56 protein-coding genes (1 of these 56 only partly in view) are annotated in these 56,692 nt (G+C 68.2%); 28 read left to right on the forward strand and 28 right to left on the reverse strand.

Going from position 1 to position 56,692, the window contains the following annotated elements:
• The first annotated feature begins 144 nt into the window (after positions 1-144).
• The 8 genes from AC6I9V_RS12295 to AC6I9V_RS12330 all read left to right on the forward strand — a co-directional run bounded on the left by AC6I9V_RS12295 (position 145) and on the right by AC6I9V_RS12330 (position 5,589).
• Positions 145-1,170, forward strand: a complete 1,026-nt coding sequence (locus AC6I9V_RS12295) for a P1 family peptidase (RefSeq protein WP_497899621.1) — start codon at positions 145-147, stop codon at positions 1,168-1,170.
• Between the two features lie 181 nt (positions 1,171-1,351).
• A complete protein-coding gene (infA, locus tag AC6I9V_RS12300) occupies positions 1,352-1,573 on the forward strand; it encodes a translation initiation factor IF-1 (protein WP_009358723.1) in 222 nt (73 codons plus the stop codon).
• Between the two features lie 69 nt (positions 1,574-1,642).
• Entirely contained in the window at positions 1,643-1,756 is a 114-nt protein-coding gene (gene rpmJ / locus AC6I9V_RS12305) for a 50S ribosomal protein L36 (protein WP_009358722.1), read from the forward strand.
• Positions 1,757-1,939: 183 nt separating this feature from the next.
• Positions 1,940-2,317 carry a 30S ribosomal protein S13 gene (rpsM, locus tag AC6I9V_RS12310; protein WP_011775569.1) on the forward strand — a complete coding sequence of 126 codons (378 nt, stop codon included), beginning with the start codon at positions 1,940-1,942 and terminating at the stop codon, positions 2,315-2,317.
• Positions 2,318-2,362: 45 nt separating this feature from the next.
• A complete protein-coding gene (gene rpsK, locus AC6I9V_RS12315; protein WP_018773682.1) occupies positions 2,363-2,764 on the forward strand; it encodes a 30S ribosomal protein S11 in 402 nt (133 codons plus the stop codon).
• A gap of 126 nt (positions 2,765-2,890) precedes the next feature.
• On the forward strand, positions 2,891-3,901 hold the full coding sequence (locus AC6I9V_RS12320; protein WP_024366109.1) for a DNA-directed RNA polymerase subunit alpha: 1,011 nt from the start codon (positions 2,891-2,893) through the stop codon (positions 3,899-3,901).
• A gap of 75 nt (positions 3,902-3,976) precedes the next feature.
• Positions 3,977-4,666, forward strand: coding sequence for a 50S ribosomal protein L17, sunset domain variant (rplQ, locus tag AC6I9V_RS12325; protein ID WP_497899622.1), 690 nt, complete (start codon positions 3,977-3,979; stop codon positions 4,664-4,666).
• Between the two features lie 32 nt (positions 4,667-4,698).
• The gene (locus AC6I9V_RS12330; protein ID WP_497899623.1) at positions 4,699-5,589 is read left to right on the forward strand and encodes a tRNA pseudouridine synthase A; all 891 of its coding nucleotides are present in this window, start codon (positions 4,699-4,701) and stop codon (positions 5,587-5,589) included.
• Positions 5,590-5,708: 119 nt separating this feature from the next.
• Here the strand turns inward: AC6I9V_RS12330 and AC6I9V_RS12335 are convergent, their stop codons facing one another.
• Positions 5,709-7,391: a sensor histidine kinase gene (locus tag AC6I9V_RS12335; RefSeq protein ID WP_497899624.1), complete on the reverse strand. Its 1,683-nt coding sequence runs from the start codon at positions 7,389-7,391 to the stop codon at positions 5,709-5,711.
• Positions 7,392-7,624: 233 nt separating this feature from the next.
• On the opposite strand from AC6I9V_RS12335, the gene AC6I9V_RS12340 reads away from it, so the two are divergent.
• On the forward strand, positions 7,625-8,389 hold the full coding sequence (locus AC6I9V_RS12340; protein WP_497899625.1) for a response regulator transcription factor: 765 nt from the start codon (positions 7,625-7,627) through the stop codon (positions 8,387-8,389).
• On the opposite strand, the gene AC6I9V_RS12345 is transcribed toward AC6I9V_RS12340, so the two are convergent.
• The 19 genes from AC6I9V_RS12345 to AC6I9V_RS12435 all read right to left on the reverse strand — a co-directional run bounded on the left by AC6I9V_RS12345 (position 8,386) and on the right by AC6I9V_RS12435 (position 24,622).
• Entirely contained in the window at positions 8,386-8,844 is a 459-nt protein-coding gene (locus tag AC6I9V_RS12345; protein WP_349413007.1) for an Hpt domain-containing protein, read from the reverse strand. The genes AC6I9V_RS12340 and AC6I9V_RS12345 overlap by 4 nt on opposite strands.
• A gap of 96 nt (positions 8,845-8,940) precedes the next feature.
• The gene (locus AC6I9V_RS12350) at positions 8,941-9,822 is read right to left on the reverse strand and encodes a type II secretion system F family protein (RefSeq protein ID WP_349413006.1); all 882 of its coding nucleotides are present in this window, start codon (positions 9,820-9,822) and stop codon (positions 8,941-8,943) included.
• 7 nt (positions 9,823-9,829) lie between these two features.
• Positions 9,830-10,762: a type II secretion system F family protein gene (locus AC6I9V_RS12355; RefSeq protein WP_349413005.1), complete on the reverse strand. Its 933-nt coding sequence runs from the start codon at positions 10,760-10,762 to the stop codon at positions 9,830-9,832.
• Between the two features lie 7 nt (positions 10,763-10,769).
• Entirely contained in the window at positions 10,770-12,299 is a 1,530-nt protein-coding gene (locus tag AC6I9V_RS12360) for an ATPase, T2SS/T4P/T4SS family (RefSeq protein ID WP_497899626.1), read from the reverse strand.
• A complete protein-coding gene (locus AC6I9V_RS12365) occupies positions 12,300-13,493 on the reverse strand; it encodes a CpaE/TadZ family protein (protein ID WP_497899627.1) in 1,194 nt (397 codons plus the stop codon).
• A complete protein-coding gene (gene cpaB / locus AC6I9V_RS12370; protein WP_349413002.1) occupies positions 13,490-14,266 on the reverse strand; it encodes a Flp pilus assembly protein CpaB in 777 nt (258 codons plus the stop codon). Before cpaB (AC6I9V_RS12370) ends, AC6I9V_RS12365 begins: the two co-directional genes overlap by 4 nt.
• A gap of 43 nt (positions 14,267-14,309) precedes the next feature.
• Complete coding sequence (locus tag AC6I9V_RS12375) at positions 14,310-15,347, reverse strand: pilus assembly protein TadG-related protein (RefSeq protein ID WP_497899628.1); 1,038 nt, start codon at positions 15,345-15,347, stop codon at positions 14,310-14,312.
• Positions 15,335-15,709, reverse strand: a complete 375-nt coding sequence (locus tag AC6I9V_RS12380) for a TadE/TadG family type IV pilus assembly protein (RefSeq protein WP_349413000.1) — start codon at positions 15,707-15,709, stop codon at positions 15,335-15,337. Before AC6I9V_RS12380 ends, AC6I9V_RS12375 begins: the two co-directional genes overlap by 13 nt.
• 101 nt (positions 15,710-15,810) lie before the next feature.
• A complete protein-coding gene (locus tag AC6I9V_RS12385) occupies positions 15,811-16,041 on the reverse strand; it encodes a Flp family type IVb pilin (RefSeq protein WP_138768593.1) in 231 nt (76 codons plus the stop codon).
• A gap of 60 nt (positions 16,042-16,101) precedes the next feature.
• A complete protein-coding gene (locus AC6I9V_RS12390; RefSeq protein ID WP_497899629.1) occupies positions 16,102-16,341 on the reverse strand; it encodes a Flp family type IVb pilin in 240 nt (79 codons plus the stop codon).
• Positions 16,342-16,597: 256 nt separating this feature from the next.
• Complete coding sequence (locus AC6I9V_RS12395) at positions 16,598-17,482, reverse strand: type II secretion system F family protein (protein WP_497899630.1); 885 nt, start codon at positions 17,480-17,482, stop codon at positions 16,598-16,600.
• A 17-nt stretch (positions 17,483-17,499) separates the two neighbouring features.
• Entirely contained in the window at positions 17,500-18,447 is a 948-nt protein-coding gene (locus tag AC6I9V_RS12400) for a type II secretion system F family protein (RefSeq protein WP_497899631.1), read from the reverse strand.
• Between the two features lie 2 nt (positions 18,448-18,449).
• Positions 18,450-19,922 carry a TadA family conjugal transfer-associated ATPase gene (locus AC6I9V_RS12405; protein WP_497899632.1) on the reverse strand — a complete coding sequence of 491 codons (1,473 nt, stop codon included), beginning with the start codon at positions 19,920-19,922 and terminating at the stop codon, positions 18,450-18,452.
• On the reverse strand, positions 19,919-21,121 hold the full coding sequence (locus AC6I9V_RS12410) for a CpaE/TadZ family protein (RefSeq protein WP_497899633.1): 1,203 nt from the start codon (positions 21,119-21,121) through the stop codon (positions 19,919-19,921). Before AC6I9V_RS12410 ends, AC6I9V_RS12405 begins: the two co-directional genes overlap by 4 nt.
• On the reverse strand, positions 21,118-21,810 hold the full coding sequence (cpaB, locus tag AC6I9V_RS12415) for a Flp pilus assembly protein CpaB (protein ID WP_497899634.1): 693 nt from the start codon (positions 21,808-21,810) through the stop codon (positions 21,118-21,120). The genes AC6I9V_RS12410 and cpaB (AC6I9V_RS12415) overlap by 4 nt, the downstream gene beginning before the upstream one ends.
• Before the next feature lie 119 nt (positions 21,811-21,929).
• Positions 21,930-22,976, reverse strand: coding sequence for a pilus assembly protein TadG-related protein (locus AC6I9V_RS12420; RefSeq protein ID WP_497899635.1), 1,047 nt, complete (start codon positions 22,974-22,976; stop codon positions 21,930-21,932).
• Positions 22,964-23,371, reverse strand: coding sequence for a TadE/TadG family type IV pilus assembly protein (locus AC6I9V_RS12425; protein ID WP_497899636.1), 408 nt, complete (start codon positions 23,369-23,371; stop codon positions 22,964-22,966). The genes AC6I9V_RS12420 and AC6I9V_RS12425 overlap by 13 nt, the downstream gene beginning before the upstream one ends.
• Before the next feature lie 102 nt (positions 23,372-23,473).
• On the reverse strand, positions 23,474-23,686 hold the full coding sequence (locus tag AC6I9V_RS12430) for a Flp family type IVb pilin (protein ID WP_497899637.1): 213 nt from the start codon (positions 23,684-23,686) through the stop codon (positions 23,474-23,476).
• A gap of 270 nt (positions 23,687-23,956) precedes the next feature.
• A complete protein-coding gene (locus tag AC6I9V_RS12435; protein WP_497899638.1) occupies positions 23,957-24,622 on the reverse strand; it encodes a prepilin peptidase in 666 nt (221 codons plus the stop codon).
• Positions 24,623-24,929: 307 nt separating this feature from the next.
• Between AC6I9V_RS12435 and rplM the strand changes: the two genes are divergently transcribed.
• The 3 genes from rplM (at position 24,930) to glmM (ending at position 27,482) form a co-directional block, all read left to right on the forward strand.
• Positions 24,930-25,373 (forward strand): 50S ribosomal protein L13, encoded by a 444-nt coding sequence (gene rplM / locus AC6I9V_RS12440; RefSeq protein ID WP_015937805.1) that lies wholly within the window; start codon positions 24,930-24,932, stop codon positions 25,371-25,373.
• Positions 25,374-25,411: 38 nt separating this feature from the next.
• A complete protein-coding gene (rpsI, locus tag AC6I9V_RS12445; protein ID WP_056737844.1) occupies positions 25,412-25,918 on the forward strand; it encodes a 30S ribosomal protein S9 in 507 nt (168 codons plus the stop codon).
• A gap of 202 nt (positions 25,919-26,120) precedes the next feature.
• The gene (gene glmM, locus AC6I9V_RS12450) at positions 26,121-27,482 is read left to right on the forward strand and encodes a phosphoglucosamine mutase (RefSeq protein WP_497899639.1); all 1,362 of its coding nucleotides are present in this window, start codon (positions 26,121-26,123) and stop codon (positions 27,480-27,482) included.
• A gap of 68 nt (positions 27,483-27,550) precedes the next feature.
• Here the strand turns inward: glmM and mscL are convergent, their stop codons facing one another.
• From mscL to coaA, 3 genes are all read right to left on the reverse strand, one after another.
• Positions 27,551-27,952: a large conductance mechanosensitive channel protein MscL gene (gene mscL, locus AC6I9V_RS12455; protein WP_497899640.1), complete on the reverse strand. Its 402-nt coding sequence runs from the start codon at positions 27,950-27,952 to the stop codon at positions 27,551-27,553.
• A gap of 69 nt (positions 27,953-28,021) precedes the next feature.
• Positions 28,022-28,936 (reverse strand): M15 family metallopeptidase, encoded by a 915-nt coding sequence (locus tag AC6I9V_RS12460; RefSeq protein WP_497899641.1) that lies wholly within the window; start codon positions 28,934-28,936, stop codon positions 28,022-28,024.
• A 5-nt stretch (positions 28,937-28,941) separates the two neighbouring features.
• A complete protein-coding gene (gene coaA, locus AC6I9V_RS12465) occupies positions 28,942-29,907 on the reverse strand; it encodes a type I pantothenate kinase (RefSeq protein WP_138768608.1) in 966 nt (321 codons plus the stop codon).
• Between the two features lie 132 nt (positions 29,908-30,039).
• Here coaA and glmS point away from each other — a divergent pair, with 132 nt between their 5' ends.
• The 8 genes from glmS to AC6I9V_RS12505 all read left to right on the forward strand — a co-directional run bounded on the left by glmS (position 30,040) and on the right by AC6I9V_RS12505 (position 42,620).
• A complete protein-coding gene (glmS, locus tag AC6I9V_RS12470; RefSeq protein WP_497899642.1) occupies positions 30,040-31,932 on the forward strand; it encodes a glutamine--fructose-6-phosphate transaminase (isomerizing) in 1,893 nt (630 codons plus the stop codon).
• A 4-nt stretch (positions 31,933-31,936) separates the two neighbouring features.
• The gene (locus AC6I9V_RS12475) at positions 31,937-32,284 is read left to right on the forward strand and encodes a holo-ACP synthase (RefSeq protein WP_146336899.1); all 348 of its coding nucleotides are present in this window, start codon (positions 31,937-31,939) and stop codon (positions 32,282-32,284) included.
• An 8-nt stretch (positions 32,285-32,292) separates the two neighbouring features.
• Positions 32,293-33,816, forward strand: coding sequence for an NAD(P)H-hydrate epimerase (locus AC6I9V_RS12480; RefSeq protein WP_497899643.1), 1,524 nt, complete (start codon positions 32,293-32,295; stop codon positions 33,814-33,816).
• A 91-nt stretch (positions 33,817-33,907) separates the two neighbouring features.
• On the forward strand, positions 33,908-36,148 hold the full coding sequence (gene glgX / locus AC6I9V_RS12485; protein WP_497899644.1) for a glycogen debranching protein GlgX: 2,241 nt from the start codon (positions 33,908-33,910) through the stop codon (positions 36,146-36,148).
• Positions 36,145-38,469, forward strand: a complete 2,325-nt coding sequence (treY, locus tag AC6I9V_RS12490; RefSeq protein WP_497899645.1) for a malto-oligosyltrehalose synthase — start codon at positions 36,145-36,147, stop codon at positions 38,467-38,469. The genes glgX and treY overlap by 4 nt, the downstream gene beginning before the upstream one ends.
• Positions 38,470-38,506: 37 nt before the next feature.
• Complete coding sequence (gene treZ, locus AC6I9V_RS12495) at positions 38,507-40,276, forward strand: malto-oligosyltrehalose trehalohydrolase (protein WP_497899646.1); 1,770 nt, start codon at positions 38,507-38,509, stop codon at positions 40,274-40,276.
• Between the two features lie 15 nt (positions 40,277-40,291).
• Positions 40,292-41,329, forward strand: coding sequence for an L-glyceraldehyde 3-phosphate reductase (mgrA, locus tag AC6I9V_RS12500; protein WP_497899647.1), 1,038 nt, complete (start codon positions 40,292-40,294; stop codon positions 41,327-41,329).
• A gap of 205 nt (positions 41,330-41,534) precedes the next feature.
• Positions 41,535-42,620 carry an inositol-3-phosphate synthase gene (locus AC6I9V_RS12505; protein WP_349412979.1) on the forward strand — a complete coding sequence of 362 codons (1,086 nt, stop codon included), beginning with the start codon at positions 41,535-41,537 and terminating at the stop codon, positions 42,618-42,620.
• Between the two features lie 88 nt (positions 42,621-42,708).
• On the opposite strand, the gene AC6I9V_RS12510 is transcribed toward AC6I9V_RS12505, so the two are convergent.
• From AC6I9V_RS12510 to mshA, 3 genes are all read right to left on the reverse strand, one after another.
• Positions 42,709-43,626 (reverse strand): DUF559 domain-containing protein, encoded by a 918-nt coding sequence (locus AC6I9V_RS12510; RefSeq protein ID WP_497899648.1) that lies wholly within the window; start codon positions 43,624-43,626, stop codon positions 42,709-42,711.
• 120 nt (positions 43,627-43,746) lie between these two features.
• Entirely contained in the window at positions 43,747-45,465 is a 1,719-nt protein-coding gene (locus AC6I9V_RS12515) for a formate--tetrahydrofolate ligase (protein ID WP_497899649.1), read from the reverse strand.
• Positions 45,466-45,538: 73 nt separating this feature from the next.
• Entirely contained in the window at positions 45,539-46,804 is a 1,266-nt protein-coding gene (gene mshA, locus AC6I9V_RS12520) for a D-inositol-3-phosphate glycosyltransferase (protein ID WP_497899650.1), read from the reverse strand.
• A gap of 98 nt (positions 46,805-46,902) precedes the next feature.
• Between mshA and AC6I9V_RS12525 the strand changes: the two genes are divergently transcribed.
• A complete protein-coding gene (locus AC6I9V_RS12525) occupies positions 46,903-47,439 on the forward strand; it encodes a GNAT family N-acetyltransferase (protein ID WP_497899651.1) in 537 nt (178 codons plus the stop codon).
• A gap of 17 nt (positions 47,440-47,456) precedes the next feature.
• Here AC6I9V_RS12525 and AC6I9V_RS12530 read toward each other — a convergent pair whose 3' ends face one another.
• On the reverse strand, positions 47,457-48,899 hold the full coding sequence (locus AC6I9V_RS12530; RefSeq protein WP_497899652.1) for a family 4 glycosyl hydrolase: 1,443 nt from the start codon (positions 48,897-48,899) through the stop codon (positions 47,457-47,459).
• Positions 48,900-48,981: 82 nt separating this feature from the next.
• On the opposite strand from AC6I9V_RS12530, the gene AC6I9V_RS12535 reads away from it, so the two are divergent.
• The 6 genes from AC6I9V_RS12535 (at position 48,982) to tsaD (ending at position 54,663) form a co-directional block, all read left to right on the forward strand.
• Positions 48,982-50,073, forward strand: coding sequence for a PfkB family carbohydrate kinase (locus AC6I9V_RS12535; protein WP_497899653.1), 1,092 nt, complete (start codon positions 48,982-48,984; stop codon positions 50,071-50,073).
• Between the two features lie 451 nt (positions 50,074-50,524).
• Entirely contained in the window at positions 50,525-51,748 is a 1,224-nt protein-coding gene (alr, locus tag AC6I9V_RS12540) for an alanine racemase (protein ID WP_497899654.1), read from the forward strand.
• Positions 51,745-52,356 (forward strand): tRNA (adenosine(37)-N6)-threonylcarbamoyltransferase complex ATPase subunit type 1 TsaE, encoded by a 612-nt coding sequence (gene tsaE / locus AC6I9V_RS12545; RefSeq protein WP_497899655.1) that lies wholly within the window; start codon positions 51,745-51,747, stop codon positions 52,354-52,356. The genes alr and tsaE overlap by 4 nt, the downstream gene beginning before the upstream one ends.
• A 2-nt stretch (positions 52,357-52,358) precedes the next feature.
• Positions 52,359-53,030, forward strand: a complete 672-nt coding sequence (gene tsaB / locus AC6I9V_RS12550; RefSeq protein ID WP_497899656.1) for a tRNA (adenosine(37)-N6)-threonylcarbamoyltransferase complex dimerization subunit type 1 TsaB — start codon at positions 52,359-52,361, stop codon at positions 53,028-53,030.
• A gap of 71 nt (positions 53,031-53,101) precedes the next feature.
• Positions 53,102-53,554, forward strand: a complete 453-nt coding sequence (rimI, locus tag AC6I9V_RS12555; RefSeq protein WP_497899657.1) for a ribosomal protein S18-alanine N-acetyltransferase — start codon at positions 53,102-53,104, stop codon at positions 53,552-53,554.
• Positions 53,551-54,663 carry a tRNA (adenosine(37)-N6)-threonylcarbamoyltransferase complex transferase subunit TsaD gene (gene tsaD, locus AC6I9V_RS12560; protein ID WP_497899658.1) on the forward strand — a complete coding sequence of 371 codons (1,113 nt, stop codon included), beginning with the start codon at positions 53,551-53,553 and terminating at the stop codon, positions 54,661-54,663. The genes rimI and tsaD overlap by 4 nt, the downstream gene beginning before the upstream one ends.
• 38 nt (positions 54,664-54,701) lie before the next feature.
• Here the strand turns inward: tsaD and AC6I9V_RS12565 are convergent, their stop codons facing one another.
• Positions 54,702-55,853, reverse strand: coding sequence for a glutamate--cysteine ligase (locus AC6I9V_RS12565; protein ID WP_497899659.1), 1,152 nt, complete (start codon positions 55,851-55,853; stop codon positions 54,702-54,704).
• Between the two features lie 167 nt (positions 55,854-56,020).
• Between AC6I9V_RS12565 and AC6I9V_RS12570 the strand changes: the two genes are divergently transcribed.
• A protein-coding gene (locus AC6I9V_RS12570) for a glycoside hydrolase family 3 N-terminal domain-containing protein (RefSeq protein ID WP_497899660.1) crosses the window boundary here: on the forward strand, positions 56,021-56,692 show its 5' portion. 972 nt of this gene lie beyond the right edge of the window; the window shows 672 of its 1,644 coding nt (coding positions 1-672); it begins with the start codon at positions 56,021-56,023; its stop codon lies off the right edge, out of view.

The following is a 56,692-nucleotide window of genomic DNA, read 5'->3' on the forward strand; positions in this document are numbered from 1 at the left end:
GCACAAGGCCCTCTCAGAGCTTTGTTCTGCCAGGCTTCCTTGCCCGTTTACCTCATGTTGGTTGCAGTATTCCATAACGTTCGTTTGCGCGCGGGGAGGTCGCGGTGGACGGTTTTTCGGGCAGTGGGGGCGCACAATGAAGCCATGACTGCGATCACCGACGTCTCCGGCATCCGTGTGGGCCACGCGTCCCGGACCGGGGAGGGCTGGCTGAGCGGCGTGACTGTGGTGCTCCCGCCGCCGGGCACCGTTGGCTCGGTCGACGTCCGGGGCGGCGGCCCGGGTACGCACGAGACCGACGCGCTGGACCCCACGACGCTCAGCGCCAACGTCGACGCCGTGGTCCTCACCGGCGGCAGTGCCTTCGGGCTGGCGGCCGCCCACGGCGCCCAGCGCTGGTGTGAGGAGCAGGGCAGGGGCTTCGCCGTGCCCGGCGGGGTGGTGCCGATCGTTCCCGCCGCGGCCATCTTCGACCTGGGCCGCGGCGGAGACTTCGCCTCCCGCCCGGACGCGGCCATGGGCTACGCGGCAACCGCCGACGCCGCCGGCCGCCAGGACGGACACGACGTCGAACGCGGCAACATAGGCGCCGGCACGGGAGCGGCCATAGGCCGGGGCACGTACAAAGGGGGAGTGGGCACGGCCTCCCTCACCCTGGACAACGGCGTCGTCGTAGGGGCAATCGCCGTAGTCAACGCGCTGGGACTGCCCTTCAGCACATCGCCGGTACGGGTGGAACCCGAGGGTGACACGGAACCGGAGCAGGCGGCACATCTGGAACCCGGAAGCGTGCGTCTAAGCGAGGAACGAGCGAGCACGCGGAGGGTTTCGGATGCGCCGCCCCTCAATACGACCCTCGTCGTCGTCGCGACCAACGCCGTCCTGGACAAGGCCGAATGCAAGCGCACTGCCTCGGCAGCCCACGCCGGGCTTGCCAGGGCCCTAAATCCCAGCCACACCCTCGCCGACGGTGACACGGTCTTTTGCCTCGCGACCGGGGCGCTGCCGCTGGACCGCAGCAGCGAGGCGGCGCGGCAGGTGAGCCTGATTACGCTGCAGAGCGCGGCGGCCGACGTTGTCCGGCTGGCCATCCTGGACGGGATCGCGGCCGCGGCGGAGGTGGAGACGCCTGCGGGGCGTTTTCGTGCATACCGGGACGGAGTGCGCTAGCATGGCTGGATTTAACATTCGGCCCGCAATGCCGTAGTGTTGACTGTTGGTTGTCTGCCCTGTTGTGCCCTTTTGTGGCCTGGTGGCTGCAGGCAAGCATGCAAAACAAGCAATTAAAAACGTCCGCAGTGGTCGCCGGTGCAAGCCGGAGGGGCTGTGGCAACAACAGTTAGCGGAGGGTATGGCCAAGAAGGACGGGGTCATTGAGATCGAGGGCGTTGTGACCGAGGCGCTGCCTAACGCGATGTTTCGCGTTGAGCTCACCAATAAGCACATCGTTCTGGCACACATCTCTGGAAAGATGCGCCAGCACTACATCAGGATCCTCCCTGAGGACCGGGTAGTGGTGGAGCTGAGCCCTTACGACCTGACACGTGGTCGTATCGTCTACCGCTACAAGTAAACACTGGGCGGCCAGGGCAACAGCCAAAGGCCGGTCCAGCTGACCAACTGCAACACGCAAAGGAACGCCATGAAGGTCAAGCCGAGCGTCAAGCAGATCTGCGAAAAGTGCAAAGTGATCCGCCGTAATGGCCGGGTCATGGTGATCTGCGAGAACCCGCGCCACAAGCAGCGCCAGGGCTAATTTCCTTCACAGGAAATCCTGGGTTGCTAACCCACGCAAGTAAATAAAAGGCAGCACAAGCTGATCTGGGACACTGAGCTAGAACGAGTCCGGACAGCTAACCCCCGGTCGGAGGCTGGGGCCGTACGGATTGTGCGGGTGTACTGCCTACGACCTCCGGTTTATTCAAGGAGCACTGCCACTATGGCTCGTCTCGCTGGCGTAGACATTCCCCGCGAAAAGCGGCTGGAAATTGCGCTTACTTACATCTACGGCGTGGGCAAGACCCGTGCACACGAAACCCTGGCTGCCACCGGCATCAGCGCTGACGTCCGGGTCAAGGACCTGACTGACGCTGAACTGGTTCAGCTGCGTGACTACATTGAAGGCAACTACAAGGTTGAGGGTGACCTTCGCCGCGAGGTAGCCGCCGACATCCGCCGCAAGGTTGAGATCGGCAGCTACGAAGGCCTGCGTCACCGCAAGGGCCTGCCCGTACGCGGTCAGCGTACGAAGACCAACGCCCGTACCCGCAAGGGTCCGAAGCGTACCGTCGCCGGCAAGAAGAAGGCCGGACGCTAAAAATAGCGTTCTCCCTTCCCCCAATAACTTTCTGTAGGAGAAATAATGCCCCCGAAGACTCGTGGCGCGGTTCGCAAGCCGCGTAAGAAGGACAAGAAGAATATCGCGCTGGGCCAGGCGCACATCAAGAGCACCTTTAACAACACCATCGTTTCCATCACGGACCCGAACGGTGCTGTCATCTCCTGGGCTTCGTCCGGTGAGGTTGGCTTCAAGGGCTCCCGCAAGTCCACCCCCTTCGCCGCCCAGATGGCCGCCGAAGCCGCCGCAAAGCGTGCGCAGGAGCACGGCATGCGCAAGGTTGACGTTTTCGTCAAGGGACCGGGCTCCGGACGCGAGACCGCCATCCGTTCGCTGCAGGCCGCTGGCCTCGAGGTTGGGTCCATCCAGGACGTAACCCCCAGCGCGCACAACGGCTGCCGCCCGCCGAAGCGCCGCCGCGTCTAATTCTTAGCCGGAGCTTGCCCGGACCCTCACCGGTCCGGGCAAGCCCAGCCGCGTTAAGTCATTAGACCGATCTTTCCACCACCTGTGTTGCGTCATATAGCGGATGCTCGCCGAAAGGAAACCTAAGTGCTCATTGCACAGCGCCCCACCCTCTCCGAAGAGGTCGTCTCCGACAACCGTTCCCGTTTCATCATTGAACCGCTGGAACCGGGCTTCGGCTACACCCTCGGAAACTCCCTCCGCCGTACCCTGCTCTCCTCCATCCCCGGTGCCTCTGTCACGAGCATCCGGATCGATGGCGTGCTGCACGAGTTCACCACGGTTCCGGGTGTCAAGGAAGATGTCACCGAGATCATCCTGAACATCAAGAACCTGTCGGTCTCCTCCGAGCACGACGAGCCGGTTGTTGCTTACCTGCGCAAGCAGGGCCCGGGAGTCGTCACCGCCGCGGACATCGCTCCGCCGGCCGGCGTCGAATTCCACAACCCGGATCTGCACATCGCCACGCTGAACTCGAAGGGCAAGTTCGAACTCGAACTGACCATCGAGCGCGGCCGCGGCTACGTTTCGGCAGCTCAGAACAAGTCCGGCGACTCCGAGATCGGCCGCATCCCGGTCGACTCGATCTACTCGCCGGTGCTGAAGGTTACTTTCCGCGTGGAAGCTACCCGTGTTGAGCAGCGCACTGACTTCGACAAGCTGATTGTCGACGTCGAGACCAAGCAGGCCATCGCCCCGCGCGATGCGGTTGCTTCGGCAGGCACCACCCTGGTGGAACTGTTCGGTCTGGCCCGCGAGCTGAACACCGCAGCTGAAGGTATCGAGATTGGCCCGTCGCCGACGGACGCTGCCCTGGCAGCGGACATGGCCCTGCCGATCGAGGATCTGGACCTCACCGTCCGTTCCTACAACTGCCTCAAGCGTGAGGGCATCCACACCGTGGGTGAACTCGTTGCCCGCTCCGAGGCTGACCTGATGGACATCCGTAACTTCGGTGCGAAGTCCATCGACGAGGTCAAGGCAAAGCTTGTTGAACTGGGTCTGTCCCTCAAGGACTCCCCTCCCGGTTTCGACCTTGCAGCCCGCGCCGCAGCCATCGAAGAGGACGACGCCGCTTTCAGCGACGACGAGCTCTAAAACAGATCTTGGCCAGCAGGCTGGACGCACCGCAGCGTGCACAGCCCGCCGGCTTCCATATGAGGAGAAATAGTTATGCCTACCCCCACTAAGGGTCCGCGCCTCGGAGGCGGCCCGGCTCACGAGCGTCTTATGCTCGCGAACCTGGCAGCCGCACTGTTCGAGCACAAGCGGATCACCACCACGGTGACCAAGGCCAAGCGACTGAAGCCCTACGCCGAGCGCCTGGTGACCTTCGCCAAGCGCGGCGACCTGGCTTCCCGCCGTCGTGTGCTCGGCCTGATCAGCAACAAGGGCGTCGTCCACGAGCTGTTCACCGACATTGCGCAGGCAGTGGAGAACCGCGACGGCGGCTACACCCGCATCACCAAGATCGGCAACCGCAAGGGCGACAACGCTCCCATGGCTGTCATCGAACTGGTTCTTGAGCCGGTTTCCGCCAAGCAGGCCGTGGTAGCCGAGGCTACCCAGGCTGCAGCCAAGGCTGCTCCGGCCACCGAGGAAGCCCCCGCCGAGGCTGAGGTTGCCGAGACCGAAGCTGCCGAAGCCAAGTACGCCGGCTCCAAGCCTGCTACCGCTGACAACGTCGCCCCCGAGGGCTTCGAGGTCAAGGGCAACGAGGACTCCATGAAGTTCCACGTTCCGGGATCCCGCTGGTACGACGCGACGGTCGCTGAAGTCTGGTTCGACTCCGCCGAGTCGGCCGAGGCTGCCGGCTTCGCTCCGGCCGGTGGCGAGGCTGCACAGGCTGTTGAAGCTGAGTAGTTCGGCCTTCGCGCCGCAGTAGACTTGGGTCTATGAACGAGCTCAAACCCGCTGCCCCCGTGATGGGGGGCGGCGGGTTTTTGCGTATCCGGCTGGACCTGTCCTACGACGGCGGACCGTTCAGCGGCTGGGCGCTGCAGCCCGGGCTCCGGACCGTCCAGGGAATCCTGGAGGAGGCCCTGGCCCTGCTGATCCGCCGGCCGGTCCGGGTCACAGTGGCGGGTCGGACCGACGCCGGCGTGCACGCCCGCGGACAGGTCGTACATCTCGACCTGAGCGAGGCGGAGTGGCGCGGGCTCAACCGCGGCGCCGAACTGGACCCCTCGGCCGCCCTGCTGCGCCGGCTCCGCGGTGCCCTGAGCCGCGGGCTGGGCGAACTCAGCGGCGCGATCGAGGTGCATCATGCCGCGGTGGCACCGGCCGGCTTCGACGCCCGGTTCTCCGCACTCTGGCGGCGGTACAGCTACCGGATAGCCGACGGCCCGGAACGCTGGGACCCGCTGGGCCGGTACTCGACGCTCTGGCACAAGGAACGCCTCGACACGGCGCTGCTCAACGAGGGCGCCTCCCGGCTGCTGGGCCTGCAGGACTTCCGCTCCTACTGCAAGCCCCGTGAGGGCTCAACCACCATTCGGGAACTGCAGCGCTTCGAGTTCACCCGCGGCGCCGACGGGGTTATTGTCGCCACCGTCCAGGCCGACGCCTTCTGCCACAACATGGTCCGCTCCCTGGTGGGTTCGGCGCTCTACGTGGGGTCCGGGGCCGAACAGCCCGGCTGGCTGTACGAACGGCTGATCGCCCGGCAACGGGACGCCCGGTCCGTTCTCGCCGCCCCGCACCCGCTGGTGCTGGAAGAAGTGGCCTACCCCTCGCCGAGCGGTCTGCTGGCCCGGGCCGAACTGACGCGCGCCCGCCGCGAGTAGTCCGGCCGCGCAGTTCCCCCACCTTTGCCTGCATTAGGCCTGGCTGGGGCGGCGGGTCGGCGCAACACGCCGGGTGACGGCGTCGAAGGTGGGGAAATTCCGACCCGCGACACAGCCGGCTAGAAGGCAGCCGGGTGGCCATCCGCCGGGAGGTCCACGGTAAAGGTGCTGCCGCGGCCCGGGAGGGTGCTGCAGGAGATGGACCCGCCGTGTCCCTCCACGATCGCTTTGGTGATGGACAGGCCGAGTCCGGCCCCGGGGATAGCCCCGTCACGGACCGCCGGGCTCCGGAAGAAGCGGGTGAAGACCCGGGCGGCGTCGGCGGCGGTCATGCCGATGCCGTTGTCTTCCACCTGCAGCAGCACCCGGCCGCCGTCGGCGCGGGCCGAGACCGTCACCGCGCCGCCGTCGGGGGAGTACTTGATGGCGTTCGAGACCAGGTTGTCCAGCGCCTGGCCGATGCGCAGCGGGTCCACGTTTGCCCATAGCGGCGCGGGGACGTCCATCGCCAGTGAGACCTGCGAGGACTGGGCGTGGGCCTGCGCGGAGCCGAGGCTTGCCTCCACAAGCCCGGCCAGGTCGGTCTTCCGCGGGTGGACCTGGACCGCGGAGCTGGCGGACATCAGCAGGTCCGAGACCAGCGCCAGCAGCCGCTCGGCGTTGCGCTGGGCCACCTCGATCCGGCGCAGCACCGGCAGCGGAAGCTCCTCGCCCAGCACCAGGTCCAGATTGCCGATGATCGACGTCAGCGGGGTCCGGAACTCGTGCGAGACGGTCGCGACCACGTCCTCCTTGGCCGCCAGGGCGTTCACGAGCCCGGTCACCTCGTTGTAGACGACGACGGCGCCGCGGAAGTCGCCGTCGTCGTTCTTCAGCGGCCCGGCCCCGGTGGACACCACCCGGCTTCCGGGAGCCGCCCCGAAGCAGACTAGATGGTCAGCGAAGGATTCGCCGGCCAGGGCCCGGCGGAGCGGCCGCCGTCCGGGGGGCAGCGGCGTTGACTGGTCCCGGCCGGTCAGCAGGAGGTGTTCTTCCCATTCCGGATCGGCGGGTCCGGCATGCCCCGGCGGCGCCGCGGACGCTTCCAGCCGGGCCTGCCAGCTGTTGGTGAGCAGCCGCCGGCCGTCCGCCCCGACCGCCACGATGCCGACGTCGACGGTGTCCAGGATGGTGTTCAGGAGCCGCTCGCGCTCCCGGCTTTCCGTCAGAAGGGCCTCCAGTTCCGCCTCCTTGGCCTCGACCTTGCGCTGCTGGCGGCGCAACTGCGCCCTGGCGAACTGCATGGCCAGCGAGACGGCCAGCGTCATCAGGGCCAGGAGCGCCACCGTGGCGATGCGCCCGGGAGCGTTGTCGGCACCGCCGACGATGAACCAAGGCAGGCCCGCCAGCAGTGGACCGAGGAAACTGAGGGACACAATTGCCGCCGGGGCGAGCCTGGAAGCGGAGATCCAGACGACCGGAAGCACAGAAAGCACTCCCAGGCCCGGGAGTTCCTCGGCCGCGGCGACCCGGCTCAGCCCGATGGCGGCCAGATCCAGGACCGGGATAGCCAGCGAGGTGAGCGGCCCGAACCGTTGCCACGGCACCAGGAGGCAGGCCAGGAATAGCGCGGCGTGCAGGGCCAGGGCGGCCTGTCCCCAGGCACTGGAGGTGTGGAGGTTCCAGGCGGCCGGCGCCGCCGCGAGACCGGCGGCAAACACCAGGGTCAAGGGCAGTTGGCTCGCCACCACCCGGGCGCGCGGGGGCAAGGCGCCAAAGTGGCGGTCGACGCCCACGCCGCTAACCAGCCGCCGTTCACTCAAAGACCAGTGTCCCTTCCTCGCAACTGGAGTTTACATTGCTGTCACACTAACTTGACATTAAACAGATGAATGTTGCCCGTGTTACTGCGCCGGTGCCCCAAATCGGCGCCCGGGGTGGGTATTGTGGCAGGACATGCGTACGCCGTAGCCCTGCGGCTCGGCGTGGCAACCGGGGCATGGGGCCCCGGTTTGTAGCGGCTTTAGAGCTGACCGGCATCGGATGTGAGGGTGGCATGACTGACCTTGGGGTGGCCGTTGTTGTTGAGGACGACGCGGATGTGCGCAACCTCGTGGAGGCGGTGCTCCGGCAGGCCGGTTTTGAGGTGCACTCGGCCGCCGAGGGGCGGGAAGGCGTTGAGGTAGTCCGGCACCGGGAGGCGAATGTTGTCACCCTTGACGTGGGACTGCCGGACATCGACGGCTACGAGGTGCTGCGCCGGATCCGGCAGTTCAGCGATGCGTACATCGTGATGCTGACCGCAAGGACGGATGAGCTCGACACGCTGACGGCGCTCCATACCGGCGCCGACGACTTCCTGACCAAACCGTTCCGGCCCCGTGAATTGCGTGCCCGGGTGGCCGCGATGATGCGGCGGCCGCGGCACGACGGCCACGGAGTGCTGACCCTGGCGCCCGCACGGCCGGCCGAGGCCGCCGAGGCTCCGGATAACGTCCTGCGGCACAACGGGCTGGCCCTGAACCCGGAGATGCGTTCGGTGACGGTCGACGGGGAGCCGCTCGCCCTCACCCGCAGCGAGTTCGACCTCCTGCAGGCCCTCCTGCGGGGCGCCGGCGCCGTGAAATCCAAGACCGAGCTGGTGCGCGTGGTGCGCGGGGAGTACTACCGCGCCGATGCCTACATCAGCGAGTCCGACGAACGGGCCGTTGAGGTGCATATCGGCAACCTGCGCCGAAAACTCCGGGAGGACGCGCTGCAGCCGCGCTGGCTGCAGACGGTGCGCGGCGTGGGCTACCGGCTGGCGCCCGCCCGCGCCTAGCGCTCCCAGAGGATGTAGCTGAATTGCAGCTCATCCACGGTTTCGCTGCCGCGGGCGGCGACATCATCCAGGCGCGAGGCGGCCTCTGCCAGCCTGCCGGACCGGATGGCTTCCTCCAGGTCGGCCGCGAGTTCTGCCAGGCGCAGGCCCCCCACCATCGAGGAGGACGTCTTGAGGCTCAGCACGGCGTCAAGCGCGGCCGCCTGGTCGCGGCGGTCCAGGGCCGTGGCCAGGGCGTCATAGCGCTGGTCCCACATCTGCGCGTAGTCCCGGGCAAAGCCTCTGGCGACGGCGGCGCTGTTCAGCTGCTCGCCCAGGTCCTGCAAAGCTGCCGGGTCCACCAGCGGCGCCGCGCCGGAGCACGGTGCCGTCAGAGGGGCTCCGCCGACGGGAGCTTCGGCGGCGGGCAGGGGCCCCGTTTTTCCGTCGTCGGGGCAGGCAGCTAAAAGAGACATGGCACTACGGTACTAGGTGTCCAGACCGGTGCCAGAGGCGGCGAGGTATCCTGCGGAAACCCTGCGGCTATCCTTGACCCGCCCCGGCGGCGTGCTTCAGTGGCCACTGAAAGTCTCGATGGCGTTGATCACGGCGGGCCCCAGAATGGCGATAAAGAGCACCGGAAAAATGAAGAACAGCAACGGGAACAGGATGGTGACCGGGAGCTTCATGGCCTTCTCCTCGGCCCGCTGACGGCGCTTGACGCGCATCACCTTTGCCTGGATCCGGAGCACCCTGCTGATGGCGATGCCGTACGTGTCGGCCTGCACCACGGCCTGGACGAAGCTGCGCAGCTCCGGGATGCTCGTCCGCTCCGCGAGGGCCTGGTACGACTCCCGCCGGCTGCGTCCCACCTGCATGTCCTGCAGGGTGCGGACGAGTTCCTCCGCGAGCGGGCCCTTCCCGTTTTCCCCCGCCCGGGCCATGGCACCCTCGAACCCGAGGCCGGCCTCGACCGAAATCAGCATCTGGTCCAGGGTGTTGGCCAGTTCCAGCTGCATGATCTTCTGGCGCTCCTGGCCCTTGCTGTACAGCAGGAGGTCCGGGATGAAGTAGCCCAGCAGCATTACAAAGAGCCCGACCAGCTTGAGGACCGGCGTTGGCGTGCTGGCGAGCCACAGGCCCAAGAGGGCTCCCACCATCCCAAGCAGCGGTTTGGCTGCCAGCACGCGGCCCAGGGGAAGGGAGGCCGGGCGGCCGGCCAGGGCGAGCAGCCGGTCAAGTTTGCGGACGTAGGCCGTGGGCGTCAGGAAGTGGCCAAAACGTTCCAGCAGCGCCGCACTGGGCGGCCCGGCGGATTCGGCCGGCCCGGAGCCCAGCGAGAGTATGTCCCGGATGGCGCGCTGGGATTTCCGGTCCACGGCAAGCAACGACCACACGGTGTAGGCCAGCGGACCGCAGATCAGCAGGAGGCCGGCAAGGATCAAGGGACTCAACGGAACCTCAGAACTTCAAATCGATGATCTTGCGCATCCACAGACCACCAATGGTCATCAGGATCACGGAGGCAGCCATCATGGCCCAGCCCAGCGGGTTGGTGAACATGACGTTCATGTAGCCGGGGTTGACCAGCATCAGCATGAGCACAATACCGATCGGCATGGCCATCAGGATGTAGGCGGAGAACTTACCTTCGGCCGCGAGGGACTTGATGTGGCCCTTGATCTCGGCGCGCTCACGGATGGTCTCATTGACCTGGTCCAGCACCTCGGCGAGGTTGCCACCCACCTCCCGGTTGATCTGGATGGCCTGCGCGATCCAGACAAAGTCCTCATTGCGCATCCGCTCAGCTGTGTCGTTCAGCGAGGCCAACAGATCGCGGCCAAGGCTGGTCTCGGTGATGACGCGGCGCATTTCCTCCGCAGTGGGGCTCTGCGATTCGCTGCCGGCAGCGTCGATCGCCCGCAGGATGCTGTGCCCGGCCCGCAGGCCGCCGGACAGCAGCTGCAGGGTGTCGCCCAGCTGGTCATCGAATTTCGCGCGGCGCTTGCCAGCCAGGAAGGTGACAACCAGATGCCCGGCCACGGGGGCGAGCGCGACCAGCAGGATGGCCAGCAGGAGACCGCCGACGACGAAGCCGGCCAGTGCACCCACGAAGGCGCCGACCAGCAGGAGGATGTAGAAATCGCCCTGGCCCATGCGCAGCCCCGCCTGCTCGAGGGCCTCCCGGTTGAACAGCCGGATCTTCCGCTGCGCGAAGAAGCCGTCCGCCAGGTTGACGGCGGAACCGGCGAAGCGGCTGAGCGAGGAATCCGTGACGGCCTGGACCGGGCGCCGTCGGTCCAGCGGAACGCGGGCGGTCCCCGGCGAGAGGACCGCCGTGGCCAGCAGGAGGACGGCAGTGACAAGGAAGACGACGCCGGCAGTCAGTGTCATGGCCGGTTCACGCCTTTCCGGCCGGGGCCAGCGGAGCCGCGAAGACGCCGGGGGAGACGTGGATGCCCATGTCCTCGAACCGGTCGATGAAGCGCGGCCGGATTCCGGTGGCCACCGGTTTGCCCAGGAACCGGCCGTGCGCGTCCACCCCGGCGGAGTAGTCGAAGATGAAGGCGTCCTGGAGGGTGACGATGTCGCCCTCCATGCCCTGCACCTCGGTCACATGGGTGATGCGGCGGGTGCCGTCCCGCAGGCGGGAGATCTGCACGATTAGGTTCACGGCGGACGCGATCTGCTCACGGATGGCGCGCAGGGGCAGGTCCATGCCGGCCATCAGGACGAGGGTCTCGAGGCGGGCGACGGCGTCGCGCGGTGAGTTGGAGTGGACCGTCGAGAGGGAGCCGTCGTGGCCGGTGTTCATGGCCTGGAGCATGTCCAGGGACTCGCCGCCGCGGACCTCGCCGACGACGATCCGGTCCGGCCGCATACGTAGCGAGTTGCGCAGCAGGTCGCGGATGGTGACTTCGCCCTTGCCTTCGGTGTTGGGCGGCCGGCTTTCCAGGCGCACCACGTGCTCCTGCTGGATCTGCAGTTCCACCGCGTCCTCGATGGTGACGATGCGCTCGTCGTGCGGCAGGAAGGAGGAGAGCACATTGAGCAGGGTGGTCTTGCCGGTGCCGGTGCCGCCGGAGACGATGATGTTCAGCTTGGCCCGGACGCAGGCATTCAGCAGCTCCGCCATCTCCGGGGTCAGCGTGCCGAAGTCGATCAGGTTGCGGACCGTGAGGGGGACTTTGCTGAACTTTCGGATGGTCAGCGACGAACCGCCGACCGCCAGCGGGGGGATGACGGCGTTGACGCGGGAGCCGTCCTCGAGCCGGGCGTCCACCAGCGGCGAGGACTCGTCGATCCGGCGGCCCACCTTCGAGACGATCCGTTCGATCACCTTGCGCAGGTGGTCCTCGGAGCTGAAGCGCGAATCGGTGAGGGTCAGCTGGCCTTTCCGCTCGACGTAGATCTGGTCCATCCGGTTGACCATGATCTCGGTGACGGCGGGGTCGTCGAGCAGCCGCTGGAGCGGGCCGTAGCCGAGCACGTCGTCGGCGACGTCGCGGACCAGGCGGGTGCGCTCCTCGGTGGAGAGCGGCACCTGCTCGGCGTCGATGATGCGGGTCAGCTCATCCCGGGCGGTGGCGCGCAGCTCGTCCTCCCTGACCGCCGAATCGCTGAACCGTGTGCCCATCCGCTCGAACAAGGCGGTGGCGGCGCGTTCCTTGAGCGCGGCAAAGGCATCCACGGGCTGCTGGCCCTTGGCCCGGACGGTGTCCGGGTGTTCCGCGAACGCCGGCGCGGCGGCAGCGGCGAGGCGCGAGGGCTCAGGGCGGGTCGGCTCGGGGCCCTCTTTTTCGGGGCGGGCAGCCCCGCCCCGCGGGCCGGCGGGCGGCGCTGCGGAAAGTGTGACCGGTGACGACGACGACGGTGCCGGGTGCGTGTGGGGGCCGGCCTCCGCCGCGGAGAGGCGCTCGGAGAGCTTCACCTAGACCACCACCCGTCGGTGCAGCTTCTTCTGGGCGGTCGCGCGCCAGGCCGGGTCGAAGCGCGTCACCAGCTGGCGGAGGCCCTTAACCGCGGGGTCCTTGCGGCCGTCCTGGAGGACCGGAACCCCGCGGTTGGTGGAGTACGCCACGGCCTTGGACCGCGGAATGCTGACATCCACCGGGGCGCCGATGGTGGCCTCGACGTCCTGGACGCTGAGCCCGGACTTCGAATCGGCCATGTTCAAAACCACATGGCGGGTCTCCGGCAGCAGGTCCAGCCGGCGTAGGATATCCAGGCCGGAACGGAGCCCGCGGATGCTGGGCACGTCCATGGCGCTGACCCAGACGACGTCGGTGCACTGCTCCATCGCGGCCAGGCCTACCTCGGGCAGGCCGGGGGCGGTATCGATCACGACGTACTGGAACTGCTCCGCGAGCTGTTCGATCAGCCGGCTGACCTGCTGGGGCGTGATGTCGTCGGCCTCCACCGGGGTCCGGGGTGCGCAGAGGGCGTAGATGCTGCTGGGGTGGACCGTGAGGAAGGCTTTGAGGACCAGCGAGTCCTGGCTGGCCGACGCGGAGACGGCGTCGGTCACGGTGTGCTCCGGGTTCAGGTACAGGCCGGAGGCGACGTCGCCGAACTGCAGGTCCAGGTCCACGATGACGACGCCCATCGGGGCGACCCGCCCCAGCCCGATGGCGATGTTGGTGGCGATGGTGGTCTTGCCGACCCCGCCCTTGGGCGAGAAGACGCCGATCACCAGCCCGCGGGGCCTGCTGTCCGGCTGCTGAACGGCGGTGGTGCGGTTGCGGCTGGCGAACGACTGGCAGGCGCGTTCCAGCAGCACCCGGATTTGCGCCGGATCGGACCCGGGACTGAGGATGTCGCGGATGCCGGCACGCATGGCCAGAAGGATGAAATCGGGGTCGGGTTCACCGACCAGGATGACGCTGAGCTCGGGCAGCTGGACATCAAAGACCGTGGCGAGCCGCAGGGCATCCTCGATGGGCACGTCCGGGCCAAGGATGAGCACCTCGGGACGTTCCTGGTTGAGGTTGGCGAACAGCTCACCGGGGTCCGCCGGGTTGACGAAGGCGAAGGTCTGGACACCGCCCGGCAGTCCGCCCGCGACGGCTTGCCGGACCCGCGTGTCAAAGTCGGCGTTCGGAGTGATAAGGACGAATCGGCTCACTTGTAGACCTCCGGCTTGGTCATGATGCCAGGGCGCCCACTGTCCGTGGCGTCAAGGGGTTCGCGGCTCAACCAGATACTGGCGCCTTCGCTGAAATTCGACGCGTAGACAATCTTTGTCGCCTCGACGTCGTTGACGGCCACAGTCACGATCATCGAGCCGACCGGCAGTGAGGTGTCAGCCGTCGGCGCCGCCGGACCGCTTGGTGATGGCTGGGGGGTAGGCGTGGTGACGGGGGCGCGCTGCACCGCTGTGACGAGGGCCTTGTGGACCGACAGCTGGGTGGTCTCTTTCTCGCTCTTGCCCTCGATTCCGCCGCTCTTCAGGTTGATGAAGACGCCGACGTGGTCCCCGGCGGCGATGCGGCCGCCAACGACGCGCTGCGGTTCGAGCTGGAAGGAGACCTCCTGCAGGCCCTTGGGAATGTCCACGGTACCGCTGGTCTTGAGCGCAGCCGGTTCGATCAGCCGCTCGGCGACGAGCTGCTCGCCGGGCAACAGGTCGACGGCGGTGACCTTGCCGGCGAGCCCTTCAAGGTTCTTCAGAGCCGTTTTGGAGACGGCCTTGCCGGGGAGCTCCTGGCTGGTGACAAAGGCGGCAAGGGTGGCGACCGGGGTGCCGGCGGGAATGGCCTTTTGCACCACCATCACGGTGACCGGCTCCAAGTCCTTCACGGCCCGGCTGTCGGCGCCCTGGGCGTAGCTGACAACGAGGATGGCACCAACGATGGCCAGCACAACGGCGGCCAGTCCTGCCAATAAGCGTGACTTCAAAAACTGCTCCTGAACCGATTAGGGGATTGCGGGGTACAAGGTGCTACTGGGTGAGGCGGACGATCGTGGCTCCGTTGGCGTCGACGGGACCAAGAGTGAAGCCGTCCGCCAGGGAAACGTATTTGATAAAGCTGCCGATGATGCCGCGGCAGTTGCCGTCGCAGGCCACGGCCGCGGTGACTGTCGGAGTCGTATTTTGGAAGGCGTCCGGGAGCGTACTGTTGCCGCTGAATTTCCAGCCCTTGACCTTGAACGCGGCGAACGTCGTCAGGCCGTAGATGGCGCTGCTGCCGGTACCGGTGACCCGGTTGAAAACGGGAAGCAGGACGACCACCTCCTTGCCTGCTGTAATGTCGGCGGCCCAGCTGTTCAGCGTGGCTGCACAAATGGCGGGGGAGCTGTTGCCCGGGTCGCTCCCGCCCTCGGCCACAGCCAGGTCGATCAGCCCGCCGCACACGCCCGGATCGCTGACCAGCCAGCCGAAGCCGCCCTCCACGGCCGCTCCCGAGGGCCCGTAGTTGCAGTCCGGGTTGGCGTTGCTGCCGTGGTTCTGGAGCAGCTGCAGGGTGCCGTCGACGTGTCCCTGGACCTGGCAGATCGAAAAGGCGACCGGAAACGCCGTCGGGCCCTTGACCGGGCTGCCCCAGGTGACGCTGGACGTGGCAGAGACTTCCGCGGAGTTGTAGCCGAAGATCCGGGCGAAAAACAAGGACGCCCGATTGGGCTCTTTGCCCGGCTCCTGCGCTGCCGCGGCAACGGTGACGGTGCGGTTCGCCTTGTCCAGCAGAAGGGCCTGGATGTTGCTGGCGCCGTCGCCGGCATTGCCGTTGGCCAAGGCCCCTGCGAGCGTTGACGTGGCGGAGCACTCGACGTCGTTGATGTCCTTGGCGCACTTCTGCGCAACGGCCAGGGCCGCGGCGTCGGCGCCGTTGCGCAACTGCGTCCGCTCGGCATAGAGCATGCCTACGTCGACAGCCAGCGCGCCGAAGCCCAGCAGAACCACCATCAGGATCGCGACCATGATGGCGATCCCGCCGCGCTCGCGGTCCGCGCCGGGGACCGGATCAGTTAGCCGCCGCACAGCATGACTCCTTTGCCCTCCATCGGGAACGGCCCGGCAATGCCGGTCATAGTGGAGAGCGTGTAGGTGATCTTGACCGTGACCTGCGCCCCGGACGTACAGGGGGTGGGAGTGATCGTGATATTGGTGTCGGCCAGGGCCGGCTGCAATGCGGCAGCAGCGTTTTTCACTGCCGTCTTGGCGGCGGTGGTGTTGTTATTGATGGCCATCACCCGGACGCCTTCACGGGCCGCGCTGGAGAGCGAAATCTGCACGTTATACGCACGGCCGAACTCCATGATGCCCAGCAGGATCATGACCAGCACGGGCGCCAGCAGGGCGAACTCCACCGCGACGGCACCCCGTTCGCTTGTTTTGGACATGGGGGACCGCCTTCCTGGGGTGGAGAATCGCAGATGCCAGTGTGGCGGCGGCTAACGCCGCCGCCACACGTTCCTGGGCGCCGTGCGCCTTGGTCTGGCCGTTATTTGGGTGTGCAGGTGGCCTTGCCCGCATCGGCGCCGGCGGCGTACGTGCCGCCACTGACGGAGCACTGAACCTGGGTGAACGTATCCTTCAGGGTGCCGCCGAGCATGGTGACGGCGACGATGATCACAACGGCGATCAGGGAGACCATGATGCCGTACTCGACGGCGGTGGCGCCGCGCTGGTCGCGGCGCAGACGGGCAGCAAGGCTGCTAAAGAACGAACGCACGAATGCCTCCTGGGCGGTGGGGTGCGGCCCGGGGTGGGCCAGAGACGAACGGGCGGATGATTACTTGGAGCAGGTTCCAGCGGTGCCGGCAGGGGAGCCCGCTGCGGCTGCGGTGTAGACGCCGCCCTTGACGCTGCACTGGACCTGGTTGAAGGTTTCCTTCAGGGTGCCGCCGAGCAGCGTGACGGCGACGATGATGACGACGGCGATGAGGGAGACCATGATGCCGTATTCGACGGCGGTGGCGCCGCGCTGGTCGCGGCGAAGGCGAGTTGCGATGTTGGAGAAGAAGGAACGCATTGGTGACTTCTGAGCGAGTTGGGCGGCTGGCCCTGCACCAGCACTGAGAGGAACTTAGCAACCACCGACACGCCGTCAATCCGAATTGGGAACATCCTGTGCCAAGTCTTCCCAAACTGCCCATTTCCTGTACGTTCCCTGCGCGGATCCTGCGCCAGCCGCTGCAGGAACCCCGCGGGCACAAGGGAGGACCCCCCTCAGCTCTGGGTTCCAAGGGGGGTCCGGTCTTTGGTGCGGCCGCCACGCGGCCGCGGCTTTACTTGTTCCCGGCGAACACCTCCACAATGCTCATTACCGTCGGGCCCAGCAGCACGATGAACAAAGTTGGAAGGATTGAAAAGATGAGCGGAAAGAGCATCTTGACCGGCATCTTCATGGCATGCTCTTCGGCCCGCTGACGCCTCTTGACCCGCATGTCCCTGGCCTGCGAGTTCAGCACGTTGGCGATCGCGATGCCGTAGGCGTCCGCCTGGACCACTGCGCGGACGAAGGTCCGCAGATCCGGCACGTCCGTGCGCTGGGCCATGGCCAAGTAGGCGTCCTTGCGGGAGCGGCCCACCTGGATATCCTGCAGCGTTCGAATCAGTTCCTCGGCGAGCGGACCCTTGCCGTTCTGGCCCGCCCGGGCCATTGCGGTTTCGAAGCCGAGGCCGGCCTGGACCGAGATGAGCATCTGGTCCAGGGTGTCCGGCAGTTCGAGTTTGATTTTCTCGCGCCGCTTCTGGGCGTTGTTCCGGATCAGGATGTCGGGCACGAAGTAGGCCAGCGCCGTGGCGCCGAGCAGGAGGACAACGTTGATTGCCGTGGGGCTACCGGCGACCAGGAGGATGCCCATCACCGCGCCGGCCAGGGCCAGCAGCGGCTTGACCATGATGATGCGGCCCAGCGGCCATTCCTTGGGCCGGCCTGCGCCGGCCAGCTGCTTGTCCAGCCAAGCCGTATAGCCCTTCGGCGTGATTTTTCGACTCAGGGCGGCCAGTTGGCCGGTGGCCGACAGCGCTGAACCTGACGTCTCCGGGCGCCGGCCGAGGTTGGCCTGGATGTTGCGGAACCCGGCCCGGTCGCCGGTGAAGGCAAGCCAGGTCATGATCGAGAGCGGGGCGATGACCGCCAGGATTGCTGCGTAGGCAATGGTTTGCACAGTTCTCTCCCTCCTTCTCAGAACTTCGGTTTGATGAGCCGGCTGAGCCAGAAGCCGCCCACCGCCAACAGGACGACGGCGGCGAGGATCATCAGGAAGCCGGGAAACGTCGTCAAGAAGACCCGCGAGTAAAGCGGGTTGAAAAGCGTCAGCCCAATAAACATCAGGATCGGCAGCGCCATGAGCACCATGGCGGACATGCGCCCTTCGGCGCTGAGCGCTTTGACCTGGCCGCGGAGCTGGTTGCGGTCGCGGATGGTCTCGCCGACGTTGTCGAGGACCTGCGCTAGGTCACCGCCAACTTCCCGGTGGATCTCGATGGCCCGGGTGATCGAGGCGAAGTCGTCGTTATTGGTGCGGGCGGCAACCTCAGCGAGCGACTCGCCGAGGTCCCTGCCGATCCGCGTCTCGTTCACGACCCGGGTGAGCTCCTCCTTCATCGGGGCTTCGTTCTCCTCGGCGGCGGCGTCCACTGACCGGAGCAGGCTGTGCCCGGCCCGTAGGCCACCCGCCAGCATTTGCAGCGAATCCGGGACCTGCTCGTCGAATTTCTTGCGGCGCTGCGCGATGAGCACGTTCAGGAATACAAAGAGGCCCGCGGGCGCCAGCAGCAGCATCAGGACGGCGAGGAGCGGTCCGCCCAGGAGAAACCCAAGGACCACCGCCACAAAAGTGGCGGAGCCTGCTATCAGCAGGTAGTCGCCCGGCTGTTTCTTGAGGCCTGCGCTGTCGAGCTTTTCCCGGCTTAGCAGACCGGAACCGCGGCTGCGGAGACCCTGGTTCAGGGAATGCACCGCCTGGTCCGTCAGCTTTGTCAGGTTCGAGGAGTGGACGGCCGTCTCGTCGGGGCGGCGCCGGGAGAGGGGCACGGAGTGGGACTTGAACACGACGGCGACGAGAATCACCAGCGCGGCGTACGCCAGGAGGAGTCCGGCAACAAAAATCAGCGGAGACTGGTCCGGCATGGTCACCGCCCCCTGACAGGGGCGGCACCAAAGACCGCGGGCGAGATGGGGATCCCGAGTTCGGCAAAGCGGTCGGTGAACCGCGGCCGCACCCCGGTGGGGACGGGCTTGCCCAGGAACCTGCCGGAGGCGTCGACACCGGCGGAATAGTCGAACGCAAAGGCGTCCTGGAGCGTGACGACGTCGCCCTCCATGCCCTGGACCTCCGTAATGTGCGTGACGCGCCGGGAACCGTCGCGGAGGCGGGAGATGTGCACGATCAGGTTCACCGCCGAAGCGACCTGTTCGCGGATGGCCCGCAGGGGCAGGTCCATGCCGGCCATCAGCACCAGGGTTTCCAACCGCGCGATGGCGTCCCGGGGCGAGTTCGCGTGCACCGTGGAGATGGAGCCATCGTGGCCGGTGTTCATGGCCTGCAGCATGTCCAGACATTCCCCGCCGCGCACTTCGCCGACCACAATCCGGTCCGGCCGCATACGCAGCGAGTTACGGACCAGGTCGCGGATGGAGATTTCGCCTTTGCCTTCGATATTCTGCGGCCGGCTCTCCAACCGGACCACGTGGTCCTGCTGCAGCTGCAGTTCCACGGCGTCCTCGATCGTGACAATCCTGTCCGACGTGGGGATGAAGGAGGACAGCACGTTCAGGAGGGTGGTCTTGCCGGTGCCGGTACCACCCGATACGATGATGTTCAGGCGGGCCAGTACGCAGGCCTGGAGCAGTTCGGCCATTTCCGGGGACAGGCTGCCCATCGAAATCAGGTCGTGGACGGTCAGCGGATCCCGGCCGAACTTCCGGATGGTGAGCGCAGGTCCGTTGACGGCCAGCGGCGGGATGATGGCGTTGACGCGGGAGCCGTCGGACAGCCGCGCATCCACCAGGGGGGACGACTCGTCAATCCGGCGCCCCACATTGGAGACGATCCGTTCGATGATCCGCCGCAGGGCCTCGTCCGAGGTGAACCTCGAGTCGGTGAGCTGGAGCTGGCCCTGGCGTTCCACATAGATCTGGTCGAAGCGGTTGACCATAACCTCCGTGACAGTTGGGTCGTCCAGGTACCGCTGGATGGGGCCGTGGCCGAGTACGTCGTCGATGATTTCCCGGATCAGCCGTTGCCGTTCAAGCGAGGTGAGGGGGATCTGCTCCTCGTCTACGACGGCCTTCAGCTCGTCCTTGACCGACTGGTGCAGTTCCGCCTCATCGATCGAGGAATCGGTGATCCGGGAACCCAGCCGCTCAAAGAGGGCCTGGCTGGCGCGTTCCTTGAGGGCATTCAGTGCCTCGCTGGCGACACTTGCGGTCTGCTGGACTTCGGTGAAGCCCGGCTGCGCCTCTGCCGCCGTCTTGGCCTCCAGGATCCGTCCGAGCGTTGCCGGCGGTGTGTGCGAGGCGAAGACGTCGACGGCGGGCTCTTCCGCTGGCACCTCGGGCTGAGCTGCGCCGCGCAGTTGCTGGAATCGGTCCGTGAGGCTCACTGGACTACCGCCCTTCTGTGGAGTTGCTTGTGCGGCCTGGCTTCCCACTCCGGCTTGAAGCGGTCTACCAGTTGGCGGAGGCCCTTCAGGGTTGAATCCCTGCTTCCCTCCTGGAGGACAGGAACGCCCTTGTTGGTGGAAAACGGGAGCGTCCGGGAGCGTGGCAGCACCACGTCCACCGGAGCCCCAATGGTGGCTTCGACGTCCTTGAGCGTGAGCCCAGCCCGCCGGTCGGCCATGTTGAGCACAATGTGACGGTGGGCCGGCACCAGGTTCAGTTCGTCGAGAATCTGGAATCCGGTCCGCATGCCGCGGATGCTGGGCACGTCCATGCCGCAGATCCACACCGCGTCCGTCGCCTGCTCCAGCGTGGCCAGGACATGTTCGCCGAGGCCCGGAGCGGTGTCCACCACGATGTAGCGGAACTCCTGCCGCAACTGCTCCAGCAGATGGGAGACGTGGGCCGCGCTGATGCGGTCCATCTCCACCGGGGTCCTCGGGGCGCACAGCGCGTAGATGCCTGCCGGATGGACGGTGAGGTAGGTCTTGAGCACCATGGAGTCCTGGCTCGCTGCCCCCATCACGGCGTCGGTGATGGTGAACTCCGGTTCGAGCAGCAGCCCGCTGGCCACGTCGCCAAACTGGAGGTCGAGGTCCACGATCACCACGCTCATGGGCGCGGCCTTACCGAGCCCGATCGCGAGGTTTGTGGCCACCGTCGTTTTGCCGACGCCGCCCTTGGGCGACATCACCGCGATAACGCGTCCGGAACCGTGGTCAGCGTGCTCGGTGGCCTGCGGGCCGAGACCCCGACGCCGGCCGGCTGCGGCGAGGCTGGCCCGCTCCAGCATGACCCTGATGGTGTCCGGGTCGGCCCCTGGATCCAGGAGGTCCCGAACGCCGGCGCGCATCGCCTGGACTACTGTGTCGGGGCTCGCGGTGACCGCCAGGACCACGCTGATCTCGGGGTACTGCAGGTCCATGACGGCTGCCAGTTTCAGCGAGTCGGCCACGGGCACTCCGGGGCCCAGGATCAGGACCTCTGGCGGGTCGCCGACCATTTGCCGCATGATGTCGGCGGGTCCCTCGGGCAGGTAGTCGGCCTTGAAGACGTGCAACTCGCCGTGCATGCCGGCGATGGCCAGGCGGACCAGCCGCTCGAAATCGGTGTTGGGCGTGACCAGGACGAAGCGGCTCATCGGAACAGCCCTGCCGCGTCCACTGTGCCCGTGCTGGAATCGGGGGAATCGCCCGGCTCCTTGGACAGGTAGATCTTGCCGAATTCAGCGGCGAAGACAATGCGTTCCGCGTCGGCACTGTTCCGGGCCAGGGTGATGAGGTAGCTGCCGTCGCCCTGGGGTTTGGTGGACGTGGTCGAGGACACCTGGCTGGCTCCGGCCGAGGAGTCAGTCGTTCCGGTCTGGGTGGCTGCGCCGTCGCTGTACTGCGCTGCGGTCACCAGCACCTTGTGGAAGGTCTGCTGCGTCTTGCTCAGCTTGCCTCCTGCCGCCCCGTCGGCTCCGGTGGACGCCAGGTCCATCGAGAGGAAGATGCCGACAGTGTCCCCGGCCTTGAGAATGCCGCCGGCGACGCGCTCGATAGGAAGCTTGAGCGTGATTTCCTGAAGGCCGGTCGGCACCTGGATGCGGGACGGTCCGAGGAAAGCCTTCTCTTCGACCATGCGGCTGGAGAGCAGCTGCTCACCGGGCTCCAGCGTGACGGAAGTGACCTTGGAACCGAGCTGGCCGAGATCAGTGACGCTGTTGTCGGCCAGGGCCAGCTTCGGAACTTCCTTCTTCGCCACCATGCCCGCGATCTTGTCCGCGGAGGTGCCGGCCGGAATGGCCTTTTGTACGACGTAGATGGATTCTGTTTCAGTACCGGACAATGCCCGCCGATCTGCATTCTGAACATACGAGACCAACAATACTGTTCCGATAATTGCCACAAGTAATGCGGCGATGCCTCCCAGTAGGCGTGTTTTCATCGTAACTCCTTAGAAATTAACTATTTGATGAGTTTGATTTCGCTGGTTCCCAAGTCAGCACCTGGAGGTCCCCCCGCGGAATTGATGGTTTCGAATCTCACGAATTGGCCAATGATGCAGCGGTCCTGGCCGCCCGAGCAGGCCAGCGAACTGGTCATCAAGGGATCGCCGGCGGTATTCCGGAATGCATAGGCGGGATGTTGGGTACTGTTGTTGCCGAACTTCCAGCCCCAGATCTTGAAGGTTGCGTAGCCGATGACGTGAAAGCTGCCGTTTTGTCCTTGATTGGTGGCGTCGTCGAAAACGGGAAAAGCAACTTTGACTTCTCCGCCGCCGAGGATGGTCGCTTTCCAGCCGTTCAGGATTGCCTCGCAGCCGCTTGGCGGATTGTTGCCCGGGTCCGAACCCACCTGGTTGGTGCCCGTGGCTGTCGTCGCGACGCACGGGGAGCTCTGGTCGAGCCAGCCCCAGCCGCCCGCGATCTGCGTCCCGGAAGGCCCGGTGCAGGTTCCGCCCGGTTTGTAGGAAATCTTCTGGACTTCGGACGAGACGGCGCCTCCAGACAGGTTGAAGCAGTGATCGGAGATGGCCAGCGGGAATCCGGAGCCGCTGGAGGGCGGTGCCCAGCCCGCGACGGCAGCGGCACGGACCTTGACCGGCGGGGCGTTCAGCGCGCTGGCGAACATTTTGGTCAGGAAGCCCGCTCCTCCGGCGCCGGGACCCTGCGTGGACGTCACGACTTTGACCTGCTTGGCAACGGACAAATCCACTGAATCGACTGCAGATGCGCCGTCGTTGGAGTTAGGACCAGCCATTTCGCGCGCCCAGGTCAGGGCTTGGGTGCCCGTGCAGGTTCCGGCGGCGTGGCACTGTGCCGCCGCCGCCAGGGCGCCCGCATCCGCGGCATTTTGCAGCTGGGCCCGTTCGGCGTAGATCTGCCCGGCGTCGACTGCCATGGCGCCGGCTCCGATCAGCACCACCATCAGCAAAGCCACGAGGATGCCTGTGGCGCCCCGCTCCGACTTCTTGCCGGCTTTGGCTTCCAGGACACTCCTCAGCCGTGGCATCGCATGGCTCCGGTCCCGTGGACGGTGACAGAACTGCCAAAGATTCCGGTCATGGCGTTGGCCGTGTAGCCGATGGCCACCTGGGCATTCCCGGTGGCGCCCGAGGGGCACGCGCCGGTGAAGGTGTAGGTGAAGCCGGCCGCGTTAAGGCCGGGCGCCCCTGCCGTGGCCGCCGCCCGCGCCCGGCTCTGGTCGTTAAAGATAGCCATGGTCCGTGCGGCCTCGCGGGCGGCCTGCGTGACCGAGATCTGCAGGTTGTACGTGTACGAGAATTCGACGATCCCGCCCACGAGGCCCAGCAGGATCGGTGCCACGAGGGCGAACTCGACGGCGGCGGCCCCCCGCTCCCGCGTTCGCGTCCCAGAACGGGACGACGGAAAAATGCTGCGCTTCATTGGATCCCCCCAGGGATAGATGCAGCCAAAGGATTAAGAACTGTGCCGCGTCCGCGATTCACGGACGCGGCACAGGGCGTACTTGATGAGACCCGAGGGTGATTACGGGCCGACCGTCCAGGTGGCGACGCGGTTGCCGAGCCGGGTGAACCAGTCGCTGAGCTGCCCGCCGAAGAAGGTGGCACCCACGATGATGGCAAAGGCGACAAACGCGATCAGGAGCGAGTATTCCGTCGCGGTTGCCCCCTTTTCGGATTCGAATCGGTTCTTGACGCCGGCGACAAACGCCAGCATTGAGACCATGAGACCAGTCATTTTAAAAGTCCTTTTCCAGAGTTATGAATAGTGTTACGGAATTCCAGCAAATCCCCTTTTGCTACCTGGTGGAGCCCCGATGGGACAAGAATTGCACGCCGATTAACGGCCCGGCAATGAGTCCGGCTACTCGAATTCTTGGGGCGAAATGGGGGTTTTACTTGCCCGCTTTGGAAAGGTGTACTCAGTTTTTCTGGGCACGCCAAAGGCAACTACTTGGTTTGCTCAGTGGGCTTACTGGTTCGCCTACGTGGGAGGCGGGATGGGGTGCTACGCGACGAGCAGGATGGCCGCCAGGGCGGCGGCCAGCATGGACGGCCCGTAGGCCACTTCCTTCGGCTTGTTTGCGCGGTTTTTTAGCACGAGCGCAAAGGACACGAGACCGCCGGCGACGAAGCCCAGGGCGCCGCCATAGAACAGCGGCGCCCAGCCCAAGTAGCCTAAGTACAGGCCGAGTGGTGCGGCGAGCTTAACATCGCCCATTCCGAGGCTCTTGGGGCTGATGAGGGCCAGGATGAAGTAGAAAAAGAAGAGGATGACGGCCCCGGCGAGGCCGCGGACCAGCCTTTCCCAACCTCCCAGTGCTAGCGAGGCCCCTGCGAGGAGCAGGATGCCGGCACCCAGCAGGGGTACAACCAGCCGGTTGGGCAACAAATGATGAAGGATATCGATCCGCGCCAGCTGGATGCCGGTAATTGCAAGAAACAAAAACGCCGGCAGTTCCGGGGAAGCGCCAAAACGCCAGGCCAACAGTGCGCAAAGAGCCGCGGTGGCCACCGCCGCCGTCGAACGCTGGAGGAGGGTGGGGCGGCCAGCAAACTCCGGCAGGGCCCGCCCCACAACGGCGTCGGCCAGCCAGCCAAGGCCTAGCCCGGCGGCGGCGATTGCCGCCAGGAACAACAGCGGTGAGGCCCCTGCAACGGCGGGATCGGGCACGGTACCTCCAGGGGTGCGGCGGGCCGGAACTGCGCGGCACGCTGGGCAGCGTGCCACCGGACACCCCATTTTGACCCACGACCCCGGCTTCCGCTATTCTTGGTAGTCGTTGTGCGTGTCCTATCTCGATGATGCGTGCCCGCTTGAGAATCCGGTTGCAGGATAGCTACTCAACGTGCACATTCGAGTCCACAGGATGACTGGTTACATGGAGCCCTCACCTCTGTTCCGGTAGCGCATAGATAGTAGGTGCACCTTTGCGTGACGCCTAAAACAAGAACGCCAGAACAAGAACGAGGCAAACACCGTGCGTACGTACACCCCGAAGCCCGGCGATATCAACCGCCAGTGGCACGTCATTGACGCCACCGACGTTGTCCTTGGTCGTCTCGCCAGCCAGACCGCAATCCTGCTGCGCGGCAAGCACAAGGCCACCTTCGCGTCCCACATGGACATGGGCGACTTCGTCATCATCATCAACGCTGAAAAGGTTGCCCTCACCGGCGCCAAGCTGGAGCAGAAGCGCGCATACCGCCACTCCGGCTACCCGGGCGGCCTGACCTCCGTCAACTACGCGGAACTGCTGGAATCCAACCCGGTCCGCGCCGTTGAGAAGGCCATCAAGGGCATGCTCCCGAAGAACTCCCTCGCTGCCCAGCAGCTGGGCAAGCTGAAGGTTTACCGCGGTGCAGAGCACCCGCACGCCGCCCAGCAGCCCAAGACTTTCGAAATCACCCAGGTCGCCCAGTAGTCCTGGCCACCAACTAACTTATTAATACAAGGAGAACCGTGGCTCAGAACGAAGAGACCACCGAAGCCGTTGAGGCTGAGGAAAACCTGACCAGCTACACCTCGGAAAGCGGAGCTGCTGACGCAGCCGCGCCGAAGAAGGAACGTCCGGCCCTGACCGTCGCCGGCGCAGCTGTTGGCCGCCGCAAGGAAGCCGTTGCACGCGTTCGCGTTGTGCCGGGCTCCGGCAAGTGGACCATCAACGGCCGCGAGCTGTCGAACTACTTCCCGAACAAGCTGCACCAGCAGGACGTCAACGAGCCCTTCAAGATCCTCGATCTCGAAGGCGCCTACGACGTTATCGCCCGCATCCACGGCGGTGGCCCCTCCGGCCAGGCCGGTGCACTGCGCCTCGGCATCGCCCGTTCGCTGAACGAGATCGACGTCGAGAACAACCGCGCCACCCTGAAGAAGGCTGGCTACCTTACCCGTGACGCACGCGTCATCGAGCGTAAGAAGGCTGGTCTCAAGAAGGCACGCAAGGCCCAGCAGTACTCCAAGCGCTAAAAAGCGCCTTCCCAGACTGTGGCCGCTGGCGCGACCACAGTCTGGGCCCCCCGGCGCTTTTCAGCGCTCGGATCCCCAAGCGCTAAAAGCGCCTGGATCAGGAAGCCCGTCCCGCACTCATGCGGGGCGGGCTTCCGTCGTTTAACGCCCGTCCAGCCGCCCGGGGCGGGAGCCGGGCGCGCCATCGACTAAACTTGACCCGATGTCTAGATTATTTGGAACAGATGGTGTCCGGGGCCTGGCTAACGGTCTGCTGACCGCCGAGCTGGCATTGCAGCTGGCGCAGGCTGCCGCCGTCGTGCTTGGCCACGACCGCAGCATCAACGGCAACCGGCCGCGCGCCGTCGTCGCCCGCGACCCCCGCGCCAGCGGCGAGTTCCTCGCCGCCGCCGTGGAGGCCGGGCTCTCCAGCTCCGGCATCGACGTCTACGACGCCGGGGTGCTCCCCACCCCGGCCGCGGCGTACCTCGTGGCGGACCTCGACGCCGACTTCGGCGTGATGATCTCCGCCTCCCACAACCCGGCGCCTGACAACGGGATCAAGTTCTTCGCCCGCGGCGGCCAGAAACTCCCCGACGACGTCGAGGACGCCATCGAAGAGCAGCTGGCCAAGGAGCCCTTCCGCCCCGTTGGCGGCGAAGTGGGCCGCATCCAGCGCTTCTCCGACGCGGAGGACCGCTACATCGTGCACCTGCTGGGCACCCTCCCGCACCGGCTCGACGGGCTGAAGGTGGTCCTGGACTGCGCGCACGGCGCCGCCAGCGGCTGCTCGCCGCAGGTCTTCAAGGACGCCGGCGCCCAGGTGCTGGTCATCGGCGCCGAACCGGACGGCCTCAACATCAACGATGGGGTGGGCTCGACGCACCTCGGCCCGCTCAAGCAAGCAGTCCTGGAATATGGCGCTGACCTCGGCATCGCGCACGACGGCGACGCCGACCGCTGCCTCGCCGTTGACCACGAGGGCAACGAGGTGGACGGCGACGAGATCATGGCCATCCTCGCCGTGGCCCTCAAGGATGCCGGCAAGCTCAAGGACGACGTCCTGGTGGCCACCGTGATGAGCAATCTGGGACTCAAGATCGCCCTGCGGGACGCCGGCATCAGCCTCCGCGAGACCGGCGTGGGCGACCGCTACGTCCTCGAAGGCATGCGCGAAGGCGGCTTCAATCTTGGCGGCGAACAGTCCGGCCACGTGATCTTCGCCGACCACGCGACCACCGGGGACGGGGTGTTGACGGGCCTGCAGATCGCCGCACAGGTGGCCCTGACCGGCCGTCCGCTCAAGGAACTGGCCAAGGTCATGACCAAGCTCCCGCAGGTGCTGATCAACGTCAAGGGCGTCGACCGCACCCGCGTCAACGGCGACGAAGCCGTGGCGGAGGCCGTCGCCCAGGCCGAAGCGCAGCTCGGTGATACCGGCCGCGTCCTGCTGCGCCCCTCCGGTACAGAGCCGGTGGTCCGGGTGATGGTGGAAGCCGCCGATCACGACACCGCGCATGAAGTCGCCGAAGGCCTGGCCCAGGTTGTGAGGACCGAACTGGCCCTGGCCCTCGTGTCAGACTGACGCCCCGTCCGCAAACAACAGTGGCCCGCCTCCGTACGGAAGCGGACCACTCTTGTTTGCTGCGGGAACTAGGGGGTACGGGTCAGTGCGTCGCGGATCTCGGTCAGCAGGGCGATCTGCGGGTCTTCGGCGGCTTCTTCCTTGACGTCTGGGTGGATGCCGAGGCGGCGGTTGCGGCGCTCGATCATGTGGTTCATCGGCACCACGACGACGAAGTAAATGGCGGCCGCGACGAGCAGGAAGTTGACGATTGCCGTCAGCAACACGCCGAACTTGATGTCGTTGCCGTTCAAAGTGACGACGGCGAAGCTGTCGAAGTTAGGGGATCCAACCAGGCCCGCGATGAATGGCATGAGAACGCTCTGGACAAGTGCCGTTACCACGGCGCCAAATGCGGCGCCGATGACGACTGCGACGGCAAGGTCTACGACGTTGCCCTTAAGAATGAAGTTCTTGAATCCTGTCAGCATGCCCTCAACATAACCCCGCCGCGTGAACGGGCCGTGACGGGTACGTGTGTTTCCTCTTCCGTGTCTTCCCTAGAGATAGCCCGGTGCGGCCTCGAGCCCAAAGTACTCCTCGAGGGTCGCAATACCCCGGGCGTTCATCTCGCCGGCCGCTTCCGCACCGACGTAGCGCAGGTGCCACGGCTCGTAGTAGTAGCCCGTGATCTCATGGAACATCCAGGGGTAGCGGACCACAAAGCCGAAGCGGTGCGCGTTTGCCTTGGCCCACACGGCGGCCGGCTGTTCGGCGAAGCATGGCTGGAAGCTGCAGGCGCCGCCGCCGTCGCCGATGTCGAAAGCCCAGCCGGTCTGGTGCTCCGAGTGGCCCGGGCGGGCCGACGCGGTGTCCGCCTCGGCGAGCCCGCGGGAGTTCACGTAGCTGTTGTAGGTGGCGGTCTGGGTGGCGAAGGAACGGTAGCCGCTCGCCAGTACCAGGACGACGCCGGCGGCTGCCGCGTCGTCGAACATCCGCTGGGCCGCTGCCGCCGTCGTGCTGTTCAGCAGGGCAGCCTCCCCGGACGCCGCGAGCCGCACGGCCGGCTGCACCAGGTCCGCCGGAACGAAAGCCGCGGGGGAGAGCGGGCGGTGCTTGTTCACAACCACCCATGGACTTGCCGGATCCGTCAAGGAATACTGCCTGCCGGGTGCGGCGGCCGCAGCGGAGCTGGGCGGCACGGAAGCGGCCGGGCCCGGACCGGCGGGGTCGGCGGGGTCCGTCGTCGTCGTGGCGGCCGTGGCGGCCGGTGCGCCCGAGGAAGCCGGCGCGGTGGAAGGGGTGCCAGTTGGCACGCCTGTGCCGGAAGCAGGACGCGGCGCCGTGCCCTCCGGGCTGCAGGCGGCCAGGGCCGCCAGGGCCGCGAACCCGGCGCCCGTGGCCACAACACGTCCGAACGCGCGCCGGCTGGGGGACTCCGGGGTCTCGGTGGCGTCGGACGCGTTCTGGCACACCCGCGCTAGACCTTGCGCAGCAGCATGCGGCGGATGGAGTGGTCGGCGTCCTTGGTCAGCACGAGCTGGGCCCGGCCGCGGGTGGGGAGGACGTTCTCCTCCAGGTTCGGCTCGTTGATGCGCTTCCAGATGTCGCGGGCGGTCTGCTCGGCCTCGGAATCGGAGAGCGTCGCGTACCGGTGGAAGTAGGATTCCGGCTGGGCGAAGGCTGTGGTCCGCAGCTTGCGGAAACGGTCCACGTACCATTCCTCGATATAGGAGGTCTTGGCGTCCACGTAGATGGAAAAGTCGAAGAAGTCGCTCAGGGCCAGGCCCTGCCGGCCGTCGTGCCGCGGACGGGCCGGCGCCAGGACGTTGAGCCCCTCGACAATGAGGACGTCCGGCCGGCGGACCACAACCTCCTTGCCCGGAACGATGTCGTAGGTGACGTGCGAGTACCAGGGGGCGCGCACTTCCTCTGCGCCGCCCTTAACCTCGCTCACAAAGCGAAGCAGGGCGCGGCGGTCGTAGGACTCGGGAAAGCCCTTGCGGTCCAGGAGTTGCCGGCGCTTGAGCTCGGCCAGGGGGTACAGGAAACCGTCGGTGGTGATGAGCTCCACGTTCGGGGTGCCCGGCCAGCGCCGCAGCATTTCGCGGAGCACACGCGCGATGGTCGACTTCCCCACGGCGACCGAACCGGCCACGCCGATCACGAACGGGGTGCGCTGGGTCTTCTCACCCAGGAACGTGGTGGTGGCCGCGTGGAGCTGGTTGGCGGCCTCAACGTAGAGGTGTAGCAGGCGGGAGAGCGGCAGGTAGACCTCCCGGACCTCCTTCATGTCGAGCGGGTCGCCCAGGCCGCGGAGGCGGAGCACGTCCTCTTCGTTGAGGGGCTGCTCCATCTGGGCAGCGAGCCGGGACCAGGTCTGCCGGTCCAGCTCAACGAACGGGGAGACGCCCTCGCCGTTCGCGTCGTTGCGTTGCAAAGTCACCCTAGAGATTCTGCCCTTGAGAACGCCCAGAGCGAAATGAAGGCCCCCGCGGGCCGCGGCAGCGCCCGGCGACGGGGTGGCGGGCGGCACATCCTACGTCGGACGGTCCGGAAACCAGCTAGGCTTATGGCCATGTGTGGAATCGTTGGATATGTAGGCCGCTCGGCTGGCCGGGTAAATACCGAACACAAAGCCTTGGACGTTGTCCTGGAAGGATTGCGCCGCCTGGAGTACCGCGGCTATGACTCCGCGGGCATTGCGGTCGTCGCGGACGGTGCCATTTCGTCCCGCAAGAAGTCCGGCAAACTGAGCAACCTGATTGCCGAGCTCGAGGCCAATCCGCTGCCCGAGGCCATGACCGGGATCGGCCACACCCGCTGGGCGACCCACGGCGGCCCCACGGACCAGAACGCGCACCCGCACCTGTCCGACGAGGGCAAGCTGGCGCTCATCCACAACGGCATCATCGAAAACTTCGCGGAGCTCAAGCAGGAACTCCTCCGCAAGGGCGTCACGTTCCACTCTGAGACCGACACCGAGGTGGCCGCCGCGCTGCTCGGCGACATCTACCGGAACCAGCTCGGCGGCGACCCGGCCAAGGGCGGCCTGACCACGGCCATGCAGCTTGCCTGCCAGCGCCTCGAAGGCGCCTTCACGCTGCTCGCCGTGCACGCGGACCAGCCCGACGTCGTTGTGGCGGCCCGCCGTAACTCCCCGCTCGTGGTGGGCCTGGGCGAGGGCGAGAACTTCCTCGGCTCCGACGTCTCCGGCTTCATCGACTACACCCGCCGCGCCGTGGAACTGGGCCAGGACCAGATCGTCACCATCACCGCGGACACCGTGGAGATCACCGACTTCTTCGGCGGCCCGGCCGAGGGCAAGGAATACCACGTCAACTGGGATCCGGCCTCCGCGGAGAAGGGCGGCTTCCCGTCCTTCATGGAGAAGGAAATCCACGACCAGCCGGATGCCGTGCTGCAGACCCTGCTGGGCCGCTCCGACGTCCACGGCAAGCTGACGCTCGATGAACTCCGGATCGATCCGGAACTGCTCAAGGGCGTCGACAAGATCATCGTCCTGGCCTGCGGCACCTCGGCGTACGCCGGGCAGGTCGCCAAATACGCCATCGAGCACTGGTGCCGGATTCCCACCGAGGTGGAGCTCTCGCACGAGTTCCGCTACCGGGACCCGATCGTGGACGCCAACACCCTGATCGTCTCCATCTCCCAGTCCGGCGAGACCATGGACACGCTGATGGCCGTCCGTTACGCCAAGGAACAGGGCGCCAAGACGGTGTCCATCTGCAACACCAACGGTTCGACCATTCCGCGCGAATCCGACGCCGTGCTCTACACCCACGCGGGTCCGGAAATCGCCGTCGCCTCGACCAAGGCCTTCCTGGCCCAGATCACCGCCGCCTACCTGCTGGGCCTGTACCTGGCACAGCTGCGCGGCAACAAGTTCCAGGGCGAAATCAAGGACATCCTTGCCGACCTGGGCAAGATCCCGGCCAAGATCCAGCAGATCCTGGACAACGAGGGCCAGATGAAGGAACTCGGCGAGGCCATGGCGGACGCCAAGTCCGTGCTGTTCCTCGGCCGGCACGTCGGCTTCCCGGTGGCCATGGAGGGCGCGCTCAAGCTCAAGGAACTCGCGTACATTCACGCCGAGGGCTTTGCCGCCGGCGAGCTCAAGCACGGCCCGATCGCCCTGATCGAGGAGGGCCAGCCCGTCTTTGTGGTGGTCCCCTCGCCCCGCGGCCGCGACTCGCTGCACTCCAAGGTCGTCTCGAACATCCAGGAAGTCCGTGCCCGCGGCGCCAAGACGATCGTGATCGCCGAGGAGGGCGACGAAGCGGTCAAGGCCTTCGCCGAGCACGTCATTTACATCCCGGAGACCCCGACGCTGCTGGCCCCGCTGCTGTCCACCGTGCCGCTGCAGATCTTCGCGCTCGCCCTCGCCAGCGCCAAGGGCTACGACGTGGACCAGCCGCGGAACCTGGCCAAGAGCGTGACCGTAGAATAGCCGCATGATTGTTGGCATCGGCGTAGACGTCGTAGACATTGAACGGTTCGGACGGCAGCTCGAGCGCACCCCCGGGTTGCGCGACCGGCTTTTCGTCCCGGCCGAGCGGGAACTGAACACCCGGTCCCTGGCCGCGCGGTTCGCCGCCAAGGAAGCCGTGGCCAAGGTCCTCGGTGCGCCGGCGGGCATGAACTGGCAGGACTGCTGGATCGGCCTGGACCAGCACGGCCCCACGGTCCAGGTCAAGGACACGGTGCTGGCCGTCGCGGAGTCCAAAGGCGTCAAACGCTGGCACCTCTCGATCAGCCATGACGGCGGCATCGCTACCGCCACGGTGATCGCCGAAGGCTAAGCACCACCATGATCAGCGCCTATACCGGAACCCACATCCGAGAAGTCGAAAAACAGCTTCTCGCGGCGAGTGCGGACACCGGTATGGGCGCTGTTCTGATGCAGCGGGCCGCCTACGGGCTCGCCAACACGGTGGTCCGCGAACTGCGGAACCGCGGGCTGCGGGCGTACGGCTCCAGCGTTACCGTGCTCGCCGGCAAGGGCAACAACGGCGGTGACGGCCTCTACGCGGCGGCGCTGCTGGCCCGCCGGGGCGTGCGGACGACGGCGGTGCTCACCGCCGGGGAGGCGCACCCGGCCGCTCTGGCGGCGTTCCGGGCCGCCGGCGGCCGGGACACCGTGCTCGGCGAGTCCAACGCGGCGGAGCTCGCGGCGGCGGCGGCCCGGACCGACGTCGTGCTGGACGCGGTCCTCGGCACCGGCGCCCAGGGCGGGCTGCGCGGCCCTGCGGCAGCCCTGATCGAAGCGCTTGGCCGTTCCCGCCCAAAGCTTGTGGTGGCCTGCGACATCCCCAGCGGCGTGGACGCCGACACCGGCGAGGCGCACGCCCCCGTCCTGGCGGCCGACGTGACCGTGACTTTCGGGGCGCCCAAGGCCGGGCTCCTCGCCGACCCCGGCGCCGACTTCACCGGCCGGCTGCGGACCATCCCCATCGGCATCGAGCACGCTCTCGGGGCCCCGGCGCTGCGCCGCCTCGAGAACGCCGACCTGGCCGCGCTGCTACCGCACCCCGGCCGTCGCGCCCACAAGTACTCCCGGGGCGTGCTTGGCGTTGTGGCCGGGTCCACCCGTTACCCGGGGGCCGCCGTGCTCGCCTGCCGCGGTGCGCTGGCCGCCGGTGCCGGCATGGTCCGCTACCTGGGTCCCCCCGAGGTCGCCGACCTGGTCCGCCGGGCCTGCCCCGAGGTGGTGTGCGGCACGAGCGTCGCCGACGCCCACGTCCAGGCCTGGCTCCTCGGCCCGGGCCTGGACGACGGCGCCCACGAGCAGCTGGAGCGGGTCCGCGAGGCGGCCGCCGCCGGGCTCCCCACCGTGGCCGACGCCGGCGCGCTCCCGGCCCTGCCCCGCCAGCTTTCCCCGCACACCGTGCTGACCCCGCACGCGGGTGAGCTGGCCACCCTGCTGGGCCGGTACGGCGCGGCCCCGGCGCGCTCCGGCGTCGAGGACGCAACGCTCGCCGCCGTCGGGCAAGCCGCCGGACTGACCGGGGCGACCGTGCTGCTCAAGGGCGCCACCACGCTCGTGGCAGCGCCGTCGGGCGCCGTCTTCAGCCAGGCCGAGGCCAGCCCCTGGATGGCCACCGCCGGCAGTGGCGACGTCCTGGCCGGGGTGCTGGGGGCCCTGCTGGCCCAGCTCGGTGGCGACGCCGGGGCCTTCGGGTCACGCGGCATCAACGAACCCGAGCGGTGGGCCGCCGTCGCTGCGATGGCGGCCAGCCTGCACGGCCGCGCCGGCACCGTCGCCTCCAACGGCGGCCCGCTGACGGCGTCGGCCATCGCGGACGCGTTGCCGGAGGTGATCGGGCGACTGTAACAATGGCGCACGCATAATGCGCCCGGTCAATTAGTAACCCTGCTTACAAGTAGTCTGTCTAGAGATAGTTCGCATCGCACGAGGAGTACACATGGAAGTCTGGCCCGGAACGGCTTACCCGCTGGGAGCCACCTTTGACGGCACCGGCACCAATTTCGCCCTGTTCAGCGAACAGGCGGAGCGGGTCGAACTCTGCCTCCTGGCTGATGACCTGAGCGAGACCCGGATCGAACTGACCGAGGTGGACGGCTACGTCTGGCACTGCTACCTGCCGCAGATCCAGCCCGGGCAGAAGTACGGCTACCGCGTCCACGGCCCGTACGAACCCGAAAACGGCAACCGCTTCAACGCCAACAAGCTGCTGCTGGACCCCTACGCCAAGGCAGTCCAAGGCCAGATCGACTGGGACCCGGCGCTCTTCACCTACGAGTTCGGCGATCCCGACTCCCGCAACGACGCCGACTCCGCGCCGCACACCATGCACGGCGTGGTCATCAACCCGTTCTTCGAGTGGGACGGCGACCGCCAGCTGCGGATCCCGTACCACCAGTCGGTCATCTACGAGGCCCACGTCAAGGGCCTGACCGAGCTGCACCCTGATATTCCGGAGGAACAGCGCGGCACCTATGCCGCCGTCGCGCACCCGGCGGTCATCGAACACCTGAAGAAGCTCGGCATCACGGCGATCGAGCTGATGCCCGTCCACCAGTTCGTCAACGACGGGACCCTCGTGGAGAAGGGCCTCAACAACTACTGGGGCTACAACACCATCGGCTTCTTCGCCCCGCAGAACACCTACAGCTCCTCCGGCGACGTCGGACACCAGGTCCAGGAATTCAAGGCCATGGTCCGCGACCTGCACCGCGCCGGCATCGAGGTCATCCTCGACGTCGTCTACAACCACACGGCGGAAGGCAACCACCTCGGCCCCACGCTCTCCTTCAAGGGCATCGACAACCAGGCCTACTACCGCCTGGTCGACGGCGACCTGAAGCACTACATGGACTACACCGGCACGGGCAACTCGCTCAACGTGCGCCACCCGCACTCCCTGCAGCTGCTGATGGACTCCCTGCGCTACTGGGTGACGGAGATGCACGTCGACGGCTTCCGCTTCGACCTCGCCTCCACGCTGGCCCGCGAATTCTACGACGTCGACAAGCTCTCCACCTTCTTCGAACTGATCCAGCAGGACCCGATCGTGTCCCAGGTCAAGCTGATCGCCGAGCCGTGGGACGTCGGGCCCGGCGGCTACCAGGTGGGCAACTTCCCGCCGCAGTGGACCGAATGGAACGGCAAGTACCGCGACACCGTCCGCGACTTCTGGCGCGGCGAACCCTCCACGCTGGGCGAATTCGCCTCCCGCCTGACCGGCTCCGCGGACCTGTACGAAAGCTCCGCCCGCCGCCCGGTGGCCTCGATCAACTTCGTCACCGCCCACGACGGCTTCACCATGCGGGACCTGGTCTCCTACAACGAGAAGCACAACGAGGCCAACGGCGAAGGCAACAACGACGGCGAATCGCATAACCGCTCCTGGAACTGCGGCGAGGAAGGCGACACGGACAATGACACCGTGCTGACCCTCCGCGCCCGCCAGCAGCGGAACTTCATCGCCACGCTGCTGCTCTCGCAGGGCGTGCCGATGCTGCTGCACGGCGACGAACTGGGCCGCACCCAGCAGGGCAACAACAACACCTACTGCCAGGATTCCGAACTGAGCTGGGTGCACTGGGAGGCCATGGACCAGCCGCTCGTGGAGTTCACGGCCTTCGTCAACAAGATCCGCCACGACCACCCGACGTTCCGGCGCAGCCGCTTCTTCGACGGCAGGCCGGTCGTCCGCGGCGAGGGCGAGAAACTGCCCGACATCGTCTGGCTCAAGACCGACGGCAGCGAAATGCTGCCCGAGGACTGGGGCAGCGGCTTCGGCCGGACCATCGGCGTCTTCTACAACGGCCACGGCATCCAGGAGCAGGACTCGCGCGGCCGCCGGATCACCGACGACAGCTTCCTGATGGCCTTCAACGCCCACGACGACAACGTGGACTTCGTCCTGCCCAACGAGGAGTACTCGCCGTTCTGGGAGCTGCTGGTGGACACGGCGGACCAGGCCGACAAGGACGAACCGCTCAAGGCCGGTGCCGCGCTCACGCTGGCGGCTAAGTCCATGGTGGTGCTGCGCGCCTATTCAGGCCCGGAGGTGGAGGTGGACTACTCCGCCGCCGCGTCGCTGGCCTCGATGGCCGAGCACGAGGACGCCCAGGAGGAGATGGTGGAGGCGCAGACCAAGGCTGCGGACACCAGCGCCGCCAAGGCTTCCGCTTCATGAGGACCCCCGCCTCGACCTACCGGCTGCAGATCCGGCCGGGCTTTACCCTGCAGGATGCTGCCGCCACCGTGCCGTACCTGAAATCCCTGGGGGTCGACTGGGTCTACCTGTCGCCGATCCTGACGGCGGAGCAGGGGTCGGACCACGGGTACGACGTCACCGACCCGGCCGCGATCGACCCGGACCGCGGCGGCGCGGAGGGACTGGCGGCAGTCTCCCGGGCCGCGCGGGACGCCGGCATGGGCGTGCTCGTGGACATCGTGCCCAACCACGTCGGCATCGCCACCCCGGTGCAGAACCCCTGGTGGTGGTCGCTGCTCAAGGAAGGCCAGCAGTCCCGCTACGCCCAGGCGTTCGACGTCGACTGGGACTTCGGCCGCGGCCGGATCCGGATCCCGGTCCTCGGCCACGACTCGGACGTGGACGCGCTGGAAGTCCGCGACGGCGAGCTGCGCTACTACGACCACCGGTTCCCGCTGGCCGAGGGCAGCTACACGGAAGGGGACGACCCGCGTGAGGTCCACGGCCGGCAGCATTACGAGCTCGTGGGCTGGCGCCGCGCCGACAGCGACCTGAACTACCGCCGGTTCTTTGCGGTCAACACGCTCGCCGGGATCAAGGTGGAGGTCCCGGAGGTCTTCGACGAGGCGCACGAGGAGGTGGTCCGCTGGTTCCGTGAGGGCCTGGTGGACGGCCTGCGCATCGACCACCCGGACGGCCTCGCGGACCCGGCCGGCTACCTCCGGCGCCTGCGCGAGGTGACCGGCGGGGCCTACCTGCTGATCGAGAAAATCCTGGAGCCCGGCGAGGAGCTTCCCGCCGGCTTCGAGTGCGAGGGGACCACCGGGTACGACGCCCTTGCGGACGTGGACCGGGTCCTTGTGGACCCGGCCGGGCAGGCTGGCCTCGATGCGCTGGACGCCTCTCTGCGCGGCGGAACGCCCGCGGACTACGAGGAGATGATCCGCGGCACCAAGCGCCGGATCACGGACGGGATCCTGCATTCGGAGATGCTGAGGCTCGCCCGGCTGGTGCCGTCATCCGCCGGGCTGGGCGCGGAGGCCGCCGTCGATGCGCTCTCCGAGATCACCGCGGCCTTTCCGGTGTACCGCAGCTACCTTCCCGAGGGGGAGGACGTGCTGCGCGAGGCGTGTGAGCTCGCGGCCCGCCGCCGCCCGGAACTGGAACCGGCCGTGCAGGCGCTGCTGTCGCTGCTGTTGCGCGCCGGCCCCGGCGCCGATGAGGAACTGGGCCGGCGCTTCCAGCAGACCTCCGGCATGGTGATGGCCAAGGGCGTCGAGGACACCGCCTTCTTCCGGTACACCCGGCTGGGCACCCTTACCGAAGTCGGCGCGGACCCCACCGAGTTCGCGGTGTCCACCGACGAGTTCCACGCCCGGATGGCCCGGCGCCAGGCCGCGCAGCCGCTGTCCATGACCACGCTCAGCACCCACGACACCAAGCGCAGCGAGGACACCCGCGCGCGGATCTCGGTCCTTGCGGAGCTGGCCCCGCAGTGGACCGCGTCGCTGGGCCGGCTGCAGAAGCTCGCGCCACTGCCGGACGGGCCGCTGGCCAACCTGCTGTGGCAGGCGGTTGCCGGGGTCTGGCCGGCGGACCGGGACCGGTTGCAGTCCTACGCCCAGAAGGCCGCCCGCGAGGCCGGCAACTCGACCAACTGGCTCGATCCCGACGCCGAGTTCGAGGCGAAGCTGGCGGCAGCGGTCGACGCGGCCTTCGACAACCCCGAGGTGCGCGCCGAACTCGATGCCCTGGTGGCCCTGCTGGACCCGTACGGCTCCGCCAACGCGCTCTCCGCCAAACTCGTCCAGCTCACCATGCCCGGCGTGCCGGACGTGTACCAGGGCACCGAGTTCTGGGACCGTTCGCTGACCGACCCGGACAACCGCCGGCCGTTCGACTTCGGCGCCCGCCGCGCCGCCCTGGCAGCGCTCGACGCCGGCGAGCTCCCGGCGTCGTACCGGGACGACGCGGCAAAACTGCTGGTCACCTCCCGGGCCCTGCGGCTGCGGCGGGACCGGCCGGAGCTGTTCACCGGCTACGCCCCGGTGCCGGCCACCGGCGCCGCGGCCGGCCACCTGATCGCCTTTGACCGCGGAACAGGCGCACCCGGGGCCATCACCCTGGCCACCAGGCTGCCCCGCGGCCTGGAACAGCGGGGAGGCTGGCATGACACCGCCATTGACCTCACCGCCGCCATGACGGACCAGCTCAGCGGCAGGTCCTTCGGCCCGGGGACGGTGCATGTGGGGGAGATCCTGCGCGACTACCCGGTGGCGCTGCTGGTCCCTGCAGCCTGACACGCACGACCTGACGAACAGACAGATGGGAACGGCAATGACTCTGCCCGCACACGGAACCGAACGCTTCGACCTCTGGGCGCCGAAAGCCCGGGAGGTCACGCTGCTCGCGGGCGGCCAGCGGTACCCGATGCGCCCGGCGTCGGCGTCCGGCGATGGCCGGGGCGGCTGGTGGACCGCCCCGGAGGCACCTTCGGGCGAGGTGGACTACGGCTACCTGCTGGACGGGGACACCACACCACTGCCGGACCCGCGCTCGCGCCGCCAGCCCGAGGGTGTGCACGCGCTCTCGCGGACCTTCGACGCCGGGGCCCACACCTGGGCCGACGGCGACTGGACGGGCCGCGGGCTGCAGGGCGGGGTCATCTACGAACTGCACCTGGGCACCTTCACGCCCGAGGGGACCCTCGACGCCGCGGCCGGAAAGCTCGGCTATTTGGCGGACCTCGGAGTCGACTTTGTGGAACTGCTGCCGGTCAACGGGTTCAACGGCACCCACAACTGGGGCTACGACGGTGTCCTCTGGTACACCGTGCACGAGGGTTACGGCGGCCCCGCCGCCTACCAGCGCTTCGTCGATGCGGCCCACGCCGCGGGGCTGGGCGTGATCCAGGACGTGGTCTACAACCACCTCGGCCCCAGCGGCAACTACCTGCCCCGGTTCGGGCCGTACCTCAAGGCCGGAGAGGGCAACACCTGGGGCGACTCGGTCAACCTGGACGGACCGGGCTCCGACGTCGTCCGGGACTACATCCTGGACAACGCCGCCATGTGGCTGCGCTACTACCATGTGGACGGGCTGCGGCTCGATGCCGTGCATGCCTTCAAGGACGAGCGCGCGGTGCACCTGCTCGAGGACTTCGGTGCCCTCGCCGACGCGGTGGCGGCGGAAACCGGACGCCCGGCGACCATGATCGCGGAGTCGGACCTGAACAACCCGCGCCTGCTCTACCCGCGTGCCGTCAACGGCTGCGGCCTGGCCGGGCAGTGGAGCGATGACTTCCACCACGCCGTCCACGTCAACGTCAGCGGCGAAACCACCGGCTACTACGGCGACTTCGATTCGCTCGCGGCGCTGGCCAAGGTCCTGGTGGACGGGTTCTTCCACGACGGCAGCTACTCCAGTTTCCGCGGCCGGCACCACGGCCGTCCCATCAACACCTCCCTGGTCCACCCCGCCGCCTTGGTGGTGTGCAGCCAGAACCACGACCAGATCGGCAACCGGGCCACGGGCGACCGGCTCTCCCAGAGCCTCGGCTACGGGCAGCTGGCGCTCGCCGCCGTCGCGACCCTGACCTCGCCGTTCACCCCGATGCTGTTTATGGGCGAGGAATACGGCGCCACCACGCCCTGGCAGTTCTTCACGTCCCATCCGGAGCCCGAGCTCGGAAAGGCCACCGCGGAGGGCCGGATCAAGGAGTTCGAGCGGATGGGCTGGGACCCCGCCGTCGTGCCCGACCCGCAGGACCCGGCCACGTTCACCCGCTCCAAGCTGGACTGGTCCGAGGCGGGGACCGGCGACCACGCGCGGCTGCTCGAGCTGTACCGGAACCTGATCGCGCTACGCCGCGCGACCCCGGAGCTCGCCGGGCTCGGGTTCGAGGACACGGCGGTCGCGTTCAGCGAGGCCGACCGCTGGCTGCGCCTGCGCCGCGGCAACGTGGAGGTGGCGATGAACTTCTCCGCCGAACCCCGCCAGGTTGCCGTAAGTGGCGGCTCGCTGCTGCTGGGCACCGACGACGGCGTCGCGCTGGCGGCAGGCCAGGTTGAACTGCCCGGGCACAGCGCCGCCGTCGTTTCGAAATAGGACAGGATAGTAGTTATGACTTACCTTGCAGCAGAGAACCGCTATGACTCCATGCCGTACCGCCGGGTGGGCCGCAGCGGCCTGAAACTGCCGGCCATTTCGCTTGGCCTCTGGCACAACTTCGGGGACGACAAGCCGTTCGAGGTCCAGCGCGCCATCCTGCGCCGCGCCTTCGACCTGGGTGTCACCCACTTCGACCTCGCCAACAACTACGGCCCGCCCTACGGCAGCGCCGAGACCAACTTCGGCCGCCACTTCAAGGACGACTTCGCCCCGTACCGCGACGAACTGGTCATTTCCAGCAAGGCCGGCTACGACATGTGGCCCGGGCCCTACGGCAACTGGGGCTCGCGCAAATACCTGCTGGCCAGCCTGGACCAGTCATTGGGCCGGATGGGCCTGGACTACGTCGACATCTTCTACAGCCACCGGCCCGACCCGGAAACCCCGCTGGAAGAGACCATGGGCGCCCTGGACCAGGCTGTCCGCTCCGGCAGGGCGCTGTACGCGGGCATCTCCTCCTACACCCCGGAGCAGACCCTCGAGGCGGCCCGGATCCTCAAGGAGCTTGGCACCCCGCTGCTGATCCACCAGCCCAGCTACTCCATGCTGAACCGCTGGACCGAGATCGGCAGCCCCAGCCTCTACGAGGCGCTGGAGCAGGTGGGCGCGGGAGCCATCGCGTTCTCGCCGCTGGCGCAGGGCATGCTCACCGACCGCTACCTCGACGGCGTACCGGCGGATTCCCGTGCGGCGCAGGACAAATCCCTGGACCAGGGCATGATCACCGGCGACAACCTGGACCGGGTCCGCGGCCTCAACCGGATCGCCGAGGGCCGGGGCCAGACCCTCGCGCAGATGGCGATCGCCTGGATCCTCCGCGAGCAGGGCAAGGGCACCTCGGTGACCTCCGCGCTAGTCGGGGCGTCCAGTGTGCGTCAGCTCGAGGACACCCTGGCCGCGGTCGAGAACCTGGACTTCAGCGCCGATGAGCTGGACGCGATCGACGAGTTCGCCGTCGAGTCCGACATCAATCTCTGGGCGCAGAAGTAAGCGAACGCCTGGGCGCCACTCCGGGGTGCCCGCACGGGTGCCCGCCCGCCGTAACAGATTGGGCGCCGCGGCCGGGAACAACTTGAGTCCCGGCGCCGTTGACTAGAATGCAAGAGTGCCGCATGGCGTTGTGCCCGTTTGCCGCCGCCGTACATCAGAGTATGGCCGCGCCGGGCACGTGAAGTTTGTTCTCAAAGGGAGTTTCGTGTCTGCAAATCCGATTCGTGTTGCAATCGTCGGCGTGGGTAACTGTGCCACTTCGCTGGTCCAGGGCGTCGAGTACTACCGGGACGCCGATCCCCAGGCCACGATCCCGGGTCTGATGCACGTGCAATTCGGCAAGTACCACGTCAACGACGTCCAGTTCGTGGCGGCCTTCGACGTCGACGGCAAGAAGGTCGGCCAGGACCTGTCCGCCGCGATCCTCGCCAGCGAGAACAACACCATCAAGATCGCCGACGTCCCGCCGGCCGGCGTCACGGTCCAGCGCGGCCCGACCCTGGACGGTCTCGGCAAGTACTACCTCGAGACCATTGAGCAGTCCCCGGAGGAGCCGGTCGACGTCGTCCAGGCCCTTAAGGACGCCCAGGTCGACGTGATGGTCTGCTACCTGCCGGTCGGTTCCCAGGAAGCCGCTGAGTACTACGCCCAGTGCGCCATCGACGCCGGCGTGGCGTTCGTCAACGCGCTGCCGGTGTTCATCGCCGGCACCAAGGAGTGGGCGGACAAGTTCACCGCCGCCGGTGTGCCGATTGTGGGCGACGACATCAAGAGCCAGATCGGTGCGACCATTACGCACCGCGTTATGGCCAAGCTGTTCGAGGACCGCGGCGTCACCCTGGACCGCACGTACCAGCTGAACGTCGGCGGCAACATGGACTTCAAGAACATGCTCGAGCGCGACCGCCTCGAGTCCAAGAAGATCTCCAAGACCCAGGCCGTGACCTCCAACGTCGAGGCCGAACTCGCCGCCAAGGACGTGCACATCGGCCCGTCGGACTACGTGCAGTGGCTCGATGACCGCAAGTGGGCCTTCGTCCGCCTCGAGGGCCGCAACTTCGGCGACGCCCCGGTCTCGCTGGAATACAAGCTGGAGGTCTGGGACTCTCCCAACTCCGCCGGCGTGATCATCGACGCCGTCCGCGCCGCCAAGATCGGCCTGGACCGCGGCATCGGCGGCCCGCTGCTCTCGGCGTCGAGCTACTTCATGAAGTCCCCGCCGGAGCAGTTCAACGACGACCTCGCCCGCGAAAAGGTCGAGGCCTTCATCCGCGGCGACCTGGAGCGCTAAACCCCACCCCACCCTCCGCGAGTTGCCCTATCACTTACGGCGCCTAAACAGCCGGTTTAGCCGCCACAAGTGACAGGGCAACCGGCGGTTAACGGCCGTGGAGTGCTAGGCGGACCCGTCGGACAGCACCGCGGAAGTCGTCCGCCAGGTCGTCGGCGTTGAATTTGAAATAGCGCCAGCCAGCCGCGTTGAACCTTTCGTCGCGGCGATTGTCGCGGGACTGTTGTTCGCGCGTGAGGTGGTGGCCGCCGTCGTACTGGATTGCCACCCTTTGCCTCCGGTATCCGAGGTCGGCCGCGGGGGAGAGCGGGTCGTCCGGCACAATCCTGAGCTGCAGATCGGGCTCCGGCAGCCCGGCAGCGGTCAATGCCAGGCGCAGGAAGGTTTCCGGCGCGGAGTCGGAGCCGGGCCGGATGAGCTCCAGCGCTTGGCGCGCTTTCACGATTCCTTTCAGCTTGGGGTGCCTTGTGAGCATGTCCCGCAGCTGAGGGAGTGTCGCCCACGGCTCCGAACGGCCCTCCAGCTCCAGGCGGGGCTGCCGTACGAGCTGGTCGCCCACGGCTACGAGATCCTCCAACGGCAGGATGCGGGCAAGATCCAGCCACGTCCGGGCAGGCGTTGAAATCCGGATGCCGTCCGAGACCATGAGTTCGTCTTCGAACGCAAGAACGGTATGGCCCACAACGCCCTCGCGCCGGACGGGCGGCAGCGCCTTCGGCTTGCTGAGATGGAGCTCCCGGCAGCCACGAAACCACGACGGGAGCCACAGTCCCAGCAACACAGCGGCCGTAACGTGCGAAATCCACGCGCCCGGCGTCGCGGCCGAAAGGGCACGGGCCAGACCGCGGAGCTCGAACTCCCAGCCGGCGGGAAGGTAGAGCAACCGGCCGGCCGTCGCGAGGTCGGAAGCGCGGAGCCGTGACGTTCCCAGCGTCGCGGCCCGCGCTTCATAGACGGTAAACGGGGCCGAAGCGGGGTGGGCCGGCAAGGCAACAGGTGGTCGCATGCGGACCATTCTTATCCGAACACCGGATCCCCGCTCCGGTTATCCACAAGGGCCCGTTGAGCTATCACTTTTGGTCCCCATCCGCCGGAAATGGCAGCCAAAAGTGATAGCGCAACGGGTCTAGAAGAGGCCGACGGGGTTGCCGCTGGCGTCGACGTCCATACGCATCGCGGCCGGGACCTTGGGCAGGCCCGGCATGGTCATCACCGCACCCGTGAGCGCCACGATGAACCCGGCCCCGGTCTTCGGAATCAGGTCGCGCACGTGGACGGTGAAGCCCTTCGGCGCGCCGAGTTTGGTGGCGTCGTCGCTGAAGGAGTACTGCGTCTTCGCCATGCAGACCGGCATCCCGGACCAGCCGTTCTTCTCGATCTCCGCGAGCCGCTTGAGCGCCGGGACGGAGAAGTCGACGCCGTCGGCCCCGTAGATCTCCTGCACGATGGTGCGGATCTTGTCCTCCACGGACATCTCCAGCGGGTACAGGTGCCGGAAGCCGTGCGGGGCGTCGATGGCGGCGGCGACCTTCGCGGCGAGTTCATCGCCGCCGTCGCCGCCTCCGCCGCGGCCCCAGACGTCGGCCACGGCGGCCTGCACACCTTCCGCGGCGCACCAGTCCAGCAGCCAGTCGAGTTCCTCCTGGGTGTCCGTGCCGAACTTGTTGATCGCGACCACCGGGGTGATGCCGAACTTCTCCACGTTGCGCACGTGCCGCTGCAGGTTCGCGACGCCGGCGGCCAGTGCCTCGACGCTGGGCTCCTTCAGTTGGTCCTTGGCGACGCCGCCGTGCATCTTGAGGGCGCGGATGGTGGCCACCACCACGACGGCGGACGGCGCGACGTCGGCCATTCTCGCCTTGATGTCCATGAACTTCTCGGCGCCCAGGTCGGCGCCGAAGCCGGCCTCGGTGATAACGACGTCGGCCAGGGCCCGCGCTGTCTGGGTGGCGATGAGGGAGTTGCAGCCGTGCGCGATGTTGGCGAACGGCCCGCCGTGCACCAGGGCCGGGGTGCCGGCGATGGTCTGCACCAGGTTGGGTTTGATGGCGTCCTTGAGCAGCATGGTCAGGGCGCCCTGGACGCCGAGGTCGGCCACGGTGACCGGTTCGCGGTCGTAGGTGTAACCGAAGGTGATCCGGCCCAGCCGGGTGCGTAGGTCGTTCAGATCGGTGGCGAGGCAGAACACCGCCATGATCTCCGAGGCGACCGTGATGTCGAAACCGTCCTGCCGCGGCACGCCCTGCGTCGGGCCGCCCAGGCCGATGACCACCTCGCGCAGGGCCCGGTCGTTCATGTCCAGCACGCGCTTGAACGTCATCCGGCGCGGGTCGATGTTGAGCGCGTTGCCCTGGTAAATGTGGTTGTCCACGAGCGCCATCAGGGCGTTGTTGGCGGAGGTGATGGCGTGGAAGTCGCCGGTGAAATGCAGGTTGATTTCGTCCATCGGCAGGACCTGGGAGTAGCCGCCGCCGGTTGCGCCGCCCTTCATACCCAGGATCGGACCGAGCGAGGGCTCACGCAACGCGATCATCACCCGGTGCCCGGCGCGGGCCAGGGAGTCCGCCAGGCCGACCGTGGTGGTGGATTTGCCCTCGCCAGCCGGCGTCGGGGACATGGCCGAGACGAGCACCACCTTGCCGGGGACATGCGCGGCGTCCAGCGTCAGCTTGGCCGGGTCGATTTTCGCCTTGTAACGGCCGTAGAATTCCAGCGCCTCCGGGTTGATCCCGGCGGCGGCGGCGATGTCCTCGATCGGCCGCATGGTGGCCCGCTGGGCGATCTCCAGATCGCTCAGGATAGGGGCGGTCCCGGCGTCGGTGGTTTCCGTGGTGTTCTCAGACATCGTTGTCCTTCGGCTCGTGGCGTCATGGCGTTCCGGCCCGTGGTTCCGGCGGTTCGCCCGGTCTGGCTCCCGGTCAGGGCGTGTGGCCCACCGGGATGCTTCGTGTTCCAAAATACTGGACCAGGGCGGCCTGGTAGCTCTCCAGCGTGATCGCGGCGGTGCGCTGCCAGCCGAAACCCTGGGCATGCACGGACGCCGCGCGGCCCATGTCCTCCCGGGTGGCAGGGTCGTCGTGCAGGGCCTCGAGCGCGTCGGCCCAGTCCGCGGCCTTGTGGCCCTCCACCAGCAGCCCGGTCCGTCCGTCGAAGATCGCGCGCGAGAGCCCGCCGACCTTCGTGGCCGCCACGGGGGTGCCGCAGGCCTGGGCTTCCAGGGCGACGAGTCCGAAGGACTCGCTGTAGGAGGGCATCACCACGACGTCGGCCGAGCGGTACCAGCCGGCCAGCGTGGGCGCGCTGACCGGCGGGTGGTGCGTGACGACGTCGTCCATGCCCGCCGCGGTGACCAGCGCCTTGAGGTCGAAATCCTTCGACCCGCTCACAGCGCCCAGGATGGTGACCTGCAGGTCGATGTCCGGGCGGCGGGCGCGCAGCAGCGCGGCGGCCTTGATCAGGACCTGCGGGCCCTTGAGCCGCTGGATCCGCCCGGCGAACAGCAGGTGGAAGCGCCCGGGCGGGACGCCGTGCTGGCTGCGGGCGCGGCTCCGGAAGGCGGGCGTGAACACGGAGAGGTCCACGCCGGGCGGCGCCACGTCGATGCGGTCGGGGTCGGCGTCGTAGTGCGAGACCAGCTCGGCGGCCTCGGTGCCGGTGTTGGCGATCAGCCGCGCGGCGCCGTCGACGATCCGGTGTTCGCCCTCCTCGCGGCGGCGCGGCTCCGGCTGCTCGCCGGACTCCAGCAGCAGGTTTTTGACCTTGGCCATGGTGTGCATGGTGTGCACCAGCGGCACCCCCCACAGCTCCGACAGCTCCAGCCCCGCGACCCCGGAGACCCAGTAATGGGAGTGGATGACGTCGTAGCGGCCATGCGGTTGAAGCTGCTTGATCCGGTCGATTTCGGCGACCATGCTGTGCAGCAGCGCCGGCAGTTCCTCCTTGGGCAGCTTCCGCGGCGGACCGGCGAGCACGTTGTGGACGCAGACCCCGGGCGACGGATGCTCGACGGCGGCCTGGCCGGCCGCGGTGGACCGGGTGAAGATCTCCACCTCGACGCCGGTCTCCGCCAGGGCCGCGGCCAGGGCGCGGACGTAGACGTTCATGCCCCCGGCGTCACCGGATCCGGGCTGTTCCATCGGCGAGGTATGCAGGGAGAGGAAGGCGACGCGGCGGACCAGCGGCATCCTGCTTCCTTCCCTTCGCGCGACGTGGATTCGGTAAAACACTACTCCTGAACCGCTGACCGGTCCGCCGCGGCCGGCGTGCTGCTAACGTGGCGGCTGTGAGCGCAACCGCAGAAACCGTGCCGGCCCCGGCCCCGTGGGAGATCCGTGAGGCCACCGGGGAGGACTGGCCCGCCATTTGGGAGATCCTGGAGCCGGTGATCCGGGCCGGGGAGACTTTCACCTGGGACCGCGACACCACCGAGGTCCAGGCCCGCGCCAAGTGGTTCAAGACGGCCCCGGGCCAGACCTTCGTGGCTGTCGGAACGGGCGGGTCCGACGGCGTGGTGCTGGGCACCGGGGAGCTGCACCCGAACCAGGGCGGCGGCGGCAGCCACGTCGCCAACGCCGGCTACATGGTCCGCGCCGGGTATGGCGGGCGGGGCGTGGCCCGGGCGCTGTGCGCCTACTCGCTCCAGGCGGCCCGCGCCGCCGGGTTCCGCGCCATGCAGTTCAACGCCGTGGTGGAGAGCAACGTCCGCGCCGTCGCCGCCTGGCAGGGCATGGGCTTCGAAATCCTCGGCACCATCCCGGAGGCCTTCAACCACCCGCGGCTGGGCTACGTGGGCCTGCACGTGATGTACCGCAGGCTCTAGGACCCCGCAGCCCAGAGCTAGGACCCCGCGCCCCAGAGCGCCGCGAGGTCAGGGAACGCCGCCTCGTAGCCGGCCAGCAGCCTGGCCGCGAGCTCCTCCGAATCGACCAGCGGGTGCCGGGCGAACGCGGCCAGGGCGGCCTCCCGCCGGCCCCCGGCGTCGGATGCGGACTGCGGCCCGGCGGCCCGGGCCGCCCCGGCGGCCGGGGCGGTGGCCCGGACCACGAGCCGTTCGACGTCCTTGACCCGCCGCATCAGCGCCAGTTGCGCCTCCGCGGGCCGGTCCTGCGGGATCGGGACCACACCGTCCGCGCCCACCCGGCAGGGGACCTCGACGACGGCGTCCACCGGCAGGCCCGGGATCGCCGCGGCCGGCGCCCCGCCGGGAGCCGGCGCCGCGTTGCGGGTGTTGAGCACCAGCTGGGCCTCGCCGCCGCCGGAAAGGGCCCGCATCGCCGCCAGCGCAACGCGCTCGTAGCCGCCGCCGGCCAGGTCCTCCTCGTCGCGGTGCTCCCCGGCCGCCCGGGCCTCGGCCAGGTAACCCTCCTCGCGGGAGCGGCGCGCGGCATCCCAGAGCCGGTACGCGTCAGAGCCGGCGGACGCGAGCCGCGGATAGAGCTCGGCCTGCTGCACGTGGATGGACTCGCCGCGGGTCTGCGCGGCTGCCCGCATGGCGGCCACGGCCCGGGCGGTCTCGTAGTAGTAGAACAGGTACTCGTTCGGCAGGCAGCCCAGCTGTGCCAGAAAGGGCTGGGGAAAGAGCCGGCCCTCCTCGAAACCGGCGAGCGCCCCGGCGTCGGCAAGCAGGCCGGGCAGGACGTCCGTGCCCCCGGCCTCCAGCCGGTAGAGCCAGCCCAAATGGTTGAGCCCGTAGTACCCCGCGCCGTCGAGCCGGCCCGCCGGGAGCGCGACGCCGGCCGCCCGGGCAGCACGGTGCACCAGCCCGCCGGCCGAATCGCAGATCCCGACCACCCGCTCGCCGAGCACCGGTACCAGCGCCTCGGTCACCATGCCGGCCGGGTTCGTGAAGTTCACCAGCCAGGCCGCGGGGCAGAGGCTCCGCATCGCCTGGGCCAGTTGAAGCATCGGCGGGATCGTGCGCAGGGCGTAGGAGATGCCGCCCGCCCCGGTCGTTTCCTGCCCCAGCAGCCCCAGGTCCTGCGCCACCCGTTCGTCGACGGTGCGTCCGGCCGTGCCGCCGGGCCGGATCGCGGCGAACACCATGTCCGCGCCGGGCAACGCATCGGCCAGGGACGTGGTGGTGCGGACGCGTGGACCGCCGCCTGCCCCGCCCGGCGGCTGCGGCATGGCGGCCAGCACGGCCTCGACGGCGGCGAGCCGGCCGGCGTCGACGTCGTACAGCACCAGTTCCCGGACCAGGCCCGCGAACGGCCCGGCGGAGAGCGCCCGGTAAAGCAGCGGCACCCGGAATCCGCCGCCGCCGGCAATCATGAGCCGCATGACTGCAGTCTATTCTGCGGGGAGCCCGAGGGGCCGGAGCGCCGCCTACCGCAGGCCACAGGGACGGCGTAGTGTGCCGTGTATGGACGCGATTCCAGCGCCGCGCTTCGACCCGCTCGCCGCCGTCCGGACCCCGGCGGCGGGTGGCTTCGACCTGCTCCTGACGGGCACCGTGTTCCAGGACATCATCTTCACCGGCCTCCCGCACGCACCCCTGCCCGGCACCGAAATCTGGAGCGAAGGGATGGGCAGCTGCCCCGGCGGAGTGGCGAACCAGGCCATCGCCGCGGCCCGGCTCGGACTGCGGACCGGGCTGGCCGCCGCGTTCGGCGACGACGGCTACGGCGACTACAACTGGAAGATCCTGGACCGGCAGGAACACGTGGACCTCTCGCTCTCCCGGCGCGTTCCCGGCTGGCACTCGCCGGTCACCGTGTCGCTGAGCGTCGAGAAGGACCGCTCCATGGTCACCCACGGCCACCCGGCGCCGGTCAGCTCCACCGAACTGATCGGCTGCGCGCCGCCCGCGCTCGCCGCCGTTGCCGAGCTGGCCGAGGAACTGGAACCGTGGGCCGTCGACGCGCACCGGGCCGGCGTGCGGCTTTTCGGCGACGTCGGCTGGGACCCCACCGGCACCTGGGCGCCGGCGCGGCTGGACAACCTGCGGTACTTCCACGCCTTTATGCCCAACCAGCAGGAGGCCATGGCCTTCACCGGCAAGGACAACCCGTGGGCCGCGCTCTACGCGCTCGCGGACAAGGTCCCGGTGGCCGTAGTGACCCTGGGCCCGCAGGGGTCCATGGCGGTGGATTCCGAAACCGGGGAAGAGGAGTGGGTACCGTCGCTGCCCGTCCCGGCCTTCGACCCAACCGGAGCCGGGGACTGCTTCGGGGCGGCCTTTATTGTCGGCTGCCTCGCCGGCTGGCCGCTGGGGGACCGGCTCCGCTTCGCCAACCTGTGCGCGGCCCTGGCCGTGCAGCACGTCGGCGGCTCGCTCGCCGCCCCCGGCTGGGGCGACCTCGCCGACTGGTGGCAGCGCGCCAACGCCCGCAAGGAACGCCAGGGCAGCCAGTGGCTGCGCCGCTACCGATTCCTCGAAGAGATTGTGCGCAACGTGCCCCCCGAGGCGCAGCGGCGGGCGACGGCGACCATCGCGCACCTCTCCGACGCGTAGCCGGGGGTTGGTGGGGGGTGGGGTTGGGGTTGGGACTTCGCGTGCGGGCGTCCCGGTCGGATGGACATGCCCGTTGCTTGGTTCGGGGAGTGGACATATTCCTGATCTGTCCACTGGTGGCTGCCGGGGATGGGCATGTCCGTCGGTGGGGCGTGGGCCGGGTTTTCTGGTGGGATGGACATGCCCGTTGCCTGGTTCGGGGAGAGGACATATTCCTAATCTGTCCACTGCTGGCTGCCGGGGATGGGCATGTCCGTCGGTGGGGAGTGGGCCGGGTTTCCTGGTGGGATGGACATGCCCGTTGCCTGGTACGGGGAATGGACATAGTCCTGATTTGTCCACTCGTGGCCCCGAAGGATGGGCATGTCCGTCGGGGAGGGATGGGCATGTCCGGAGGTGCCGGCCGGGTGCGGAATTCAGCAGCAACTGCCGCCACCCGTAGAATCGTAAAGTGATATACCCAGCAGCAACAGGTGATTTCCGGCCCCTGGCGGACGCCGGTCCGGGCCACGGCGAGGAACGTTCGGCCGTGATCGACCTCGAGGCCATCCGGCACAACGTCCGGCGGCTGGCGGCCGTGGCATCGCCGGCCAAGGTGATGGCGGTCGTCAAGGCCGACGCCTACGGCCACGGTGCCATCCCCGTCGCCCGCGCCGCGCTCAGCGCCGGGGCCAGCTGGCTCGGCGTCGCACACATTTCGGAGGCGCTGGCCCTGCGCGCCGCAGGAATCGAGGCCCCCCTGCTGGCCTGGCTGCACACCCCCGAAAGCAACTTCGCCGCCGCCGTGGCCGCCGGCATCGACATCGGCTGCTCCGGCTGGGAGCTCGGCCGGATCGTCGCCGCCGCCCGCGAGCAGGAACGCCCCGCCCGGATCCACCTGAAGGTCGACACGGGGCTCGGCCGCAACGGCGCCACCCTGGAATCCTGGGACACGCTGCTGGGCGAGGCGATGGAATACCAGGACCAGGGGCTGCTGCGCGTTGTGGGGATCTTCTCCCACCTGGCCGTCGCCGACGAACCCGACCGCCCCGAAACCGACGAGCAGCTGGCCGCCTTCCGCGAGGTGCTGGCGATGGCGCAGGACGCCGGCGTCGACCCGGAGGTCCGCCACCTCGCCAACACCCCGGCGACGCTGTCCCGGCCGGACACACACTTTGACCTGGTCCGCGTGGGCCTGGGAGTCTACGGGCTCTCGCCGTTCGAGGGGCAAAGCTCCGCGGAAGTCGGCCTGCGCCCGGCGATGACCGTCCGCACCGTCGTCGCGCACTGCAAGGACGTGCCCGCCGGCCAGGGCGTCTCCTACGGGCTGAACTACCGCACCGCCGGCAACAGCACCCTCGGCCTGGTCCCGCTGGGCTACGCCGACGGCGTCCCGCGGGTCGCCACCGGCGGCCCCGTCCGGGTGGCGGGTCGGACCTACCCCGTGGTGGGCCGGATCGCCATGGACCAGATGGTGATCGACCTCGGTCCGCTGCACGTCTCCGCCGGTGGGGCCACGCTGCTCGGCGCCGAGGCCGTGCTGTTCGGCGACGGCGCCGACGGCGGCCCCACTGCCGAGGACTGGGCCCGGGCGGCCGGCACCAACAACTACGAGATCGTCACCCGGATCAGCCCGCGGGTGCCGCGCCGGTACATCAACGAAGAGCCCGCGCCCGACGCCGGGGCAGGACAGTGAGCGAAGGGGCCTGGGAGCGGACCCTGACCGTCGGGACCGCCGAGCAGACGCACGCCCTTGCGGCCGCCCTCGGCGCCGGGCTGCAGGCGGGGGACCTGCTGGTCCTCACCGGCGAACTCGGTGCCGGCAAAACCACCTTCACGCAGGGCCTCGGCGAAGGACTCGGCGTCCGCGCCGGGATCATCTCGCCCACCTTTGTGCTGGTCCGGATCCATCCCAACCGGCCGGACGGGCCGCGCCCCGGCGGTCCGGATCTGGTGCACGTCGACGCGTACCGGCTGGAATCGGCCTCCGAAATCGACGACATCGACCTCGAAAACACCATGGACAGCTCCGTGACCGTGGTGGAATGGGGCCGCGGCCGGGTGGAGCACCTGAGCGAGAGCCGGCTCGAGGTGGAGCTGCACCGCCAGCTCGGCGGCACCCCGCCCGGCGCGCAGGCCGACGCCCAGCCCGCCGGATCCCAGCCCGCCGGCGTCGTGCTGGACTTTGACACCGACGACGCCGACGAGCCCCGGACCGTGGTGTTCCGCGGCTTCGGCCCGCGCTGGGCCGAACCGCCGGCCGCCCTGGCGGCCCTCCCGCACGCGACCCCGGAAACGGACTGACCATGCTGATCCTCGCCATCGATACCTCGGCCGTTGCCAGCGCTGCGCTCGTCTCCGACGATTCGCTGGAATCCGTCGTGGGCAGCTTCGCCACCGCGGACACCCGCAGCCACGCCGAGGTGCTGGCCCCCGGCATCGAGCAGCTGCTCGCCGGCGCGGGCCTTCGCGGCGCCGACGTCGACGCGATTGTCACCGGGGTGGGGCCGGGACCGTTCACGGGCCTGCGCTCGGGCATCGTCACGGCGCGCAGCCTGGCGTTCGTCTGGGACAAGCCGCTGTACGGGCTGATGAGCCTCGACGCCGTTGCGCTGGAAGTGGCCGAGTCGACGGAGGCCCCGGCCGAGTTCATCGTGGCCACCGACGCGCGGCGCAAGGAGGTGTACTGGGCCCGCTACGCCCAGACCGCCGGCCAGCTCCCGCGGCTGCTGGACGGGCCCCATGTGGGGTTCGCCGCCGAGCTGCCGGACCTTCCCGTTTACGGCGCCGGCGCCGGCCTGTACCCGGACGTCCTGAACGCGGTCCCGGAATTCTCCGGGCGGCAGCCCGAGGCGCTTTCGCTGGGCCAGTTTGCCCTGGCCAGGCTTGCCGCGGGGCAGCAGCTGTTGGACAGCACCCCGCTGTACCTGCGCGAATCGGACGCGCAGGTCCCCGGGCCGCGGAAGCGCGCGCTGTGACCGCCCCGGAGACGCCTCGGGGACTACCGCAGGGCCCGCCGCAGGGGCCGCCCGGCGTGGAGCTCCGTCCCATGGTTCCCGCGGACATTCCCGCCGTCCACGCCCTGGAGCTCCGGCTGTTCCCGGTGGACGCCTGGCCCCTGCAGATGTTCGCCGACGAACTGGCGCAGACCGACACCCGGCGCTACCTCGTCGCGGAAGCCAACGGCGAGATCGTCGGCTACGCCGGGCTGATGTGCATCGAACCCATCGCGGACGTCCAGACCATCGCCGTCGTGCCCGAACACGAGGGCAAAGGTATCGGGTCGGCGCTGCTGACCGAGCTGATCCGCGAAAGCCGGCGCCGTCATGCCGCCGACGTGCTGCTGGAGGTGCGCGCCGACAACCCCCGCGCCCAGCAGCTCTATCGGCGCTTCGGCTTCGAGCAGATCCACGTCCGGCCGCGCTACTACCGCGACGGCGTCGACGCGCTAATCATGCGCCTGCAGCTGCACACCCCTCCGAGCGAAACGGACCGAGCATGAACCACATCGCGCACAATTCCCAGCCGCTGGTGCTGGGAATTGAATCCTCCTGCGACGAGACCGGCGTCGGCATTGTCCGCGGCACCCGGCTGCTGGCCAACACGGTTTCATCCTCCATGGACGAACACGTCCGCTTCGGCGGGGTCATCCCCGAGATCGCCTCGCGCGCGCACCTTGACGCGTTTGTCCCCACCCTCCGGGAAGCCCTCGCCGCGGCCGACGTGACCCTGGCCGACGTCGACGCCATCGCCGTGACGTCCGGCCCGGGCCTCGCCGGGGCGCTCATGGTGGGTGTGTGCGCGGCCAAGGCACTCGCCGTTGCCACCGGCAAGCCGCTGTATGCGATCAACCACCTGGTGGCGCACGTCGGCGTCGGCCTGCTCGAGCCGGGCGACGGCGCCCCGGGCGTCTTTGCCGGCGCGACTGCGCTGCCGGAGAACCTCGGCGCGCTCCTGGTCTCCGGCGGGCACACCGAGATCCTCCGGATCCGCAGCATCACGGACGACGTCGAGCTCCTCGGTTCCACGATCGACGACGCCGCCGGCGAGGCCTACGACAAGGTGGCGCGGCTGCTGGGGCTGGGCTACCCGGGCGGGCCGGCGATCGACAAGCTGGCGCGCACCGGTAACGCCACGGCGATCCGGTTCCCGCGCGGCCTGACCCAGCCCAAGTACATGGGCACCGCGGAGGAACCGGGCCCGCACCGGTACGACTGGTCCTTCAGCGGCCTGAAAACCGCCGTCGCCCGCTGCGTGGAGCAGTTCGAGGCGCGCGGTGAGGAGGTGCCGGTCGCGGACATCGCGGCCGCCTTCCAGGAGGCCGTGGTGGACGTGATCACCTCCAAGGCGGTGCGCGCCTGCCGCGAAAACGGCATCACCGAGCTGCTGCTGGGCGGGGGAGTGGCCGCGAACTCGCGGCTGCGCCAGCTCACGGAGCAGCGCTGCACGGCGGCCGGAATCCGGTTGACCGTCCCGCCGCTGGCGCTGTGCACGGACAACGGGGCCATGGTCGCCGCGCTCGGTGCGCAGCTGGTGATGGCCGGCACCGCGCCGAGCGGGATCGGCTTCGCGCCGGACTCGTCGATGCCGGTGACCTCCGTGTCCGCCTAGGCGCAACGCCTAGGAACAGGGACGCGGCGTCCGGGGACCTAGGCTTCGGGGCCCTTGCGCATCTGCTTGACCAGGTCCAGCACGACGGCGCGCAGGTCGCCGCCGTGCTCGGCGGCGACGCGGCGCTGCCGCTGGTAACCGGCGCCCCGCCGGATGATCTTTTCCACGTCGGCCAGTTCGGCGCTGCAGCCGAGCTTCGCGGCCACTGGCTCCAGCCGCGTGAGCGTCTCGCGCAGGTGGTCGGTGACGAGCTGTTCGTTGCCGTCGGCGTCGAGGATGATGATCGCGTCCAGGCCGTACCGGGCCGCACGCCACTTGTTCTCCTGGACGTGCCACGGCGGCATGGTCGGGATGGTGCCGCCGTTGTCCAGGATGGTCGAGAACTCGTCCACGAGGCACTGCGTCAGGGCGGCGATCGCGCCAACCTCCTCCAGCGTGGCCAGCCCGTCGCAGATCCGCATCTCGATGGTGCCGAGGTTGGGCACCGGGCGGATGTCCCAGCGGATCTCCGAGAGGGTGTCGATGACGCCGGTGGTGAACATGTCCTGGACGTAGGACTCGTATTCCTCCCAGCTGGCGAACTGGAACGGCAGGCCCGCCGTCGGAAGCTGCTGGAACATCAGGGCGCGCTGGGAGGCGTAGCCGGTGTCCTCGCCGCCCCAGAACGGGCTGGAGGCGGACAGCGCCTGGAAGTGCGGGAAGTAGTTGACCAGGCCGTCGAGCACCGGAAGCACTTTGTCGCGGCTGTCCAGGCCCACGTGGACGTGCACCCCGTAGATGACCATCTGCCGGCCCCACCACTGGGTGCGGTCGATCAGCTTGGCGTACCGCTCCTTGTCCGTGACCGGCTGCAGCTGCGGCGGGCTGAAGGGGTGGCTGCCGGCGCAGAAGACCTCCACGCCCATCGGGTCGGTGACCTCGCGCAGCGCGGCGAGGGAGCTGTCCAGGTCCGCCTTGGCTTCGGCCACGGTGGTGCAGATGCCGGTGACGAGTTCCACCGTGTTCAGCAGCAGTTCCTGTTTGATGTGGGGATGTTCGTCATCCTCGTTCAGCTCGGGGTGGCGGTCGGCCACGCCCCGGAGCACCTCGCCGGCCACCGAGGCCAGCTCGCCGGTTTCGGCGTCGACCAGCGCGAGTTCCCATTCCACACCAAGAGTTGATTGCCTGGATGAAGCGAAATCAATCTTCATGTGGTCCCTTCGCTGTGTTGTTGCGCGCTGTTTTGTCGCCGGCTGTGCTGCTGCCCGCGGCGGCATGCGGTGGCAAGGCAACGGTGCTCCAAGTCTAGTGCAGGGGTAGCATCGAGCTGGTGGCCAAGTTACAGCTGATACGTGAGAGTTTTCACAGAAGAAGCCAGTTGCCGGCGGCCCTGGCGCTCCTGACGGGGCTTGCCGTGGCGGTGGCAGGCTGCGCCGGACCGGACGCTGCGGGCCCCGGACCGACCCCGGACCGGGGCTCCGCCGCCGGGGCGCCGCCGGCGGGCGACGCCGGGCCCGGAGGCCCGCGACCGCTCGGCTGGGGTCCGGACCAACGCGACGCCGATGCCGCGGCCGGCGCCGTTTCGGGCATGAGCCTTGAGCAAAAGGCCGGGCAGGTGCTGCTGCCGTTCTTCCCCGGGCTCGACTCCGAGGCCCATGCCCGGACCATTGAGCGGCTGCACCTCGCCGGTTCGATCGTGATGGGCGACAACGTCCCTGCCGCCCCTGACGGGCAGGTGGACACTGCCGCCATGCGGGCCGCCGCCGAACGCCTGCAGCGGGCGGCCCGGGCCGACGGCCGCAGCTGGCCCGGGCTGATCGGCGTGGACCAGGAGGGCGGAGCTGTCGCGCGGCTGCGCGCACCCCTGACCGAGTGGCCGGCCCCGATGAGCTACGGCGCCGCGGACAGTGAGCCGCTGGCGTCCGACGCCGGCCGTGCCCTCTCCGCGGAGCTGGCCGGGCTCGGCTTCAACGTCGATTTTGCCCCCACGGCGGATGTCACCGTGGGCCCGGCAGATCCCGCCATCGGCGCCCGGTCCATCTCCGGCAGC

Source organism: Arthrobacter sp. SlRoot2-15 (assembly GCF_059739345.1).

Excerpts from the sequence above, each read along its gene's own strand:
- AC6I9V_RS12380 (WP_349413000.1), bottom strand. The coding sequence starts at position 15,709 with ATGTCCAAAACAAGCGAACGGGGTGCCGTCGCGGTGGAGTTCGCCCTG.
- rpsM (WP_011775569.1), top strand. The coding sequence starts at position 1,940 with ATGGCTCGTCTCGCTGGCGTAGACATTCCCCGCGAAAAGCGGCTGGAA.
- AC6I9V_RS12535 (WP_497899653.1), top strand. The coding sequence starts at position 48,982 with ATGGACGCGATTCCAGCGCCGCGCTTCGACCCGCTCGCCGCCGTCCGG.
- AC6I9V_RS12330 (WP_497899623.1), top strand. The coding sequence starts at position 4,699 with ATGAACGAGCTCAAACCCGCTGCCCCCGTGATGGGGGGCGGCGGGTTT.
- AC6I9V_RS12475 (WP_146336899.1), top strand. The coding sequence starts at position 31,937 with ATGATTGTTGGCATCGGCGTAGACGTCGTAGACATTGAACGGTTCGGA.
- AC6I9V_RS12565 (WP_497899659.1), bottom strand. The coding sequence starts at position 55,853 with ATGAAGATTGATTTCGCTTCATCCAGGCAATCAACTCTTGGTGTGGAA.
- AC6I9V_RS12340 (WP_497899625.1), top strand. The coding sequence starts at position 7,625 with ATGACTGACCTTGGGGTGGCCGTTGTTGTTGAGGACGACGCGGATGTG.
- glmM (WP_497899639.1), top strand. The coding sequence starts at position 26,121 with ATGTCTAGATTATTTGGAACAGATGGTGTCCGGGGCCTGGCTAACGGT.
- AC6I9V_RS12355 (WP_349413005.1), bottom strand. The coding sequence starts at position 10,762 with ATGACACTGACTGCCGGCGTCGTCTTCCTTGTCACTGCCGTCCTCCTG.
- rpmJ (WP_009358722.1), top strand. The coding sequence starts at position 1,643 with ATGAAGGTCAAGCCGAGCGTCAAGCAGATCTGCGAAAAGTGCAAAGTG.
- AC6I9V_RS12345 (WP_349413007.1), bottom strand. The coding sequence starts at position 8,844 with ATGTCTCTTTTAGCTGCCTGCCCCGACGACGGAAAAACGGGGCCCCTG.
- tsaD (WP_497899658.1), top strand. The coding sequence starts at position 53,551 with ATGAACCACATCGCGCACAATTCCCAGCCGCTGGTGCTGGGAATTGAA.
- rimI (WP_497899657.1), top strand. The coding sequence starts at position 53,102 with ATGGTTCCCGCGGACATTCCCGCCGTCCACGCCCTGGAGCTCCGGCTG.
- AC6I9V_RS12430 (WP_497899637.1), bottom strand. The coding sequence starts at position 23,686 with ATGACTGGTCTCATGGTCTCAATGCTGGCGTTTGTCGCCGGCGTCAAG.
- AC6I9V_RS12530 (WP_497899652.1), bottom strand. The coding sequence starts at position 48,899 with ATGCGGCTCATGATTGCCGGCGGCGGCGGATTCCGGGTGCCGCTGCTT.
- AC6I9V_RS12390 (WP_497899629.1), bottom strand. The coding sequence starts at position 16,341 with ATGCGTTCCTTCTTCTCCAACATCGCAACTCGCCTTCGCCGCGACCAG.
- AC6I9V_RS12295 (WP_497899621.1), top strand. The coding sequence starts at position 145 with ATGACTGCGATCACCGACGTCTCCGGCATCCGTGTGGGCCACGCGTCC.
- rplQ (WP_497899622.1), top strand. The coding sequence starts at position 3,977 with ATGCCTACCCCCACTAAGGGTCCGCGCCTCGGAGGCGGCCCGGCTCAC.
- infA (WP_009358723.1), top strand. The coding sequence starts at position 1,352 with ATGGCCAAGAAGGACGGGGTCATTGAGATCGAGGGCGTTGTGACCGAG.
- AC6I9V_RS12425 (WP_497899636.1), bottom strand. The coding sequence starts at position 23,371 with ATGAAGCGCAGCATTTTTCCGTCGTCCCGTTCTGGGACGCGAACGCGG.
- AC6I9V_RS12510 (WP_497899648.1), bottom strand. The coding sequence starts at position 43,626 with ATGCGACCACCTGTTGCCTTGCCGGCCCACCCCGCTTCGGCCCCGTTT.
- AC6I9V_RS12400 (WP_497899631.1), bottom strand. The coding sequence starts at position 18,447 with ATGCCGGACCAGTCTCCGCTGATTTTTGTTGCCGGACTCCTCCTGGCG.
- mshA (WP_497899650.1), bottom strand. The coding sequence starts at position 46,804 with ATGCCGCTGGTCCGCCGCGTCGCCTTCCTCTCCCTGCATACCTCGCCG.
- AC6I9V_RS12480 (WP_497899643.1), top strand. The coding sequence starts at position 32,293 with ATGATCAGCGCCTATACCGGAACCCACATCCGAGAAGTCGAAAAACAG.
- AC6I9V_RS12515 (WP_497899649.1), bottom strand. The coding sequence starts at position 45,465 with ATGTCTGAGAACACCACGGAAACCACCGACGCCGGGACCGCCCCTATC.
- treZ (WP_497899646.1), top strand. The coding sequence starts at position 38,507 with ATGACTCTGCCCGCACACGGAACCGAACGCTTCGACCTCTGGGCGCCG.
- glgX (WP_497899644.1), top strand. The coding sequence starts at position 33,908 with ATGGAAGTCTGGCCCGGAACGGCTTACCCGCTGGGAGCCACCTTTGAC.
- rpsK (WP_018773682.1), top strand. The coding sequence starts at position 2,363 with ATGCCCCCGAAGACTCGTGGCGCGGTTCGCAAGCCGCGTAAGAAGGAC.
- glmS (WP_497899642.1), top strand. The coding sequence starts at position 30,040 with ATGTGTGGAATCGTTGGATATGTAGGCCGCTCGGCTGGCCGGGTAAAT.
- mscL (WP_497899640.1), bottom strand. The coding sequence starts at position 27,952 with ATGCTGACAGGATTCAAGAACTTCATTCTTAAGGGCAACGTCGTAGAC.
- AC6I9V_RS12420 (WP_497899635.1), bottom strand. The coding sequence starts at position 22,976 with ATGCCACGGCTGAGGAGTGTCCTGGAAGCCAAAGCCGGCAAGAAGTCG.
- tsaB (WP_497899656.1), top strand. The coding sequence starts at position 52,359 with ATGCTGATCCTCGCCATCGATACCTCGGCCGTTGCCAGCGCTGCGCTC.
- AC6I9V_RS12410 (WP_497899633.1), bottom strand. The coding sequence starts at position 21,121 with ATGAGCCGCTTCGTCCTGGTCACGCCCAACACCGATTTCGAGCGGCTG.
- treY (WP_497899645.1), top strand. The coding sequence starts at position 36,145 with ATGAGGACCCCCGCCTCGACCTACCGGCTGCAGATCCGGCCGGGCTTT.
- mgrA (WP_497899647.1), top strand. The coding sequence starts at position 40,292 with ATGACTTACCTTGCAGCAGAGAACCGCTATGACTCCATGCCGTACCGC.